The organism is Pandoraea nosoerga (assembly GCF_902459585.1).
Classification (GTDB): domain Bacteria; phylum Pseudomonadota; class Gammaproteobacteria; order Burkholderiales; family Burkholderiaceae; genus Pandoraea; species Pandoraea nosoerga.
Genome location: NZ_CABPSC010000008.1, coordinates 1 through 56,756, shown reverse-complemented (window position 1 = coordinate 56,756; position 56,756 = coordinate 1). Strand labels below are relative to the sequence as shown.

General features: G+C 67.8%; 50 protein-coding genes (1 of these 50 running past the window's edge). 22 read left to right on the top strand and 28 right to left on the bottom strand.

Annotation, left to right across the window (positions count from 1 at the left end):
• The 4 genes from PNO31109_RS11720 to PNO31109_RS11705 form a co-directional block, all read right to left on the bottom strand.
• Positions 1 to 953, bottom strand: the 5' portion of a protein-coding gene (locus PNO31109_RS11720; protein WP_150555701.1) for a branched-chain amino acid ABC transporter permease. 124 nt of this gene lie to the left of the window's left edge; the window shows 953 of its 1,077 coding nt (coding positions 1-953); its start codon is at positions 951 to 953; its stop codon lies off the left edge, out of view.
• A 66-nt stretch (positions 954 to 1,019) separates the two neighbouring features.
• Positions 1,020 to 1,934 (bottom strand): branched-chain amino acid ABC transporter permease, encoded by a 915-nt coding sequence (locus tag PNO31109_RS11715; RefSeq protein ID WP_150555700.1) that lies wholly within the window; start codon positions 1,932 to 1,934, stop codon positions 1,020 to 1,022.
• A gap of 45 nt (positions 1,935 to 1,979) precedes the next feature.
• A complete protein-coding gene (locus PNO31109_RS11710; RefSeq protein ID WP_150555699.1) occupies positions 1,980 to 2,804 on the bottom strand; it encodes an ABC transporter ATP-binding protein in 825 nt (274 codons plus the stop codon).
• A gap of 57 nt (positions 2,805 to 2,861) precedes the next feature.
• On the bottom strand, positions 2,862 to 4,835 hold the full coding sequence (locus PNO31109_RS11705; RefSeq protein WP_150555698.1) for an AMP-dependent synthetase/ligase: 1,974 nt from the start codon (positions 4,833 to 4,835) through the stop codon (positions 2,862 to 2,864).
• 368 nt (positions 4,836 to 5,203) lie between these two features.
• Between PNO31109_RS11705 and panV the strand changes: the two genes are divergently transcribed.
• On the top strand, positions 5,204 to 5,875 hold the full coding sequence (gene panV / locus PNO31109_RS11700) for a pandorabactin biosynthesis transcriptional regulator PanV (protein ID WP_150555697.1): 672 nt from the start codon (positions 5,204 to 5,206) through the stop codon (positions 5,873 to 5,875).
• A 144-nt stretch (positions 5,876 to 6,019) separates the two neighbouring features.
• Here panV and PNO31109_RS11690 read toward each other — a convergent pair whose 3' ends face one another.
• The 9 genes from PNO31109_RS11690 to PNO31109_RS11650 all read right to left on the bottom strand — a co-directional run bounded on the left by PNO31109_RS11690 (position 6,020) and on the right by PNO31109_RS11650 (position 14,567).
• A complete protein-coding gene (locus PNO31109_RS11690) occupies positions 6,020 to 7,150 on the bottom strand; it encodes a sensor domain-containing diguanylate cyclase (RefSeq protein ID WP_174966366.1) in 1,131 nt (376 codons plus the stop codon).
• 217 nt (positions 7,151 to 7,367) lie between these two features.
• Positions 7,368 to 7,724 (bottom strand): RidA family protein, encoded by a 357-nt coding sequence (locus tag PNO31109_RS11685; RefSeq protein ID WP_141571936.1) that lies wholly within the window; start codon positions 7,722 to 7,724, stop codon positions 7,368 to 7,370.
• Positions 7,725 to 7,796: 72 nt separating this feature from the next.
• Complete coding sequence (locus PNO31109_RS11680; protein WP_150555695.1) at positions 7,797 to 9,230, bottom strand: FAD/NAD(P)-dependent oxidoreductase; 1,434 nt, start codon at positions 9,228 to 9,230, stop codon at positions 7,797 to 7,799.
• Complete coding sequence (locus PNO31109_RS11675; protein ID WP_150555694.1) at positions 9,227 to 9,535, bottom strand: (2Fe-2S)-binding protein; 309 nt, start codon at positions 9,533 to 9,535, stop codon at positions 9,227 to 9,229. The genes PNO31109_RS11680 and PNO31109_RS11675 overlap by 4 nt, the downstream gene beginning before the upstream one ends.
• The gene (locus PNO31109_RS11670; protein WP_150555693.1) at positions 9,513 to 10,613 is read right to left on the bottom strand and encodes an NAD(P)/FAD-dependent oxidoreductase; all 1,101 of its coding nucleotides are present in this window, start codon (positions 10,611 to 10,613) and stop codon (positions 9,513 to 9,515) included. Before PNO31109_RS11670 ends, PNO31109_RS11675 begins: the two co-directional genes overlap by 23 nt.
• A gap of 3 nt (positions 10,614 to 10,616) precedes the next feature.
• Positions 10,617 to 11,420 carry an ABC transporter permease gene (locus tag PNO31109_RS11665; protein WP_150555692.1) on the bottom strand — a complete coding sequence of 268 codons (804 nt, stop codon included), beginning with the start codon at positions 11,418 to 11,420 and terminating at the stop codon, positions 10,617 to 10,619.
• Positions 11,421 to 11,441: 21 nt separating this feature from the next.
• Complete coding sequence (locus PNO31109_RS11660; RefSeq protein ID WP_206111351.1) at positions 11,442 to 12,341, bottom strand: ABC transporter permease; 900 nt, start codon at positions 12,339 to 12,341, stop codon at positions 11,442 to 11,444.
• Positions 12,342 to 12,391: 50 nt separating this feature from the next.
• Positions 12,392 to 13,468: an ABC transporter ATP-binding protein gene (locus tag PNO31109_RS11655; RefSeq protein WP_150555691.1), complete on the bottom strand. Its 1,077-nt coding sequence runs from the start codon at positions 13,466 to 13,468 to the stop codon at positions 12,392 to 12,394.
• A gap of 34 nt (positions 13,469 to 13,502) precedes the next feature.
• Positions 13,503 to 14,567, bottom strand: a complete 1,065-nt coding sequence (locus PNO31109_RS11650; protein ID WP_150555690.1) for an ABC transporter substrate-binding protein — start codon at positions 14,565 to 14,567, stop codon at positions 13,503 to 13,505.
• A gap of 172 nt (positions 14,568 to 14,739) precedes the next feature.
• On the opposite strand from PNO31109_RS11650, the gene PNO31109_RS11645 reads away from it, so the two are divergent.
• From PNO31109_RS11645 to PNO31109_RS11620, 6 genes are all read left to right on the top strand, one after another.
• Positions 14,740 to 15,630, top strand: coding sequence for a LysR substrate-binding domain-containing protein (locus tag PNO31109_RS11645; protein WP_241014103.1), 891 nt, complete (start codon positions 14,740 to 14,742; stop codon positions 15,628 to 15,630).
• A 127-nt stretch (positions 15,631 to 15,757) separates the two neighbouring features.
• Complete coding sequence (locus PNO31109_RS11640) at positions 15,758 to 16,849, top strand: acetamidase/formamidase family protein (RefSeq protein ID WP_150555688.1); 1,092 nt, start codon at positions 15,758 to 15,760, stop codon at positions 16,847 to 16,849.
• A gap of 88 nt (positions 16,850 to 16,937) precedes the next feature.
• Complete coding sequence (locus PNO31109_RS11635) at positions 16,938 to 17,168, top strand: XapX domain-containing protein (protein ID WP_150555687.1); 231 nt, start codon at positions 16,938 to 16,940, stop codon at positions 17,166 to 17,168.
• A gap of 10 nt (positions 17,169 to 17,178) precedes the next feature.
• On the top strand, positions 17,179 to 17,370 hold the full coding sequence (locus PNO31109_RS11630) for a XapX domain-containing protein (protein WP_150555686.1): 192 nt from the start codon (positions 17,179 to 17,181) through the stop codon (positions 17,368 to 17,370).
• Between the two features lie 97 nt (positions 17,371 to 17,467).
• Positions 17,468 to 19,903, top strand: a complete 2,436-nt coding sequence (locus PNO31109_RS11625) for an acetamidase/formamidase family protein (RefSeq protein WP_150555685.1) — start codon at positions 17,468 to 17,470, stop codon at positions 19,901 to 19,903.
• A gap of 76 nt (positions 19,904 to 19,979) precedes the next feature.
• On the top strand, positions 19,980 to 20,813 hold the full coding sequence (locus PNO31109_RS11620) for an AraC family transcriptional regulator (protein WP_150555684.1): 834 nt from the start codon (positions 19,980 to 19,982) through the stop codon (positions 20,811 to 20,813).
• Here PNO31109_RS11620 and mnmH read toward each other — a convergent pair.
• Both mnmH and PNO31109_RS11610 read right to left on the bottom strand, forming a co-directional pair.
• On the bottom strand, positions 20,749 to 21,849 hold the full coding sequence (mnmH, locus tag PNO31109_RS11615; RefSeq protein WP_150555683.1) for a tRNA 2-selenouridine(34) synthase MnmH: 1,101 nt from the start codon (positions 21,847 to 21,849) through the stop codon (positions 20,749 to 20,751). The two genes, PNO31109_RS11620 and mnmH, sit on opposite strands and share 65 nt — an antisense overlap.
• Positions 21,846 to 22,472: a hypothetical protein gene (locus PNO31109_RS11610; protein ID WP_150555682.1), complete on the bottom strand. Its 627-nt coding sequence runs from the start codon at positions 22,470 to 22,472 to the stop codon at positions 21,846 to 21,848. Before PNO31109_RS11610 ends, mnmH begins: the two co-directional genes overlap by 4 nt.
• A gap of 201 nt (positions 22,473 to 22,673) precedes the next feature.
• On the opposite strand from PNO31109_RS11610, the gene PNO31109_RS11605 reads away from it, so the two are divergent.
• On the top strand, positions 22,674 to 23,498 hold the full coding sequence (locus tag PNO31109_RS11605) for an isocitrate lyase/PEP mutase family protein (protein WP_150555681.1): 825 nt from the start codon (positions 22,674 to 22,676) through the stop codon (positions 23,496 to 23,498).
• A 220-nt stretch (positions 23,499 to 23,718) separates the two neighbouring features.
• Positions 23,719 to 24,534 (top strand): class II aldolase/adducin family protein, encoded by an 816-nt coding sequence (locus PNO31109_RS11600; protein WP_150555680.1) that lies wholly within the window; start codon positions 23,719 to 23,721, stop codon positions 24,532 to 24,534.
• Here the strand turns inward: PNO31109_RS11600 and PNO31109_RS11595 are convergent.
• Both PNO31109_RS11595 and PNO31109_RS11590 read right to left on the bottom strand, forming a co-directional pair.
• The gene (locus PNO31109_RS11595) at positions 24,489 to 25,430 is read right to left on the bottom strand and encodes a LysR substrate-binding domain-containing protein (protein ID WP_150555679.1); all 942 of its coding nucleotides are present in this window, start codon (positions 25,428 to 25,430) and stop codon (positions 24,489 to 24,491) included. The genes PNO31109_RS11600 and PNO31109_RS11595 overlap by 46 nt on opposite strands.
• A gap of 135 nt (positions 25,431 to 25,565) precedes the next feature.
• On the bottom strand, positions 25,566 to 26,954 hold the full coding sequence (locus PNO31109_RS11590; protein WP_150555678.1) for an MFS transporter: 1,389 nt from the start codon (positions 26,952 to 26,954) through the stop codon (positions 25,566 to 25,568).
• 491 nt (positions 26,955 to 27,445) lie between these two features.
• On the opposite strand from PNO31109_RS11590, the gene PNO31109_RS11585 reads away from it, so the two are divergent.
• From PNO31109_RS11585 to PNO31109_RS11565, 5 genes are all read left to right on the top strand, one after another.
• On the top strand, positions 27,446 to 28,105 hold the full coding sequence (locus PNO31109_RS11585) for a DUF1345 domain-containing protein (RefSeq protein WP_150555827.1): 660 nt from the start codon (positions 27,446 to 27,448) through the stop codon (positions 28,103 to 28,105).
• A 259-nt stretch (positions 28,106 to 28,364) separates the two neighbouring features.
• Positions 28,365 to 29,807, top strand: coding sequence for a cytochrome ubiquinol oxidase subunit I (locus PNO31109_RS11580; protein WP_150555677.1), 1,443 nt, complete (start codon positions 28,365 to 28,367; stop codon positions 29,805 to 29,807).
• A gap of 46 nt (positions 29,808 to 29,853) precedes the next feature.
• Entirely contained in the window at positions 29,854 to 30,852 is a 999-nt protein-coding gene (gene cydB / locus PNO31109_RS11575) for a cytochrome d ubiquinol oxidase subunit II (protein ID WP_150555676.1), read from the top strand.
• Positions 30,836 to 31,021, top strand: a complete 186-nt coding sequence (locus tag PNO31109_RS11570) for a hypothetical protein (protein WP_150555675.1) — start codon at positions 30,836 to 30,838, stop codon at positions 31,019 to 31,021. Before cydB ends, PNO31109_RS11570 begins: the two co-directional genes overlap by 17 nt.
• Before the next feature lie 11 nt (positions 31,022 to 31,032).
• Positions 31,033 to 31,596, top strand: a complete 564-nt coding sequence (locus tag PNO31109_RS11565; protein ID WP_150555674.1) for a YbhB/YbcL family Raf kinase inhibitor-like protein — start codon at positions 31,033 to 31,035, stop codon at positions 31,594 to 31,596.
• Positions 31,597 to 31,633: 37 nt separating this feature from the next.
• Here PNO31109_RS11565 and folE read toward each other — a convergent pair whose 3' ends face one another.
• Positions 31,634 to 32,200, bottom strand: coding sequence for a GTP cyclohydrolase I FolE (folE, locus tag PNO31109_RS11560; RefSeq protein ID WP_150555673.1), 567 nt, complete (start codon positions 32,198 to 32,200; stop codon positions 31,634 to 31,636).
• Positions 32,201 to 32,417: 217 nt separating this feature from the next.
• Here folE and PNO31109_RS11555 point away from each other — a divergent pair, with 217 nt between their 5' ends.
• The 4 genes from PNO31109_RS11555 to PNO31109_RS11540 are packed head-to-tail and all read left to right on the top strand — an operon-like array spanning position 32,418 to position 37,117.
• On the top strand, positions 32,418 to 33,392 hold the full coding sequence (locus tag PNO31109_RS11555) for an HlyD family secretion protein (protein ID WP_244958164.1): 975 nt from the start codon (positions 32,418 to 32,420) through the stop codon (positions 33,390 to 33,392).
• A complete protein-coding gene (locus tag PNO31109_RS11550; RefSeq protein WP_150555672.1) occupies positions 33,389 to 34,468 on the top strand; it encodes an ABC transporter ATP-binding protein in 1,080 nt (359 codons plus the stop codon). Before PNO31109_RS11555 ends, PNO31109_RS11550 begins: the two co-directional genes overlap by 4 nt.
• Positions 34,465 to 35,607, top strand: coding sequence for an ABC transporter permease (locus PNO31109_RS11545; protein WP_150555671.1), 1,143 nt, complete (start codon positions 34,465 to 34,467; stop codon positions 35,605 to 35,607). The genes PNO31109_RS11550 and PNO31109_RS11545 overlap by 4 nt, the downstream gene beginning before the upstream one ends.
• Positions 35,608 to 35,614: 7 nt before the next feature.
• Positions 35,615 to 37,117, top strand: a complete 1,503-nt coding sequence (locus PNO31109_RS11540) for an efflux transporter outer membrane subunit (RefSeq protein ID WP_150555670.1) — start codon at positions 35,615 to 35,617, stop codon at positions 37,115 to 37,117.
• On the opposite strand, the gene PNO31109_RS11535 is transcribed toward PNO31109_RS11540, so the two are convergent.
• Positions 37,103 to 38,059, bottom strand: coding sequence for a LysR family transcriptional regulator (locus PNO31109_RS11535; RefSeq protein ID WP_150555669.1), 957 nt, complete (start codon positions 38,057 to 38,059; stop codon positions 37,103 to 37,105). The two genes, PNO31109_RS11540 and PNO31109_RS11535, sit on opposite strands and share 15 nt — an antisense overlap.
• A gap of 170 nt (positions 38,060 to 38,229) precedes the next feature.
• Here PNO31109_RS11535 and PNO31109_RS11530 point away from each other — a divergent pair, with 170 nt between their 5' ends.
• Positions 38,230 to 38,649, top strand: coding sequence for a VOC family protein (locus tag PNO31109_RS11530; RefSeq protein ID WP_150555668.1), 420 nt, complete (start codon positions 38,230 to 38,232; stop codon positions 38,647 to 38,649).
• 69 nt (positions 38,650 to 38,718) lie between these two features.
• On the top strand, positions 38,719 to 39,423 hold the full coding sequence (locus PNO31109_RS11525) for a fumarylacetoacetate hydrolase family protein (RefSeq protein ID WP_150555667.1): 705 nt from the start codon (positions 38,719 to 38,721) through the stop codon (positions 39,421 to 39,423).
• A gap of 806 nt (positions 39,424 to 40,229) precedes the next feature.
• Here PNO31109_RS11525 and glpK read toward each other — a convergent pair.
• From glpK to PNO31109_RS11505, 4 genes are all read right to left on the bottom strand, one after another.
• Positions 40,230 to 41,732, bottom strand: a complete 1,503-nt coding sequence (gene glpK / locus PNO31109_RS11520; RefSeq protein ID WP_150555666.1) for a glycerol kinase GlpK — start codon at positions 41,730 to 41,732, stop codon at positions 40,230 to 40,232.
• Positions 41,733 to 41,825: 93 nt separating this feature from the next.
• Positions 41,826 to 43,385, bottom strand: coding sequence for a glycerol-3-phosphate dehydrogenase (glpD, locus tag PNO31109_RS11515; RefSeq protein ID WP_150555665.1), 1,560 nt, complete (start codon positions 43,383 to 43,385; stop codon positions 41,826 to 41,828).
• Between the two features lie 213 nt (positions 43,386 to 43,598).
• Positions 43,599 to 44,402 (bottom strand): DeoR/GlpR family DNA-binding transcription regulator, encoded by an 804-nt coding sequence (locus tag PNO31109_RS11510; protein WP_174966365.1) that lies wholly within the window; start codon positions 44,400 to 44,402, stop codon positions 43,599 to 43,601.
• Positions 44,403 to 44,619: 217 nt separating this feature from the next.
• Positions 44,620 to 45,210, bottom strand: a complete 591-nt coding sequence (locus PNO31109_RS11505) for a hypothetical protein (RefSeq protein ID WP_150555663.1) — start codon at positions 45,208 to 45,210, stop codon at positions 44,620 to 44,622.
• Between the two features lie 457 nt (positions 45,211 to 45,667).
• Here PNO31109_RS11505 and PNO31109_RS11500 point away from each other — a divergent pair, with 457 nt between their 5' ends.
• The gene (locus tag PNO31109_RS11500; protein WP_150555662.1) at positions 45,668 to 46,819 is read left to right on the top strand and encodes a glycerate kinase; all 1,152 of its coding nucleotides are present in this window, start codon (positions 45,668 to 45,670) and stop codon (positions 46,817 to 46,819) included.
• Between the two features lie 18 nt (positions 46,820 to 46,837).
• Here PNO31109_RS11500 and PNO31109_RS11495 read toward each other — a convergent pair whose 3' ends face one another.
• The 5 genes from PNO31109_RS11495 to prpB all read right to left on the bottom strand — a co-directional run bounded on the left by PNO31109_RS11495 (position 46,838) and on the right by prpB (position 54,468).
• Positions 46,838 to 48,286, bottom strand: coding sequence for a bifunctional 2-methylcitrate dehydratase/aconitate hydratase (locus PNO31109_RS11495; protein ID WP_150555661.1), 1,449 nt, complete (start codon positions 48,284 to 48,286; stop codon positions 46,838 to 46,840).
• 153 nt (positions 48,287 to 48,439) lie between these two features.
• The gene (gene prpF, locus PNO31109_RS11490) at positions 48,440 to 49,630 is read right to left on the bottom strand and encodes a 2-methylaconitate cis-trans isomerase PrpF (protein ID WP_150555660.1); all 1,191 of its coding nucleotides are present in this window, start codon (positions 49,628 to 49,630) and stop codon (positions 48,440 to 48,442) included.
• 11 nt (positions 49,631 to 49,641) lie between these two features.
• The gene (gene acnD / locus PNO31109_RS11485; RefSeq protein ID WP_206111349.1) at positions 49,642 to 52,239 is read right to left on the bottom strand and encodes a Fe/S-dependent 2-methylisocitrate dehydratase AcnD; all 2,598 of its coding nucleotides are present in this window, start codon (positions 52,237 to 52,239) and stop codon (positions 49,642 to 49,644) included.
• Positions 52,240 to 52,368: 129 nt separating this feature from the next.
• The gene (prpC, locus tag PNO31109_RS11480; protein WP_150555658.1) at positions 52,369 to 53,520 is read right to left on the bottom strand and encodes a bifunctional 2-methylcitrate synthase/citrate synthase; all 1,152 of its coding nucleotides are present in this window, start codon (positions 53,518 to 53,520) and stop codon (positions 52,369 to 52,371) included.
• Between the two features lie 27 nt (positions 53,521 to 53,547).
• Positions 53,548 to 54,468 (bottom strand): methylisocitrate lyase, encoded by a 921-nt coding sequence (gene prpB / locus PNO31109_RS11475; RefSeq protein WP_150555657.1) that lies wholly within the window; start codon positions 54,466 to 54,468, stop codon positions 53,548 to 53,550.
• Positions 54,469 to 54,908: 440 nt separating this feature from the next.
• On the opposite strand from prpB, the gene prpR reads away from it, so the two are divergent.
• A partial coding sequence (gene prpR, locus PNO31109_RS11470) for a propionate catabolism operon regulatory protein PrpR (RefSeq protein ID WP_244958163.1) occupies positions 54,909 to 56,756 on the top strand: 1,848 nt, incomplete at its 3' end.

Here is a 56,756-nt window from a genome sequence, read left to right as displayed (position 1 = left end):
GAGACCGTCGCGTTGGTGAACGGCAGGTGCAGCACCGACGCGAGCGTGGGCAGCGCGCTGTCGAGCAGAATCGGCAGCAGCAGGATGAAGGCCGCGCCCAGGAAGCTGCCGAGGATGCTGCCCACCCCGCCGATGATGATCATGAACAGAATGCGGAACGACAGGTCGAGCGAGAAGCCGTCCGGCTCGACCGAGCCGAGATAGCAGTAAGCGTAGAGCGCACCGGCCACGCCGCAATAGAACGAGCTCACCGCGAACGCCATGAGTTTCACGCGCATGAGCGGAATGCCGATGACCTCGGCCGCCACGTCCATGTCGCGCACGGCCATCCACGCGCGGCCGATATGCGAGCGCACCAGATTCTTCGCGACCAGCGCCATCACGCTGACCACGCCGAGCACGAACAGGTACTTGCGCACGGGCGTGTCGATGTCCACGCCGAGGATCGAGATCTTCTGCGCCGTAATGACGCCCGACGAGCTGTTGTTCGACAGCCATGGGAATTTCGTCAGCACCCACAGCACGAAGAATTGGGCGGCGAGCGTGGCGACCGCGAGATAGAAGCCCTTGATGCGCAGCGACGGCAACCCGAATGCGATGCCGACGAGCGCCGCGCATATGCCGCCGAGCGCGAACGACCCGAGGATCGGCATGCCCTCGATACGCAACTGGAAGTTGTATGACGCGTAAGCCCCCACGGCCATGAACGCGGCAGTGCCCAGAGAGAGCTGCCCGGCGTAGCCGGTGAGCAGGTTCAGCCCGAGCGCGGCGAGCGAGAACACCAGGAACGGCACCAGGATGGCCGTGAGCCAGTATTCCGACGCCACCCACGGCAGCACCCCGAACGCGATCGCCAGGACCGTGCCGAGCGCCACGCGGTCCTGCCGGATGGGGAATATCTGGCTGTCGGCCTGATAGGACGTCTTGAACTGCCCGGCTTCGCGATAGAACATGTGTGGCCTCTGCTATGAATGCTTGTGCATGCGTGCCGATGGCTTCCCGCCGGGAAGCCGGCCGGATCAGACGCGATCGATATGCCGCTCGCCGAACAGCCCCTCGGGCCGGACCAGCAGGAACAGCAGCGCGAAGACATACGGGAACCAGCCCTCGATGCCGCCGAAGTTGCCGGTGAAATGGCTTTGCAGCAACTGCGGGATGTAGATCTCGGCCAGCTTCTCCGCCGCGCCGATGATCAGCCCGCCGACGATGGCGCCGGGAATCGACGTGAAGCCACCGAGGATCAGCACCGGCAGCGCCTTGAGCGCGGTCATCGTGAGCGCGAACTGCACGCCGTTGCGCGAGCCCCAGAGCATGCCGGCAACGAGCGCGACGAACCCCGACACGCTCCACACCACTACCCAGATGCGCTGCAGCGGAATGCCCAGCGAGAGCGCCGCCTGATGATCGTCGGCCACCGCACGCAGCGCGCGGCCGATGCTCGTCGCCTTGAAGAACAGCGCGAGCAGCGCGACGTGAACCGCCGCTATGCCGGCCGCCGCCAGATCGAAGCTGCTCACGAGCAGACCGGTCGAGTCCATGATCGAGGCAATCGGCTCGTCGACGATACCCAGCGGCAGCGCACGCACCTCGTTGCCCCACAGCAGCGGCGCGAGCCCTTCGAGAAAAAACGACAGGCCGATGGTCGCCATGAACAGCGTGATCGGCGACTGGTTGACCAGCTTGCGCAGCACGAAGCGCTCCGTTGCCATGCTCACGAGCACCATGACCACGAACGCGCCGAGCGCCGCGGCCCAAAGCGGCAGCCCGTGCTCCATCAGCCCGACCACGGAAAGCGCTGCGAAATACACCATCGCCCCCTGGGCGAAGTTGAATACGCCGGAGGCCTTGAAGATCAGCACGAAGCCGAGCGCAACGAGCGAGTACATCACGCCCGAGAGCAGCCCGCCAATCAGGATTTCCAGAAAGAACTGCATCGATGTCTCCCTATCGCGAACACGAAGCCGGGCGGCCGCGGCCGCTCACGCCGCGGCGGCCGCGCCGTGCGCTGCGCCCAGATAGGCGCGGATGACCTCCGGGTCCGAGCGAACTTCGCCCGGCGCGCCGTCGCCGATTTTCTTGCCGTAATCGAGCACCACCACGCGATCGGAGATGTCCATCACCACGCCCATGTCGTGCTCGATGAGCACGATGGTCGTGCCGAACTCCTCGTTGACTTCGAGAATGAAGCGACACATGTCGCGCTTCTCCTCGAGGTTCATGCCCGCCATCGGCTCGTCGAGCAGCAGCAGCTCGGGCTCGGCGGCCAGCGCGCGGGCGAGCTCGACGCGCTTTTGCAGCCCGTATGGCAGACGGCCGACCGGCGTTTTGCGAATGTGCTGGATCTCGAGGAAATCGATGATCTCCTCGACCTTCTCGCGATGCGCCATTTCCTCGCGCCGGGCGCGTCCCCACCAGACGGCCGTGGCGAGCAGGCCGGAGCGCATCTGCGTGTTGCGCCCCGTCATGATGTTGTCGAGCACGCTCATGCCCTTGAACAGGGCGATGTTCTGGAACGTGCGCGCCACGCCCTGGCGCGCGGCTGCCGTCGGATGCATGCGCTGGCGAACCTGCCCGCGAAACACGATGGTGCCCTGCTGGGGGTGATACACGCCGTTGATCACGTTGAGCATCGAGCTCTTGCCCGCGCCGTTCGGCCCGATGATCGCGCGGATCTCGTGCTCGAGGACGTTGAACGAGATGTCGGTCAGCGCCTTCACGCCGCCGAACGACAGGCTGATGTGCTGCAGGTCGAGCAGTACGTCGCCGGTCTTGCGTCTGTCATTGCTGCTGGTCGTGCCGTTCATGCCAACTCCCGCGAATTCGCTGCGGCTCGGTGCCGATGAAGGGGGACGCCGCTCACGTCAGGCCGCGCAACGCAAGCGCACAGGCGCAGGATCGTCGGCCGGGGAGCGAGCGCCGATCACGCGCGCCGCATGGATGGCGAGCGTGGCGCTCACGCTGCCCTCGCGACCGTCCTCGAACTTCACGCGCGTCTGCACGTACTGCGAGGTCTTGCCGGTGTAGAGCGCGTCGATCAGCACCTCGTACTTCTGCGCGATGAACGCGCGGCGCACCTTGCGCGTGCGAGTGAGTTCGTCGTCGTCCGGATCGAGTTCCTTGTGCAGAATCACGAAGCGATGGACCTGCGCGGCGGCAAAAGCCGGCTCGCGCGCCAGATCGGCATTCACCTGCTCGATGCAGCCAAGAACGAGTTCCGCCACGCGCGGGTGGGTGGCCAGGTCGATATAGCCGGCGTAGGCCAGATTCTGGCGCTCGGCCCAGTTGCCCACGGCGTCCATGTCGATGTTGATGAACGCGCAGACGTTATCGCGCCCGTCGCCGAAGGCCACCGCTTCCTTGATGTACGAGAAGAACTTGAGCTTGTTCTCGATGTATTTCGGCGCGAACAGCGAGCCGCAGGCGAGCTTGCCGACATCCTTGGCGCGGTCGATGATGCGAAGATGCCCGTCGGCGTCGATGATGCCGGCGTCGCCGGTGCGGAAGTAGCCCGCTTCGTCGAGTGCTTCGCGTGTGGCGTCCGGGCGCTTGTAGTACTCCTTGAGCAGTCCCACGCCGCGCACGAGCACTTCGCCGTTCTCGGCAATCTTGATTTCCATGCCCGGCGCGACCGGCCCCACGCTGTCGAAGCGTACCTCGCGATCGGGCTGCAGGCAGACGTAGGCGCATGTCTCCGTCTGCCCGTAGAACTGCTTCAGATTCACGCCGATGGCGCGGTAGAAGCGGAACAGGTCCGGGCCGATGGCCTCGCCGGCGGTGTACGCCGTGCGGATACGGCTCATGCCGAGCGTGTTGCGCAGCGGGCCGTACACGCACAGATTGCCCAGCGCGTACTGCAGCCGGTCGACGAGCGGCACCGGGCGTGCGTCGAGCACGGCCGCCCCGCAACGGTTCGCCACCGCCATGAAGTGCGAGAACATTCTGCGCTTCAGGCGGCTCGCGTCCTCCATGCGGATCATGACCTGCGTGAGCACGTTCTCGTACACGCGCGGTGGCGCGAAGTAGTACGTCGGCCCGATCTCGCGCATATCGGTGGCGATCGTGTCCGGCGACTCTGGGCAGTTGACGGTGAAACCCGCGACCAGCGCCTGCGCGTAGGAGAACAGATGGTCGCCGACCCAGGCCATCGGCAAATACGACAGCACTTCGTCGCCCGGGCCGAGCCGGTCGAATTCGCTGCCGTGCCGGGCCGCGCCGATCAGGCCGGCGTGCGAGTGGCATACCCCCTTGGGCTTGCCCGTCGTGCCGGACGTGTAGAGGATCGTTGCCGTGTCGTCGGGCGAGACCGCGGCCACCGCGTCGTCGAAGTAGCGCGGGTGCTGCGCGTCGAACGCGCGCCCTTGGGCGAGGGCGGCGTCATACGATTGCAAGCCTGCGGCGTCGTAGTTGCGCAGCCCGCGCGGATCCTCGTAGATGATGTGCGACAGACGCGGCACGCGCTCTCGCAGCTCGAGCAGCTTGTCGACCTGCTCCTGGTCTTCGGCGATGACGAAGTCGATCTCGGCGTCTTCGAGCACGTGGGCCATCTCGGCGGCAACGGCGTCCTGATACAGCGGCACCGCCACGCCCCCGAGCGCTTGCGCCGCGGTCATTGCCCAGTACAGCCGAACGCGGTTGTTGCCGACGATGGCCAGATTGTCGCCGCGCCGGAAGCCCGCGGCGGCGAGCGCGCACGCGAGCATGCGCACTTCGTGCGCGGCTTCCTGCCAGCTCCAGCACTGCCAGATCCCCAGGTCTTTTTCCCGATAGGCGATCTCGGCGCCTCGTGTGGCCGCATGCGCCAGCAACAAACGCGGGAAGGTGGTCCGCTCGTGCATGCCTGTCTCCTGTGTCTCGCCACGTTTCGACGTCCGTCGAGGGGCAGTGGCGTGGCTCGGTCGGCGCGCGTGCGCGTAGCACGCTGCTGATGCGTTTCGCGTCGGCAAACGACGCACTGTTCTTGTGGTACTGCCCTGTAGTCCTGCCTTGTGGTCCTGCCTGGTGGTCCTGCCTTGTGGTCCTGCCTTGTGGTCCTGCAGTACGGCGCGACGGCTATGCCGGACAGCGGGCAGCTTCTATACTTGTGCTTCGGCGCCGTGCTTGCGCGCCAAGCGTGCTGTGTCTCGTCGTTGTCCGGCAAGGCGAAGATACCTCATGGCCCACGGCGGATTTGTCACCCGGATGACAATCGAGGGAAAATCCCTATATGTCGCTCGAAACCCTGTTGCAGCGCAGCGCGTGGGCGCAAGGGCTGACGCCCGAGCAGCGCGAGCGCGTGGTGTCGGAGATCCAGGTCCGCCCCGTCGAGAACGGCGGCTACGTCTGCCGCAAGGGCGACCCTACCGACGCCTGGTTCGGCGTCATCGAGGGTCTGGTGAAAATCACGACCGTGTCGGCCAGCGGCAAGTCGGTCACCTTCACGGGGGTGCCGGCCGGCGCCTGGTTCGGCGAGGGGTCGGTGCTCAAGCACGAAATCCGGAAGTACGACGTCATGGCGCTGCGCGACTCGGTGCTCGCCCACATGCCCATCGCCACGTTCGACTGGTTGCTCGATACCAGTATCCCGTTCAACCGCTTTCTTACGCTGCAGCTCAACGAGCGCCTGGGGCAGTTCATCGCAGCCGTCGAGCACGAGCGGCTGCTCGACACGGACGCGCGCGTCGCCCGTTCACTGTCGTCCATGTTCAATCCGAACCTCTATCCGTCGGACGACAACACCGTGCAGATCTCGCAGGAAGAGCTGAGCTATCTCGCGGGCGTGTCCCGCCAGCGGGTGAATCTGGCGCTCAAGGTGCTGGAACAGGCGGGCCTCGTGAAGGTTGACTACGGCGTGCTGACGATTCTGGACCTCGAAGGGCTGCGCGAATTCGGGATGTGACGGCCGGGGTTCGCCGCCCTGCCCACCCAAGGCAGCGCCGCCCTGCCCCCCTAAGGCAGCGCCGCCCTGCCCCCCTAAGGCAGCGCCGCCCTGCCCCCTAAGGCAGCGCCGCCCTGCCCCCTAAGGCAGCGCCGCCCTGCCCGCCTAAGGCAGCACCGCCCCTTCGAAGCCCCCGCCCGCGCGTGCGATCACCACGCGATCCTTGCCGGAGCGCTTGGCGGCATAGAGCGCGCCGTCGGCCAGCGCCAGCCAGGCCGTCGGCGAACCGAGATCGGGCTCGTAGTTCGCCAGCCCGACGCTCAGCGTCACCGCGCCGGACGGGTCCAGCCCGCGCGTCGCTTCGGCAAACGCCGCGCGCACCCGCTCGAGCTTCTTGCGCGCCTTTTCGGCGGACTGCCCCTCGAACAACACGCAGAACTCGTCGCCGCCATACCGGCCACTGATGTCCTGAGCACCGAGTTGGTTCGCCAGCACACCGGAGAGCATGCGAATCAGCGAATCGCCTTGCAGGTGCCCGTGCACGTCGTTGATCTCCTTGAAGCCGTCGATGTCGATGAGCGCGATGCTCGCCGGACCGGTGCACCCGACACGTCCGACGCGCCCGACACGCCTGTCGGTGTAACAGGTCGTGAGCGCGCGCATCCAGGAGCGCCGATTGAGCAGCGAAGTGAGATCGTCCTGCTCGCTGATGCGCCTTAGCGTCCGCTCGCTTTGCGTGAGGCGTTTCGCGAGCCGGAAGCTCGTGAGACCGACGAGCGTGGGATAAACCAGCAGCAGCGGCAGGCTCGCGAGCAGTTCAGGCAGCGCGATGGTCGCCCTGAACGAGAAGCCGAGGACCGCGCCCGCGAGCACGCCGCCACAGAGCATTGCGAGCACGCCGTCGCGCAACAGGCGATAGCCGCCTGCCGACGCGTTGTGCATCAGCAGGACGGACACGAGCACCGCCGAGGGCACGCCGCTGAACTGCATGGCGACCACCCAGCCGCCGCCGAACGCGGAATCGCATAGTAGATTGCGCCGCTCGGCCGCGATCGGGTCGGACGACGACATGGCGATGGCATGCGCGAATGCCGGCCACAGAAACGCGTTGAGCGCCCAGACCCCGTAGCCGAGATGTCCGAACGGGTGCGAGCCGCCGGCATGCCGGATCGCCGTGAAGACGGTGACGGCGCTCAGCGCGCAGCCCAGGCTTCGCAGTCCCAGCACGCGGCGCGAGAAGTCCCGCCCCCGTTGGGTCGAGGAGCGTGGCAGCGGGTAGGTCGATGGGTCCTTCATGTCGCCGGATTGGGAGGCGTGCTCGGGAACGGCCCGGGGGGCGAGCCGCGCGATGAAACGTCGCGGCCTGTGCGCCGCCACGCGCATTATGCCTGCGCACCGCTCGCGCTGCGCATGTCCCGAAAACAAAAGGCCTGCGCACGTCCGCAGGCCTTTTGTTTTCGGGACGCGCGGCGCGCCGACACGCCGCTCGTCTCGTCTCATCTCATCGCGTCGGTCATTTCGCGGCCGCGATCACGGCGATCTCCACGAGCAGATCGGGCGCGGCCAGGCGCGACTCGACGGTCGCGCGCGTCGGCGTGTTGCCCGGGCTCGTCCAGGCGTCCCACACGGCGTTCATGCCGGCGAAGTCGGACTCGATGTCCTTGAGCCACACCTGCGCCGACAGCAGGCGCGACTTGTCGATGCCGGCGTCCTTCAGATAGCCGTCGATCTTCGCCAGCACCTGCTGCGTCTGACCCGTGATGTCCTGGCTGCGATCGTCCGCGGTCTGGCCGCCGATGTAGACCGTCCCGTTGTGAACCACGACCCGGCTCATGCGTGCGTTGGTGTGATGGCGTTGAATATCGCTCATTGACTACGTCTCCAAAAAGTTCTCTACGTCAAACAAAAAAGGAAGCAGACCGGGATGCCCCGGAGATTGCGCCTACTTGGGAAAGCCCGCCCGCTCGCTCTGAAACGCCGGCGTCTCGACCGCATTCGCCAGCTCGCCGAGCGTGACCGGCTTGATCGGCGGCCGAATCCGGTAGTAGCCGACTTCGGGCACCGCACACCCTTGCGCCTGGGCCAGCAGTTCGGCGACCGTCTGGCCGCACAAGCGCCCCTGGCACGGCCCCATGCCGCAGCGCGAAAAACTCTTCGTCTGGTTCGGGCCCACACAGCCGAGCGCCGCCATCTTGCGCACGTCGCCGGCCGTGACCTCCTCGCAGCGGCAGACGATGGTGCTGTCGTCGGCCGGCGCCCGAAACGCCTCGGCCGGCCGATAGAGCGCATCGAGGAACGGACGGATCGCCGTGTGCGCGCGGAGCTCGCGGCGCAAGGTGAGCGCGCGCGAGTCGCGTTGGGTTGCGTCGAGCTTGCCCAGACGCGTCGCCGCCTGCAGCGCGGCAAGCCGCCCCGACGGCTCGGCCGCGAGCGCACCTGCGATGCCGGCCCCGTCTCCCGCGACGAAAATGCCCGGCAGGTTCGTCTCGCCCCATGCGTCAGTGCGCGCGCGCCAGCACAGCTGCGCCTCGTCCCAGACATGCTCGCAGCCGATCGAGCGCGTGACCTGCGTGTTCGGAATCACGCCCTGATGCAACAGCACCATCTCGGTGTCGATGCGCGAGGTGCGGCCGTCCACGACATACTCCACGGCCTCGGCGCGCGTCTGTCCGACCACCCGCAATGCTCGCACCTGCTTCACGTGCTCCACGCCGGCCGCACGAATCGCGCGAAGCAGCCTGAAGCCCTTCATGAGATAAGACGGTGCGCGCAGCGCGCCGCCGACATGGCGCAACGCCTCGCGTCGCCCGCTCGCTTCGGCCGTGTCGAGAATCGCGCGAACCGGCACCCCGGCGTTGATCAGCTGCCATGCGAACAGATAGAGCAACGGCCCGCATCCGGCCAGCACCGCCGGCGCCTGGGGCACGAGCGCGGAAGCCTTGAGCAGCGTCTGCGCCGCGCCCACGCCCATCACCCCAGGCAGCGTCCAGCCCGGAATCGGGAATGGGCGCTCCTGCGCGCCGGTCGCGAGCACGATGGCGCCCGCTTCGATCTGCAGCGTGCCGCCGCCCGGGCTCTGCCGCGTCACGCACACGCGCCGGTCGGCGCCGATCTGCCAGGCGAGCGTTTGCGGCCAGTAAGCGATGTCCTGCGCGCAGAACGCATCGACGAGCGTGCGGCCGCGCAGGTAGTCCGCCCCGAGCACGCCGGGGTCGGCCAGCGGCGAGCGGCTCACGCTGCGATAGATCTGTCCGCCGGGCAGCGCGTTCTCGTCGATGACGAGCGGCGCGAGCCCATGACGCTTCGCTTCGAGCGCCGCGGCCAGTCCGGCCGGGCCGGCGCCCACAATCAACAGGTCGACGCGCTTTGCACTCATGCCACACTCCTCGCGCCGTCCATGCGGCGCAGCTGCATGCCTTCGCGCACAGGCGTCATGCAGCCCTGGCGGTTCGGCACACCGTCGATTTCCACCAGACAGTCGAAGCACACGCCCATCATGCAGAACGGCGCGCGCTCGCTGCCCGTCACGGGAGTGGTGCGGCAGGCCGTCACGCCGGCGAACAGCAGCGCGGCGGCCACATTCATGTCGCGCGGCACATCGACCGGCGCGCCCTCGATAAACACGCGCACGGTCGCACCATCCTGGCGCGCCAGCGACTTAAGCAGCGAAACGTTTGGCATAGAACTGATCCAGAAGCGCGGGTCGCGCAGCGCCGAGAATCCACGGCGCGATGGTTTCACAATGTGCGGCGGCAAGCGTCACGCCGCTGTGGCAGGTCGCAAGGAAGGCGCCGGGGCAGGCTTCGGACGCCTCGTAGATGGGCAACCCGTCGGCCGTCATCACGCGCAGTGCCCCCCACGCGCGCACGACGCGCACGTTCCTGAGCAGCGGGAACGGGGCAATGCCGCGCCGCGCGATGTCGGCCAGCACGTCGGGCGTGACGCCGTCGTTGAAGCCCACGTCCTCGGCCGAGTCGCCCAGCATGACCGAACCCTCGACGGTCTGGCGCACGTAGATGGTGGGGTAGGCGAGAAACGGCCTGACGCGCTCGGTCACGAGGATCTGACCGCGCAGTGGCTTGACCGGCGCGCTGAGTCCGACCATCGGCGCGAGCTCGCGGTTGCCCAGGCCGGCGGCCAGCACCACGCGTCCGGCGTCGATCGTCGCGTCGCCCATCTTCACGCGAAACGCGCCGCCCACGGGCCGGATATCGGTCACGCGCACGTTGGGCGCATATTCACCGCCCGCCTTCTCGAAGGCGTCGAACAGCGCGCGCAGCGTGTACAGCGGGCTTACGTGACCGTCGTTGGGCGAATAGATGGCGCCCGCCACGTCGGGCCCGATGGCCGGCAGACGTTCGGCAAGCGCGTCGTGATCGAGCACCTCGTAGCGCAGCGCCGGCTCGGCTGCCTGCAACTGGCGCATGCTCTCGACCTTGACGGCAAGCTCTTCGGGCGTTTGCGCGATGTTAAAGCCGCCCGGACGCTGAAAGCCGACCGACACGCCGGTCTTCGCGAACAGCTCGTCGGCAAAGCCCTGCCAGGTGTTGGCCGAATGCAGCGACCAGCGCGCGTAGTTGGTGCAGGTCGAGCCTTTGCCCTGCACCCAGACCAGCCCGAAATTGCCGCGTGCGGCCCGCAGCGAATTGTCCTCGCCGTCGCACACGAGCACGCGTTGCCCGCGCTTGGCGAGCCCGTAGGCAATCGCCATGCCGACGAGGCCGCCGCCGATGACGGCGATATCGTATGTCTTTTGCATGTTTCAGTGATTTCCAACCAGAACCTTGTTGAGCCCGTAGATGCGATCGAGCACCAGCATGACCGCCAGCGTGAGCCCGATGAGCAGTGTCGAGATCGCCGCGACGCTCGGGTCGACCGTCTCGCTCATGTTCATGTAGATGCGCACCGGCAGCGTGATCGTGGTGGGCGAGGTCACGAAGATGGTGGCGGTGAGTTCGTCGAAGCTGTTGATGAACGCCAGCACCCAGCCGCCAGCCACGCCCGGCACGATCGCCGGGAGCGTGACGCGCCGGAAGGTTGTCCAGCGGCCTGCGCCCAGCGAGCGCGCCGCGCGCTCGGCCTCGTCGGCCTGGCCCGCCAGCGCGGCCATGATGAGCCGCAGCGCATACGGGAAAATCAGCAGCGCGTGGCATGCGACCAGGCTCACGAACGAGCCGCCCATGTCGAGCAGCGTGAACAGGCGCAGAAATGCAATGCCGAGCACCACCGGCGGAATCATCAGCGGCGAGAGCAGAAACGAATTGATGGCGTCGCGCCCCGGGAAGCGATAGCGCGCGAGCCCCATCGCCGTGGGCACCGCCAGCGCCGTGGACACCGTAGCCGAGCTCACGCCGAGCCACAGGCTCGTGCGCAACGCCGACTGGAAGTCCTCGTCGCTCATGAGCGACGTGAACCAGCGCAACGAGAAGTGCCGCGTCGGAATCGAGAGGAAATTGTCCGGCGTGAACGCGACCAGGCACACCACCACCAGCGGCGCGAGGATGAAAACGAGGAACAACGCGTGGAACGCGAGTGCGGCCGCACCGTTGCGATCATGCTGAGTCATATGCGCTCCTTCTCCCCTGGTTCAGCCGAGACGGCGCGTGAAGCGCTTCTCGAGAGCGCGGTTGTAGCCGCTGATGATGGCCACGTTCACGACGAGCAGCACGATCGCGATGGCCGCGCCGAGCGGCCAGTTCAGGGTGCCGAGGAATTCGTCGTAGGCGGTGGTGGCCACGACCTTCAGACGCCGTCCGCCAATGAGCGCCGGTGTCGCGAAGGCGCTCGCCGTGAGGGCGAACACGATGAGACTGCCCGACAGGATGCCCGGCGTGATCTGGGGCAGCACGACGCGCCACATCACCGTGGCGCGGCCCGCGCCCAGCGAGCGAGCGGCGTTGGCCACGGCCGGATCGAGCCGCGTGAGCGAGGTCCACACCGAGAGCACCATGAGCGGCACGAGCACGTGCACGAGCGCCACCGTGACCGCCCCCATCGTGAACAGCATCTGCAGCGGATGATCGATCAGTCCCAGCCGGGCGAGCACGGTGTTGACGAGCCCCTCGCGGCCGAGCAGGATCGACCAGCCCAGCGTGCGCACGACGACCGAGATCAGCAGCGGGCCGAGCACCAGCACCAGGCACAGCGAGCGCCACGGATCGCGCATGCGAAACAGGAAGTACGCCTCGGGCACGCCGACGAGCACGCACAGCAGCGTAACGCCCGCCGAGAGCAGCAGCGTGCGCAGAAAGATTTCGTAGAAGTAGCTGTCGGTCAGAATGTCGACGTAATGCTGCAGCGAGATCGTGGGCAGCACGCCGCCGAGGTTCGCGTCGAAGCCATGCAGGCTCAGCACGAACGTGAGCACGAGCGGCACGGCCAGCAGCACGATGAAGTAGAGCGTCGCCGGCACGACCAGCGCCCATCCGGCCCGACGATGCCGGGCCGCTTCAGGCGACATCGCGCGCACGGCCTTCATGTCCGGCATGGCGGCCGCTTCGGTAGCGCCCGGCGAGCCCGGTCTCGATGTTGCGGCGTTCATGCGCCCTCCTGCACGAGACGCAGCGCATCGTCGGCCCAGTCGAGGCCTACCGCGTCGCCATCGTTGGCGGCCGCCGCGCCGTCGTTTGCGACGAGCACGCGCAGCTCGCCCAGCGCCGTGCTCACGGTGAAAACCCAATGATTGCCGTGGAAACTGCGCTGGCCGACGCGTCCGGCCACGCGCCCTGCCGTGGCGGACGTCAGGCGAATGCGCTCGGGCCGCAGGCTGAAGGTGGCCGTGCCCGCACGACTCGCATGCGAGGGCAGGCGCGCGCCGGGCGAGACGGCGAGCCGGTGCCCGTGCGCGTCGAGCACGGCGACGTCGCCGCGCACGTCAAGCCGGCCCGTGATGAGATTGGTCTGACCGATGAAGTGCGCGGCGAACGTGGCGCGCGGATCTTCGTACACGTCGTGCGGCGTATCGATGCGCACCACGCGCCCCATGTTGAGCAGCACCACGCGGTCGCTGATCGCGAGCGCCTCGGCCTGATCGTGCGTGACCATGATGGTGGTGGTGCCGACCTTGCGTTGAATGGCGCGCAGTTCGTCCTGCATCTGCTCGCGCAGTTTCGCGTCGAGATTCGACAGCGGCTCGTCGAGCAGCAGCACGGGCGGCGCGATCACCAGCGCACGGGCGAGCGCCACACGCTGGCGCTGGCCGCCCGAGAGCTCGCGCGGGTAGCGCTGCGCGTGCTGGCCGAGATGCACCAGCTCGAGCGCTTCGCGCACACGCCGCTGTTTGGCCGCGGCGTCCACGCGGCGCATGTCCAGACCGAACGCCACGTTCTGTGCAACGCTCATGTGCGGGAACAGCGCGTAGCTCTGGAAGACGATGCCGAGCCCGCGCTTTTCCGGAGGCACCGGCGTGAGATCGCGGCCTTCGAGCAGAATGCGCCCGACGCTCGGCGCGACGAAACCGGCAATCATCTGCAACGTCGTGGTCTTGCCGCAGCCCGACGGGCCGAGCAGCGAGATGAACTCGCCCTGTGCGATCGACAGATCGACGCCTTCCACGGCCACGGTCTCACCGAAACGCTTGCCGAGTTGTTCGAGACGCAAATATGGGGTGCTCATGACGTTTGTCATCTCCTGCGCGCGGTTCGGTCAATCAACGTTCGATCTGGCGGTTCCAACGCTGCGTCCAGTCGGCGCGCTTGGCGTTGACCACGTCCCAGTCGACGCGCACGAGCTTGTCGATCTGCGCCGCCGACGGCACGCGCGAGGCCACCGCCATCGACAGTTGCGTCTTGCGGTTGGACGGCGCCACGCCCTGACTTTCGGCGAGTACGGCCTGCGTCTGCGGCGAGAGGATCGTCTGCACGAACTTCTGGGCAAGCGCGTCGTTGGCCGACTTGTTGACTACGCACATGCCCATGCCGAGCGCCACGGCGCCCTCCTTCGGATAGACGAACTCGACCGGAATGCCCTGCTGGCGCAGCGCCTGCACGCGGCCGTTGCCCCACACGGCGAGCGCGACTTCGTCGGCCTGGAACAGTTCGGCGATCTTGCCCGGCGACGGATCGAACGACAGCACGTTCGGTGCGATCTTCTCCATCTCTCGAAAGCCGGGGTCGATGTTGGCGTCGCTGCCGCCGTTGAGCTTCGACTCGACGAGCAGCGCGTGCAGGCCGTAGGTGTTCTTGATGCTCGGCATCACGAGCTTGCCCTTGTACTTCGGATCGGACAGCTCCTTCCACGAACTCGGCGCCGGCCACCCCTTCGCCTGGAACAGGCGCGTGTTGTAGGCGATGCCCGTCGCGATCAGGCCGGCTGCCACGGCGCTGTCGTTCTTGAACTTCGCGATGTCGTACAGATCGTGATAGACCGGCGCGTCGGCGAGCTTGCCGCAGAAGCCCATCTGGATCGCCTGGTACATCGGACCGTCGTCGAGGAAGACCACGTCCATGCCGGCCTTGCCCTTTTGCGCCTGGAGCTTCGCGAGCGTCGTCGTCGAGTCGCCCGGCACGATCACGACCTTGGTGCCCGGATTGGCCCGTTCGAAGCCGGGAATCACGTCCTTCTTGAGCATCTGTTCGAACGAACCGCCGTAAGCGCCCACATACAGCGTGGTGTCGGCCTGGGCGGCGGTCGCGCCGAACACGAGCCCGGCGCAGGCGGTAACGAGGGCGGCGCGGCCCACCTTGCGAAGCATTTGGGGAACGACAGTCTTCATCGGAAAGCTCCTTGCGTGTTGCGGTGTTATGTGATGTTATGGCCCGGCATTACGAGAAAAACTCAAACATTTGCGTTGTTTTCGTAGGGTCATTTTCGACACACTCACGGTCAAATCACATTTTTTTACCCACCCATACAAAAATGTTATGGAGTGGAATGGCGAGGCTTCGATGAAAATCCGGCAACTGGAGGCATTTCGGGCGCTGATCCTGCGCCAGACGGTCACGCGGGCCGCCGAGATGCTGCACGTTTCGCAACCGGCGGTCACGCGCCTGATCAACGACCTGGAAGCCGACATAGGGTTTGCCCTATTCGACCGGATCAACGGGCGGCTGAATCCGACGCCCGAGGCACTCGTGCTGTTCGAGGAGGTGGAGCGCTCGTTCGCGGGGATCGACCGGATCGCGCAGACGGCCGAGCAGATCAAGTCGCTGCGGCGCGGTTCGCTGCATATCGCCGGGGCGCCGGCGCTGGCGCTGGAGTTTCTGCCCACCACGCTCACCGGCTTCATGCGCGAGCACCCAGGCGTGCGCACCACGCTGCTCGTCCACGCGTCGAGCAACGTGGTCGACATGGTCGTGGGCCGGCGGTGCGACGTCGGCTTCATCGCGCACCCGCTCACGCACGCGGGGGTGAACATCGAGACGCTGCATCGCGCGCCGATGCGCTGCATCCTGCCGCACGGCCATCGTCTCGCCGATCGCGACGTGATTTACCCCGAGGACCTGCGCGACGAGTCGTTCGTGTCGTATCCGAAGGAGTTCGACGGGCGGATGTACATCGACAGCATCTTCGCCGAGCGCCGGATCGATCGCGTGATGAGCGCGGAGTCGCAACTGTCGGCGGCCATCTGCGTGCTGGTCGAGCACGGCGCGGGGGTGTCGATCATCGACCAGGTGACGGCGAAGTACGCGGCCGGACGCGTCGTCGTCAAGCCGTTCGAGCCGACCATCCTGTCGGGCTTTTCGCTGGTCACGTCGAACCAGCATCCGCCCTCGCAGCTGGCCAAGGCCTTCGTCGAGTACACCAAGCAGCGCATGCTGGCGCTCTTCCCGGGGTAAACGTTAGTTCCTCCCAGCAATAGAGAAGGTGGCAAACGCTCCTAATTGTGCGTTTTTGCGCGGCACTACCATGACTTCACCGCGACTGTGTTTGCGGGCGATATCACGATTCTCAGGAGACATGGCAATGCTTCACGACCTTCCCGCGCGCGCCGACACGGTGCACTGGGGCTACTTCAATGCGGCGCAAAAACCGGTGCTGACCGTCAAGAGCGGCGATTTCGTTCGCGCCGAGGCGCTCACCCATCACGCCGGCGACGCGCCCGATCTCATGATGGACGCCGCCGTGCGCGCCGTCTATGACACGATTCCCCACGAGGACCGCAACCCCGGCGTGCACATCATGACGGGGCCCATCTACGTGGAAGGCGCGAAGCCGGGCGACATGCTCGAAGTCCGCTACCTTCAGATGATCCCGCGCTTTCGCTACGGCGCGAACGTCGCCGCTCACTGGGGCCAGCTCTACGACGACTTCCAGAAAGAGCGCGTGACGATCTACGAGCTCGACGATCGATCGAACACCGCGCACGCCCTGTTCGCCTTCGACTATCCGGGCAAGCTGACCACGCCGGGCAAGGTGGTCGATCACCGCGAATGCTGCAAGCAACCCGCGCTCGCCGGCGTGCGGGTGCCCGTGCGTCCGCACCTGGGCACCGCGGGCGTGGCGCCCGATGCGACCGGACGCGTGAGCACCGTCGAGCCGGGGCTGCATGGCGGCAACATCGACAACTGGCGCATCGGCGCGGGCGCGACGATGTACTACAAGGTCCAGGTCGACGGCGGCCTCTTTTCCATCGGCGACCCGCACATCTCGCAAGGGGACGGCGAAATCAGCGGCACGGCCATCGAGGCGTCGCTCAACGTGCTGTTCCAGATCGTGCTGCGCAAGGACTTCACGTTCCCGTCGCCGTTGCTGGAGACGCCGGACTGCTGGATCGTCCACGGCTTCCATCAGGATTTGGACGAGGCAGGCAAGAATGCCGCACGCGACATGATCGAACTGCTCACCGAGCAGCAGGGGCTCTCGCGCGACGATGCCTACTCGCTCATGAGCGTGGCGGCCGACTTCGGAGTGACGCAGGTCGTCGACGGCACGCAAGGGGTGCACTGCACAATGCCGCGCAGCCTGTTCCCGCCCAGAGCGTCAGACTCGTCGGACTCGTCGCAACCGACGGACTCGTCGGACCTGTCCGGCTCCGGCCGGAGCTCGGGCGCCTGACCCGGCACCGGCACGCGCCTGCATGGCAGGCGCTGCGTGCACCGAACGCCGGGCGCCCGCCGCCCGCACCACCCACTGGAGGTTTCGCATGCAATACGTCTACGTCGGGCGCACGGAGATCGTCGCCCTCATCGTCGGGCTGGTCACCGGCACGCTGTACTCGTGGCTCAACCTGCCCATTCCCGCGCCGAACGTGCTGGGGGGCATCTTCGCCATCATCTTCACGTATGCCGGCTATCTGATCGTGAACGTCTGGCGCCGCTCGGTGACGTTCGGCCGTCCGCCGGAACAAGGTTCGCTGCGCACGCGCGCGTCGTGAGGAGGCCATCATGGTAGAAATCACGTTGGGCGCCACCGAGCTGCAGGCCGCCGCCGTCGGGCTGGTGACGGGCGTCCTGTACACCAGCGTGCGCGCGCCGATTCCCGCGCCGAACGTGCTGGGCGGCATCTTTGCCATCGTTGGCACGTTCATTGGCTTCGTATTCGTGGCGGCGGTACGAGGCCAGTTGCACATCGGCTAGCGCACCCGCACTATGGACAACGTTCCCGGCGCGGCCCCGGGCTTCTCCACCCCACGCCGCGACCGGGGACGTTCGTCATCATCGAGGGAGACCCGCTTTGGACCGCGCGCATTTTTCCACCGAATCGTATGCTCACGATCAGCGCGGACCTGCCTGGCAGGCGCGGTTGCTCGACGCGCGTCTGCATTTCCGCTCGCCTTCGTCGCGCGAGCCCTTGCACGGCACCTTGCTCACGCACCGCACGCCCGGCGGCATCGAACTCTCGGTCATCGCGGCGACCCCGCAGATCGTGTCGGCCAAAGCCGGCGGCGAGCGCGGCTTTCTGGTGGTGATGTGGCTCGACGGCGAGGCGGAGCTCTCGTGCAACGGCAACAGCGAGCCGCTCGCTGCCGGCGACATTGCGTGCGTTCCCGGCAGCCAGAGCGCCGACTTCGTCGCAAAGACGCCGTTTCGCCTGATCTGCGTGCATGTGCGCCACGCGCTCATCGCCCCGCGCCTGGGCGGCACGCCGCCCGTGCATACGGGCAAGCTGCCCCCGAGCGTGGCGCCGCTTTTCGGCGGATTGCTCGGCGCTCTGGCCAGTCAGCTCGAAACCTTGCAGGCGTGCGGCCCGCAGGCGCTCGAGCCGGTCGAGAACGTGATCCTCGAATGTCTGGCCTCGGCGCTCGCGGCGGCCAAACCGCGGGCTGCTTCGGGGCTGTCGGCGTCGCGCGCCGTGGTGTTTGCGCGCATCTGTCACCGCATTCAGGCGCGTCTGGCCGAGCCTGACCTGTCGCTGTGCGCCATCGCGAAGGACGAGCACGTCTCGGATCGCTACCTGCGCAAGCTGTTCGAGGCCTCGGGGCAGAGCTTCTCGTCGTATCTGCGCCACAGCCGTCTGGAGCGCTGCTACGCGGATCTGCACAACCCCGCCTACGATCAGTTGCCGGTCTCGGACATTTGCTATCGATGGGGCTTCAACGACCCCTCGTACTTCAGCCAGGCGTTTCGCGAACGCTTCGGCATGTCGCCCAAGGCGAGCCGCGATCAGGCGCAGCGCGCTCGCGCACTGCCCGAGCGCTCGCGCATCTCGCGCGGACATCCCGACGTGCCCGCCAGTCTTGCACAACGCGCGTTGACGGCGGCAGGCCACGGGCATCGCGCGGCACACGCGGGCGCCGCAGCGCACGCGGCACGCGCGCATGGCAAGGCTCCCCACGACGCGGGACAGCACCACTATCTGCGCGCGACATGCGACACGGTGCATTGGGGGTATCTGAGCCATGATCTCGCGCCCGCGCTGACGGTAAGCTCCGGCGACACGGTCACCATCGAGACGCTCACGCAGCACGCCACCGATGATTGGGAGCGCATGGTCGAGGGCGATCCGGGCGCGCAGAGCGTATTCCACTGGACGGCCACGCAGAAAAACGTCGACCGACGCGGCGCCGGGCCGATGGATGCGTCGGTCTACGGGCGCGGTGCGGGCGAGGGCTTCGGCGTGCACATCTGCACCGGCCCCATCGCCGTCGAGGACGCCATGCCGGGCGACGTGCTGGAAGTGCGCATCCTCGATCTCTGGCCGCGGCCCAGCGCCAATCCCGCCCATGCGGGCAAGGCGTTCGGCAGTCATGCATCGACATGGTGGGGCTTTCATTACCAGGACATGCTCACGTTGCCGCGCGAGCGCGAAGTTGTCACCGTCTTCGAAATCGACTGTCACGGTGGCGGCGATGAAGAGCACGGCGGCCAGGCCGGCGCGGGTGGCGCGGGCGCTCATGGGGGCGCCCATGGCGGCAGTAGGAGCGGCGACGGCGTCGCGCGGGCGCTGTACAGCTTCCGCTGGACGCCGCAAAAGGATCCGTTCGGCGTGGTGCATCCGACTATCGACTACCCCGGCGTGCCGGTCGACCACGCGCGCATCACGAAGAACCATCGCACGCTCCGGCACGTGGAGATTCCACTGCGTCCGCATTTCGGCGTGCTTGCCGTGGCCCCGGCGCAGGACGGCCTCATCGATTCGATCCCGCCGTCGAGCTATGCGGGCAATCTCGATAACTGGCGGGTGACGCGCGGGGCAAGTGTATTTCTCAAGGTTGCGGTGCCGGGCGCATTGCTCTCGATCGGCGACCCGCATGCCTCGCAGGGCGACGCCGAGCTCGGCGGCACGGCAATCGAATGCTCGCTCACGGGCAACATCCAGTTGATCCTGCACAAGAAGGCGACGATCGCGCTCGACGCCCCGCACGCCGATCTGACCTACCCGCTGGTGGAAACGCCGACGGAATGGATCATTCACGGCTTCAGCTCGCCCAACCATCTGGCCGAACTCGGGCAGAAGGCGCAAAGCCAGATCTACATGAAGTCAGCGCTCGACAGCGCCCTGCGCGATGCCTTCCTCAAGGCTCGGCGCTTTCTCATGCAGGTGAAGCGGCTCACCGAAGACGAAGCCACGGCCATCCTGTCGGTGGCCGTCGATTTCGGCGTGACGCAGGTGGTCAACGGCAACTGGGGCGTCCACGCCATCATCCGCAAGGGAATGTTCAGGGATTGATCGGGCCGGGCAGGCCCGCGAAAATGCGCAAAATCGGCAAATCGCCAGCCGATACATTGGCGGCCAAGGAGCGCAAATGAAACCCGAGACCCGTATTCGTTATGCCGAGCGCATGGCCCCCGTTCTGCGCTGGCTGGCCGATCATCCCGATGCCGCCCCGGACCTCTGTCATCTGGCGGACCTGGCCTGCCTGTCGCCGTATCACTTTCATCGCGTCTATCGCGCGCTGATGGGCGAAACGGTGAACGCTTCGGTGCAGCGCATTCGGATGCATCGCGCGGCGGTCGCGCTTGCGGAGTCGGACGCTTCGATGCGTGTTGTGGCCTCGCGTGCCGGCTATGAATCGGACGCGGCGTTCAACCGGGCTTTCGGGGCGTTTTTCGGCATGCCGCCGGGACGCTACCGCAACACCCGCTCCGCACCTTTCGATCCTCAGGAGCCCGCCATGTATCCCATCGCCGTCGAATCATTCCCGTCCACCACCCTTGCCGTGATCGAGCACACCGGCAGCTATCAGGAAATCGGCCCCGTCTTCGCGCGCGTGTTCATGCTCGCGGCCGCCCACGGCCTCGCTCGGCCCGACGTCGCAGGCTTCGGCGTCTACTTCGACGACCCGGAGCAGGTCCCCACCGACAAATTGCGTTCGCTCGCCGGCGTGCCCGTCGCCGCCGACGCGAATCTCGGCGGGGGCCTCGAGCGCTTCGACATCCCGGCCGGGCGCTGCGCCGTGCTGACCTACACCGGCCCCTACAACGAGATGAGCCAACCGTATCAATGGCTCTTTTCGGAGTGGCTGCCCGCGAGCGGTCTCGAGCCCGCCGACTTCCCGATGTTCGAGCAGTACCTCAACGATCCTCGCTCGACGCCGCCGGCGCAGCTGCGCACCCGGATCTGCCTGCCGGTGAAGTGAGCGCGAGCAGGGCCTGTGCCTGCGCGCGCAGGTCTTGCGCCATGGGATGGAAGGTAAACGGTATCGCGTGCGCGAGACCGCCCAGCATCTTGCGCGAGCTGCGCGAATACGCCGGGTCGTAGTGCTTCGTGATGAGCGCTTCGAACAGCGCGCGGCGCTCGCCGCGCTCGAGCAGCGTGAGCCACTGCTCCACCACCGCGCGGCCATGCAGCGGCACGAGCTTGCGCAACTGCCCGCGAAAAGCGTCGGGATTCGCGAACAGATGCGCGTAGTCCTGCATCAGCAGATCGATACGTTCGGGCTGTGGCGCGCTCACCTCCACACAGCGCGTGCTGCGCATCGCCGTCATCAGCGATTCGGGCAGCGTAATGCGTCCGATGCGTCGGCTCTCGGCTTCGACGAACACCGCACGCGCCGGGTCGAAGCTGCGCAGCACGCCGATGAATGCCGTGTCGAACGACTTCTGCGATGGCTGCCGCGCGTCGGGCATCGCCCCGAGCAGCGAGCCCCGGTGCACCGCGAGCGCTTCGAGATCGAGCGTCTGCGCCCCCGCGTCGGCCAGGGCATGGAGCAGACGCGTCTTGCCGCTGCCCGTGTGCCCCGCGAGCACGATGAGCTCGAGTGCGGCGGGCAAGGTGTCGAGCTGCGTTACCACGTCGCGCCGGTAAGCCTTGTAGCCGCCTTCGAGCTGGCGCGCGCGCCAGCCGATCATGTTCATCCACACCGTCATGGACTCGGAACGCTTGCCGCCGCGCCAGCAATACACGAGCGGACGCCAGTTGCGGGGACGATCGGCGAAGGTGGTCTCCAGATGCGCCGCGATAGTGCGCGCGACCATGGCCGCTCCCACGCGCGTGGCCTCGAACGGCGACACCTGCGCGTACAGGGTGCCCACGATGACACGTTCTTCATTGCTGAGCACCGGCGCGTTGATCGCGCCGGGCATATGGTCCTCCTCGAATTCGAGGGGCGTGCGCACGTCGACGATCTCGTCGAATTCCCCGGCACGCGAGAGCGGTACGCGTAGCGAATTCATCGTGCCTCCGCCGCGAGCGGTGCGCAGTGCGCGCCATACGGCGTGCGCGACGTCGCCTGAGGCGCCATGGCGGCCCCGCGCACGCTGGCCCGGACTTTCGCGGCCCGGTCGATAATGCGTGTCGCCGCCTCGGCGTCGCCCTCGCCGCCCAGCGCCAGCGCGTAGTCGTCGAGCAGTTCGGCATAGACGTAGGGCGCCTTGCTCTCGGCTCCCGCGCGCTCGAGCGAGCCGACGGCACGGCCGAAGTACGTAGCCGAGCGCGCGTACTGGCGCTGCGCCAGCGACAGGCGCGCCAGTTCGATCAGCGCGGGATAGCGATAGCGTCCCGTCAGGATGTCGAGGTCGTAGGCAAGACTCAGTTCGCGCTCGGCTTCGGCATAGTAGCAGCCCACGCCGAGCGCTCGGCCGTAGTGCAAGTGCATGGCCGCGCGCTGTGCGGCCGGCCAGGCCGACTGGTCCGCCACGAGCACTGCCTGCCCGAAGGCGCGTCGCGCCGCGTCCCAGTCGCCGCGCACCTCGGCCGCGCCGCCTTGCGCGGCGTAATCGGGGCCCGGCGGCCCGGGCGGCGGCGTACTACAGCCGGCCGCCGTCAATACGGCGCCCAGCGCACAAGCGGCACTCAAACACGTCAGGGATCGGATCATCGGGAGGAACATCGCTACCAGCTATTTCGTGGCGCGGGACGCCTCCGCCCGCGCTCGCCCGACAGGATACACTTGGCGCGCCCCGGCGCGGCGCCATGCGATGCGGCGTGCCTTGCGAGCGCGGTCCAAAACCGCGATGATCGACCTCTGGCCGCCCGCGCCCCAAAAGGAGACATCACCATGCCCCGCAGCACCGCCGAAAAACGCGCCGCCTTTCGCGAACTCCATCTTGCCGGTTGCTTCGTCATCCCCAATCCGTGGGACGCCGGCAGCGCGAAATATCTCGAACACGCGGGCTTCAAGGCTATCGCGTCCACCAGCTCGGGCTTCGCGTGGTCCACGGGCCGCCCCGACAACGGCGTGACGCGCGAGACCGTGCTTGCGCACCTGCGCACGCTCGTCGAGGCGACCGACCTGCCGGTCAACGCCGACTTCGAAAACGGCTTCGGGCGCACGCCCGACGAGGTGGCCGAGAGCGTCAAGCTCGCGGTGGCGACCGGCGTCGCGGGCCTTTCCATCGAAGATTCGACGGGTGACGCCAACGCCCCGCTCTTTCCCATCGACGAAGCGCTCGCCCGCCTGCGCGCCGCGCGGCGCGCGATCGACGACGCCGGCGGCGACACCCTGCTCGTGGGCCGGGCCGAGAACTTCTTCGCCGGCGTGCCCGACCTCGAGGACGCCATCGCGAGGCTGCGGGCCTATGCCGCGGCCGGCGCCGACTGTCTGTACGCGCCCGGCATCCAGTCGGCCGAGCAGATTCGCGCCGTGGTCACCGCCGTGGCGCCCAAGCCGGTCAATGCGCTGATCGGGGCGACCTCTCCCTTCACGCTGCAGGATCTCGCCGACCTCGGCGTGCGCCGCGTGAGCGTGGGCGGCGCGCTCGCGCGCGCGGCATGGGGCGGCTTCATCCATGCCGCGCAAGCCCTCGCGCAGGGCCGTTTCGACGGTTTCGACGGCGCCGCCAGCGGCGCCACTCTCAACGGACTGTTCGGACAGAGGGTCTGACGGCCGCGAGCACGGCGGCCATGCGTGGGCATTGCATCGGCCTTGCACCACCCTTGGCAAGCGCGCGCGGGACAGCGGTATATGACCAGTGACTTTTCGTCGATGGACGCCGGCAGGGCGCGCCGGGACAATGCGTTACCGGCCGACGCACCGCGCTCGCCGCCCGTGGGATTCACGGCGCGCGCGGCATGCGCGGCGCCTCATTCGACGGAGTGTCCTCATGAATCAGCCCCTTCCCCCGGGCGCCGCGCACGACGCCTTTGCCATTCCCACGCCGCTTGGCGCACCGCTGCCCAGACCGCGCGTCTTCGATAGCGTCGAGGAGGAGCGCGCCGACCGGAAGCTGCGTCTGGCCGTCGCTTTCCGCATCTTCGCGCGCTTCGGCCTGGCCGAAGGCATCGCCGGGCACATCACGGTGCGCGATCCCGAGTTCCACGACCGCTTCTGGGTCAACCGCTACGCCCAGCACTTCTCGTCGATTCATCCGGACGATCTGATTCTCGTCGACGAAGCGGGCCGCCTGCACCACGGCGACGGCCCGGTCAACGCCGCGGCCATGGCCATTCACGCGGGCATCCACGCCACCCTGCCCCATGTGACGGCCGCCGCTCACACGCACACCACTTACGGCCGCGCCTTCTCGGCGCGCAACCGGGCGCTCGCGCCCATCAACCAGGAGGCATGCCTCTTCTTCGAGGACCATGTGCTGTTTCGCGGCGACGTGCTGGTGCTCGGCGCCGAGGAGGGCCGTCGCATCGCGCAGTCGATGGGCCACAAGCGTGCGGCCGTGCTGCTCAACCACGGCCTGCTCACGGTGGGCTCCTCGGTGGATGCGGCCGCCTATCGTTTCCTCGCGATGGAGCGCTGCGCGCAGGTGCAGCTGCTCGCCGAAGCCGCCGGCCCGATCGAGGTGCTCGGCGACGCCGAGGCGCGCGAAGTGCACCGGCTGCTCGGCTCGGATTACGTGGCCTGGCTCGGTTACCAGGGGCTTTACGAGCAGGTGCTGCGCGAGTGTCCCGACCTGCCGGCGCGATAGTCGTTCACGGCGCGGCGCAGCCACGTATCGAACTGACGCAGCGGCGCCCAGTCGCTGCGCTGCGCCGGCGTCGAATAGTAGATGGTCTGAGGATTGGCCAGCGTATGCGCATGCGCCTGCACGAGCGCGCCGGTGGCCAGCTCGCGCTCGACGAGCACGCGCGGCAGCAGCGCCACGCCCAGTCCCGCAACGGCTGCGTTGATCGCCATGATGAACATGTCGTAGCGCTGCGCGCTGCGTTGCGGCTGCACCGTCTCGCCCGGGGGCAAACCGAGCGACGCGAGCCAGTCGTCCCATGCGCGCGGCAGGTCGCGCGCACAGATCCACGACAGCGACGCGATCCGCTCCAGCGAGAGCGACGGCTCGCCCTCGAGCAGGCGCGGCGCGGCCACGAGCATGAGGATGTCGTCGGTGATGAGCGCCGTGCCGGGCATGCCCGGCCACAGTCGCGTGCTGAAATAGATGGCGGCGTCGAACGCCGAATCGTCGAAAAAGGCCGGCTGGTCGCGCCCGAGAATGTGCAGCCGCACGTCGCGCGTGCTCGCGTAGAAATCCTCGAGCCGCGGGATCAGCCACTGCGCCGCGAAAGTAACGCCCACCGCGATTTCGAGCGCGGTCTCGCGCCCGTGCTGCACCACGTCGAGCGTGTCGCGCCGAATCTGGTCGAGATGCACGCGGATGCGCTTGGCGTATTGGGCGCCGGCCGGCGTGAGTACCAGCCGCTGCTTCACGCGCTCGAACAGCGCCACGCCGAGATGCCCTTCGAGCTCGCCCACCCGCTTGCACACGGCCCCGTGCGTGAGCGCGAGTTCCCGCGCGGCCCGCGCGAAATTCTGGTGACGGGCGCTGGCCTCGAAAGCCTGCAACGCCGAGAGGCTGGGGACGCCCAGACGCATGCTGTCTCCTGCGGGAAAACGATCTTGCCCGACAGTCTATGCGAAGGGGCGTGAGACGACAAAGCGGCCCGCGGGCCGGACCATGGAAGCCATGGTCCGGGGCCCGGGCCGCCGTGCGGCGAACAACGAGCGGGCTTATTCCACGTGCGCCACGCCGCCCGGGAGCACCGCGCCGGCTGCGACCTCGCGCGGCAGTGCCCACGTCATCCAGTTCGAGCGCAGCGCCAGCACCAGCAGGAAGGCCACTGCCGCCAGCGCGCCGAACGTCGCGAAGCCCATCTGGTAGCTGCCCGTCGATTCCTTGGCAATGCCCATGATCACCGGCAGATAGAAGCCCCCGATGCCGCCGGCCGCGCCGATGATGCCCGACATCAGGCCCGTTTTGCCCTGCCAGCGCTGCGGCACGAGCTGGAACGTCGCCCCGTTGCCCAGGCCGAAGCACACGTAGACGAGCACGAGCAGCGCGATGCCGGCGCCCTGCGGCGGCATCCATGCCGCGAACACGAAGTCGCAGGCCGAGATGGCCGCGAGCAGCAGCACGAGCGCACGCACGCCGGAGATGCGGTCGGCGACCAGCCCGCCGATCGGGCGCACCAGCGCGCCGAGGAACGCCAGCAGCGACATGAACAGCCCGGCTTCGATGCGCGGCATGCCGTACAGCGAGATGAGCAGCGTCGTCACATAGGAGGACATGCCGACGAAGCCGCCGAACGTGATGCTGTACACGAGCATGATCACCCATGTGTCGCGCTCGGCCAGCACGCCGCGATAGTGGCGCGGCAGCACCGCAATGGCGAGCAGCGCACCGAGCACCGGCAGCAGCAGCACCCCTGCCTTGCCTTCACCGAAGGCGCCGGCGTGCACGCACAGGACCAGCGCGATCAGGCCGGCCACCGTGATGAAGAAGCTCGTGAAGGCGCGCGGCGCACTGCCCGACTTCGCGCCCTGATCCTTGGCCCAGAACACCAGCGCCAATGCGGCGAGCGCGAGCAGCGGCAGCGCGGCGCCGGCCGCATGCGCCCAGCCGAAATGCTCGGCGAGCCCCGGGAACATGAAGCCGTCGAGCACCGCACCGACGTTGCCCGCGGCGGCCAGTCCCAGCACCAGCCCCTGCACCTTGGGCGGATAGTTGCTGCCCGCCATCGGCAGCGCCACAGCGAAGCTCGCGCCGCCGATGCCGAGGAACACGCCGAGGACGAGCAGCAGCGTGTAGGACGGCGTGCCGGGCATGAGCAGCAGCACGACCGACGGAATCGCCGAGAGGGCGAGCCCCATGAGCGCGATCTTGCGGCCGTCGTATGCCTGATAGAGATTGCCGAGCGTGACGCGCAGGATCGCGGCGCCGAGCACCGGCACGGCCACCAGAAAGCCGGTCTGCGCCGGCGTCATCGTGATGTCCTTGCCGATGAAGGGCGCCAGCGGGCCGAACATCACCCAGACGGTGAAACCCGTGTCGAAGTACAGAAAGCACGCAACCAGCGCGCGCCAGTTGCCACTTTTCAACGATTGCGTGAGCGTGCTCATGGAGTTCCTCGTGTTCGTGAGCCGAAAAAAAAGCGCCCCGAAGCCGTGCGCCTGCGAACAGGCTCGATGACTTCGGGACGCCGTTGCCCCGTCTGGATTCGGTGCGGAAAATTCGCTTGCCTTCACTCGGCCGCCATTGGCCTTGCATCACCTTTAGCAAGCAGCGTGCCAGGCGCCTGGGGCGTTGAACACGGGCGTCCGGTAAACGCCCGGGCCACGGGGCTTCGCGACGTGCGAGCCGACAGCGGTGCGGCGTGGCGGCGCCCGAGCGTGGCGCCCACGCCCGGCGCGCGCATGACATCGCAACGGGCACGATGCCGCATCGCGATGCGGCGGCGCACCATTAACGTGCGACACCGCGCTCCAGCGTGCGCCGCCGTGCTCGAGCGTGCCACGCCCCGCGCCCGCTGGACGCCTCGCCGGCGGCGGTGTACCTTGGCCGCGAGCCGCCCCTCGTCACGCCTGCTCTCGAACGCATCGCCTTTGCCGCCATGAACGCCGACTTTTTCCCGCACCTGCTGCGCTTTCACCCTCGTTTGCTGCTCGCCATCGGCGTGGGCATTCTCGCGGGCGTGTTCGCGCAAGGGCATTTCAATGGGGTGACCCGCACGCTGATCGGATGGAACGCGGGCGCGTGGGCCTACCTCGCCATGATCTGGTTCATGATGGTCACGGCGCCCAAGCGCAGCATCGAGCGCTTCGCCGAGCAGGAGGACCAGAGCGCGGTGCTCGTGCTGAGCGTCGTGAGCCTCTCGGCGATCGCCAGCGTGGCCGCCATCGTCCACGAGCTTGCCAGCGCGAAGTCGGGCGCCCCGCATCAGACTTCCGAGCATGTGCTCTTCGCCGCCGCCACGCTCATTGCCGGCTGGTTCCTGGTGCCGACGATCTACACGCTGCATTACGCCCGCCTGTACTTCACCGATGCGCAAAAGCCGTTCGCGCTCGTGTGGCCCGACCGCGATTGCGATCCCGACTACTGGGACTTCCTGTACTTCTCGTTCACGATTGCCGTCGCCTCGCAGACCGCCGACATCGCGCTCGCCTCGCGCCGCATGCGGCGCGCCGTGCTCGCCCAGGCCATCCTCTCCTTCTTCTTCAATCTCGCCGTCCTCGGCCTGTCCATCAACATCGGCGCGAGTCTGCTCAGCTAGCCACGCACCGGCCCTGGCGGCACGCGTCGGCGCATGCGCTGCGGCATGGCGTCGCAGGGCCGGCCGACATGAAGCCCTTTGAAAACATACATCTGAGGCGCGCCCCGGCGACCGGCGAGGCCGCGTCAATGCGCCGCATGTGACGACTTGTCACGCGTGCTGCACAGCAGCATCTCCTAACATGTACGCAAAACAAGCGGCAATGAAATATCAGAATTGCCGCACATGACAGGGTTTATTTGCCTACATAGAGCGCAACATGACTGCCGCCCCCGACGCCCTTGACCTGGCGCGCCTGCAATTCGCATTCACGGTCTCTTTTCACATCGTCTTTCCCGCCGTCTCCATCGGCCTTGCCAGCTTCATTGCCGTGCTGGAGGGCCTGTGGCTCAAAACGCGCGAGCAACACTATCTCGACCTTTGCCGTTTCTGGTCGAAGGCCTTCGCCGTGTGCTTCGGCATGGGCGTGGTCTCGGGCGTGGTGATGGCCTATCAGTTCGGCACGAACTGGTCGGGCTTTTCGAGCTTCGCGGGCGCGGTCACCGGGCCGCTGCTCACCTATGAGGTGATGACCGCCTTCTTCCTCGAGGCAGGCTTTCTCGGCATCATGCTGTTCGGCTGGAATCGCGTGAGTCCGCGCGCGCACTTCGCAGCCACGCTTTGCGTGGCCATCGGCACGCTGATCTCGACGTTCTGGATTCTCGCGTCGAACAGCTGGATGCAGACGCCACAGGGCTACGAGATCGTGGACGGCCGCGTCGTGGTGCTGTCATGGTGGGACGTGATCTTCAATCCGTCGTTTCCGTATCGCCTCGCACACATGAGCATTGCCGCGTTCGTGGTCGCCGCGCTCGTCGTGGCCGGCACCGGCGCCTGGCATCTGTTGCGCGGGCGCCGCGATCCGGCCGTGAAGACCATGTTCTCGATGGCGATGTGGCTGCTGTTGATCTTCGCGCCGCTGCAAGCCTTCGTCGGCGACCTGCACGGGCTCAATACGCGCGAGCATCAACCGGCGAAGCTCGCGGCCATGGAAGGCCTGTGGGAGACGAAGACGGGCGGCACGCCGCTCAACCTCTTCGGCTGGCCCGACATGCAAGCGCAAACGACGCGCTACGCGCTCGAAGTGCCGCATCTGGGCAGCCTGATCCTCACGCACAGCTGGGACGGCGAAGTGCGCGGCCTGAAGGAATTTCCGCAGGACGAACGCCCCAACGTACCGCTCGTGTTCTGGAGTTTTCGCATCATGGTCGGCCTGGGTCTGGCCATGATCGCCGCGGCGCTCGCTGCGGTCTGGCTGCGCCGCCGCGGCACGCTGTTCACCTCGCGCGGCTTCGCGCGGGTCATGCTTTGCATGTCACCGGCCGGGTTCGTCGCATTACTCGCCGGATGGGTCACGACCGAGGCGGGTCGCCAGCCGTGGGTCGTCTACGGCGTGATGCGCACGGCCGAAGCGATTTCGCCGGTGAGCGCGCAGCAGGTCCAGGTGTCGCTATTCGTGCTCGTGCTCGCCTACGTCCTCGTGTTCGGCACCGGCGTGTACTACCTGCTGAAGATTCTGCGCAGCGGCCCGGCGCTTGCGGGACAGGCGCACGAACGCGTCCGAACTCGCGGGGCTCGCCGCGCGCCGCAGCCCCTCGCGAACGCCGCGCCCGAGCCGGGCGCGTCCGGCCGGCGGCAAACGCCTGCGGCGCCGAACGCCTGAGCGCGGCATCGCATCGACTTCCTTCGAGACTGTTTCCGGACTTTCCATGGACCTGACCTTAGCCTGGGCCGCCGTCATCGCGCTCGGCCTGTTTCTCTACGTCGTGCTCGATGGCTTCGACCTCGGCATCGGCATTCTCTTCCCGTTCTTTCCCGATGCGCGCGAGCGAGACACCATGATGAATTCGGTCGCACCCGTGTGGGACGGCAACGAGACCTGGCTGGTGCTCGGCGGCGCCGGCCTGCTCGCCGCCTTCCCGATGGTGTACTCGGTGCTGCTCTCGGCGCTATACCTGCCGCTCGTGCTGATGCTGGTGTGCCTCATCTTCCGCGGCGTGGCATTCGAGATTCGCGGCAAGTCCCGTCGCACGCGGCAGTGGTGGGATCTCGCCTTCATCGGCGGCTCGGCGGGCGCCACGTTCTTCCAGGGCGTAGCGCTGGGCGCCTATCTTTCCGGCATTCCCGTCGAGAACGGACAATTCGCGGGCGACGCCTTCGCGTGGGTCACGGCGTTCAACCTGTTTACCGGCCTCGGACTGCTGGTGACCTACGCACTGCTCGGCGCATGCTGGCTGATCGGCAAGACCGAAGGCGATCTGCAGCGCCGCCTGCGCGTGCTCGCCTGGCCGCTCACGCTGGCACTGGTGGCGACGATGGCGGTCGTGTCGCTATGGACGCCGCTGCGCGTACCGCTGGTGGCCGAGCGGTGGTTCGGCGGCGAATGGTTCTGGCGTTGTCTGCCGGTGCCGTTCCTCGTGGCGATCGCGGCGCTCGTCATGCGCCGGGTATTGCGCCGCGCGCACGACGCCACGCCGTTCTGGCTGGCCATCGGCCTCGTCTTCCTCGGCTACAGCGGCCTGCTCGTGAGCGCGTATCCGTATGCGATCCTGCCCGGCGTCACGCTGTGGGACGCCGCCGCGCCGCATTCGAGCCTGTCGTTCACGCTCTGGGGCGCGGCCTTCATCATTCCCGTCATCATCGGCTACACGATGCTGGCGTACTGGGTCTTTCGCGGCAAGGCGACACACGATGCGCACTATCACTGATCTGGTCCGGCCCGGCGTGCGTCGCCATCGCGAGCGCGCTACCATGCAAGGCGCATGGCAGCGCACGCTCATTCGCTGGGGATGGTTCGTCGCGCTGTGGTGTGCCGGGGTGGCGGGCACGGCGTTGCTCGCGCTTCCCTTCAAGCTCATCATCGCCACTGCCAAATAGGAGGCACGCCCATGAACCGCCTTTTCCTGCCGATCGTTTGCCGCCTCGCCGGTGCGCCCGCCATTGCCGCAATGCTGGGCGCCGGAGCCGCACATGCCGAAGGCATGAGCGTCTCGTCGAGCGCGTTCGCGGATAACGGCATGCTGCCCGCCGTGCACGCGGGTGCGGGCGAGTGCGGCGGGCAAAACATGAGCCCGCCCATCGCCTGGAAGAATTTGCCGCAGGCCACGCGCAGCGTGGTCATCACCATGAAGGATCCGGACGGCGCGAAGGGCGGCGGCGTGGTGCACTGGGCGGTCTACAACGTGCCGGCCACCGTCTCGTCGCTCGCCGCCGGCGCGGCCAACGAAACAAGCGAGCAGCTCACCGTCGGCAAGAACGTGAGCGGTGCGATGGCCTACCGGGGCGCATGTCCGCCGCTCGGCGATACGCCGCATCACTACATCATCACCGTGACGGCCACCGACCTCGAGCCGGGCCGCCTGCCGCCCGGGCTCGACGCCGCCGGCCTCGCGCTCGCCTTGGCCGGCCACACGCTCAGCGGCTCGACTATCGTGGCGCGCTACGCTCGGTAAGCAGTGCCGGGGGCCGGCGCCGACGGGGAACGGAAGCTTACTTGTCGCGAGCCAGCGCGAGGAACTCCGTGCGCAGCGCGAGATTGGGCTGCAGTTCGCCGAGCATGGCCGACGTCACGGTCTCTTCGCCGGCCGTCCGAATGCCGCGGCTTTCCATGCACATGTGGCGGCACGACACCACCACGCCGACGGCTTTCGGTTGCAGATGCGTCATCAGGGCTTCGGCGATCTGCGTGGTCAGGCGCTCCTGCACCTGCAGGCGGCGCGCGAAGCAATCGACGAGCCGGGTGAGCTTGGATAATCCGACAATCTTGCCGTTGGGCAGATAACCGATGGTCGCCTTGCCGAAAAACGGCGCGAGATGGTGCTCGCAGTGGCTGTAGACGGGAATGCCGCGCACCACGATCAGTTCGTTGTATTGTTCGGCGCCGTCCTCGAAGACCTTGAGGACCTCGGCCGGGTCCTGCTCATAGCCGGCGGTCCATTGGCGCCAGGCCTTGGCCACGCGCGACGGCGTTTCGTGCAGGCCGGGGCGATTCGGGTCTTCGCCGATGTGCTTCAGGAATCGCTTCCAGTCGTTTTCGTCGAACGTGTCGTGAGACATATCAGTCAGGCTCCTTGCATGAGGTCCGGTGCGCTGCGCCGCTGCCGCTCTGGCTATCGTGGACGCGCCCCGTGCGCCGCCGGACATGTGCGCACAATAGCAGAGAGTCTTCGCCCGCGCATGGCGCCCGGCGCAATTGCCGCCCTCCCCGCTTTTGCGCTAAGGTGAGAGCGGACCCATGCAACGCAAAGGGCGCGTCATGCCGGCATACCCCCGCATGTGCACTACCGCGATGATCGTGAGCGCTTCACGGACGCTGGCCGCCCTGGCGGCTGTGGTCGCGCTCGCCGCATGCGGTGACGCGGGTCCCAAACCGTGGCAAGGCTATGTCGAAGGCGAGTTTGTCTACGTCGCCTCGTCCCAGGCCGGCACGCTCCAGGCGCTACGTGTCGCGCGCGGCCAGCAGATCGACGCCGGCGCCCCGCTCTTCGATCTCGAATCGACGTTCGAGCTGGCCGCGCAAGCGCACGCGCGCGAGACGCTGGCGAGCGCAGAAGCGCAATTGCGCGATCTCGCCACGGGCAAACGTCCCGACGAAATCGCCGTCTCCGAAGCCCAGTTGAGGCAGGCCATGGCTGTGCGCGACAGGGCCCTCGCGCAGTTCGATCGCGATCAGGCGCAGTACGCCGCGGGCGGCATCTCGCGCGAACAGCTCGACGCGAGCCGCGCCGACGCGCGCAGCAGCACGGCGCGCGTGCAGGAACTGCTAAGCAGTCTGCGCGTGGCGCGGCTGCCGGGCCGCGAAGCGCAGCGTCAGGCGCAGGCCGCGCAGGTCGACGCCGCGCGCGCCTCGCTCGCGCAAGCCGACTGGCAGCTCGCGCAGAAGCATCCGCGTGCGGGCGCCGCCGGGCGCGTCTATGACACCCTCTACCGCGTGGGCGAATGGGTGGCGGCTGGCAGCCCGGTGGTGCGGCTGCTGCCGCCCGGCAACATCAAGGTACGCTTTTTCGTGCCCGAGGCCGCGCTCGGCAGCCTGCGCGCCGGGCAGACGGTGCATATCGCCTGCGACGGCTGCGGCGCCGGCGTGAACGCACGCATCACCTACGTCGCCAATCAGGCGGAGTACACCCCGCCTGTCATCTACAGCAACGACACGCGCGACAAGCTCGTGTACATGGTCGAGGCGCATCCCGACGCGGCGCACGCCGTGAGGCTCAATCCGGGCCAGCCGGTGCAGGTGACGCGCCAATGAGCGATCGGACAGCCCCGACGGTCGCGAACGGCGCCGACGGCGCCGGGGGCGATACCAGCGGTGCTGGCGGTACTGGCACCGCTGACGGCGATAACCGCAATCGCGGCGATGGCGGCAATAACGGCAATAACGGCGCTGCGGGCACGGGCGATTTTGCCATCGACGTGCGCGGCCTGAACAAACACTTCGGCGACAAGCACGTGGTGAAGGACGTCTCGCTGCAAGTCAAGCGCGGCGAGATCTTTGGCTTTCTCGGCCCGAACGGCAGCGGCAAGACGACCTGCATTCGCATGATGTGCGGCCTGCTCACGCCGGACTCGGGCAGCGGCACCTGCCTGGGCTTCGACATCTTGCGCGAGAGCGCGCAGATCAAGCGCCACGTGGGCTACATGACGCAGCGCTTCTCGTACTGGGAAGACCTCACGATTCGCGAGAATCTCGATTTCGTCGCGCGCGTCTACGGCATGCCGAACCGCCGCGAAGCCGTCGATCGCGCGATCGAGTCGCTCGGGCTCAGGGGGCGAGCCGGCCAGTTGACCGGCTCGCTCTCGGGCGGCTGGAAGCAGCGCCTCGCGCTGGCCGCCTGCATGCTGCACGAGCCCCGGGTGCTGCTGCTCGACGAACCCACCGCCGGGGTCGACCCCACGGCCCGGCGCGACTTTTGGGAGGAACTGCACGAGCTCGCCGCGAACGGCATCTCCGTGCTGGTGAGCACGCATTACATGGACGAGGCCGAGCGCTGCCACAAGCTCGCCTACATCTCCTACGGCGAACTGCTCGCGCAAGGCACGGCCGCGGAGGTCATCGACGCGCAACATCTGTCGACATGGACCGTGCACGGCGAGAACCTGATCGAGCTCGCGCGCGAACTGCGCGGGCAGTCGGCCGTCGCGCAGACAGTCGCCTTCGGCAGCGCGCTGCACGTGAGCGGCCAGGATGGCGAGGCACTTGCCCGCGTGCTGCATGAGGTGGCCGACGCACGCGGGCTGCGCGTGGCCCCCATCGAAACCGGTCTGGAAGACGTGTTCATCTACCTGATGAGCCACGCGAAGGACAATTTCGGAGACGGGACGTGAGCGCGCCGCTCGGCTTCTCGCTCGCACGGTGGTGGAGCATCGTGTGCAAGGAATTCTTGCAACTGCGCCGCGATCGCGTCACGTTCGCCATGATCGTGGGCGTGCCCCTCGTACAGCTCGCGCTGTTCGGCTTTGCGATCAACACGGACCCGAAGCACATGCCGACGGCCGTGCTCATGCACGACGACAGCGAATTCACGCGCAGCTTCGTGGCCGCCATGGAGCACTCCGGGTACTTTCGCATGACCGGAACGCTCGCGAGCGAAGAGGCCGGGCGCGCGGCGCTCGCGCAGGCACGCGTGCAGTTCGTGCTCAATATTCCGGCCGACTTCACGCGCCGGCTGCTGCGCGGCGAGCGGCCGTCACTGCTCGTGGAAGCGGACGCGACCGATCCGATGGCAATGGCCTCGGCGCTCGGCGCGCTGCCGGCCATCGCGCAGTCTGTCGCACAGAAGGATCTGACCGGCGTGCTCGCGCCTCTCGCCGGCGGCCAGAGCGCGTTCGACGTGCAGGTGCACCGGCTCTACAACGCGGAAGGCATCACGCAGTACAACATCATCCCGGGACTCATGGGCGTGATCCTGTCGATGACCCTCGCCATGATGACGGGACTCGCCATCGTGCGCGAACGCGAGCGCGGCACGATGGAAAACCTGCTCGCCACGCCGGTGCTGCCGATCGAGGTCATGACCGGCAAGATCGTCCCGTACATTGCCATCGGGCTGATTCAGGCGAGCATCATCCTGATCGCCGCGCGCTTCGTGTTCCACGTGCCCTTCGAAGGCAGCGTGGTCGCGATCTACCTTGCCGCGCTGGTGTTCATCGCGGCGAACCTGACAGTCGGCATCGCACTGTCATCGTTTGCGCAGAACCAGCTCCAGGCCATGCAGCTCACGGTGTTCTACTTCCTGCCCAACATGCTGCTCTCGGGATTCATGTTCCCGTTTCGCGGCATGCCGGCATGGGCCCAGGCGATCGGCAACGTGCTGCCGCTCACCTACTTCAACCGACTCGTTCGCGGCATCCTCCTCAAGGGCAACGGCTGGAACGACGCGTGGCACGACCTGTGGCCGCTGCTGGTGTTCTGCGCCGTACTCATGGCGGTGGCCGTGAAGTTCTACAAACGCACGCTCGACTGAGGCCGTCATGCGCGCTACACGCCGCCCGTTGCGCATCTGTTCGCCCGGCCGCATGCCGTGGCTGCCGCTCGCGCTGAGCGCGACGCTCGCGGCGTGCGCGGCCGGCCCCGACGCCCGGACGCCGGACGCCCCCGACGCGACGCAGTACACGAGCGGCGCGCAGCCTGTCGTCACGGCGAGTGCGGACGGGGCGCAGGGCGCGGCGCAAACGTTCGACATGCAGGCCGAGGTGCCCGTCGACTGGTGGACGCGCTTCGGCTCACCCGCGCTCGACGCCCTCGTCGCGCAGGCGCTGGCCGACAGCCCGACGCTGCGCCAGGCCGAAGCGAAACTGCGTGAGGCGCAGGAGGATTATCGGGCGCAGCTTGGCGCGCGCATGCTCCCGTCGGCCGATCTGAAACTCTCCGCAACGCGCGAGCAGGTCGATCTCTCCTCGTTCGGCATCACGTCCATGCCGAGCCCCGGGCCGTTCACGCTCTACAACGCCAGCGTCGACGTGTCGTACACGCTCGATCTGTTCGGCGGCAATCGCCGCGCACTCGAAGCGCTCGCCGCGCAGGTGGACTATCAGCGCTTCGAGGTGGAGGCGGCACGGCTCTCGCTGGCGGGCAACGTCGTGACCGCGGCCGTGCGGCAGGCCAGCGCACGCGCGCAGTGCTCCGCGCTCGAAGGCATGGCGGCGGCGCAGCGCACACAGCTCGAGGTCATGCGCGCCCGGCAGCGCGCGGGCGGCGTGGCGCCCCTCGACGTCGAGAATCAGGCGGCACTCGTTGCGCAGACCGAGGCACGGCTGCCGGCGCTGCGCGCCCAGATCGCCCAGTACGATCATCAGCTCGCTCGCCTGACGGGCCAGGCGCCAGGCGCCTTCGCCACGCCCGCGATCGATCTGGCGTCGCTGCAATTGCCGCCGACCGTGCCCGTGGCGCTGCCCTCGTCGCTGGCGCGCCGGCGCCCGGACATTCGCGCCGCGCAGGCGCTGCTGCATCAGGCCAGCGCCAATGTCGGCGTGGCGACGGCAAACCTTTACCCGCGCTTCACGCTCACGGGCAGTTTCGGCACGCAACGCATGCGCGGGGCGGACCTGGGCGACGGCATCAACATCTGGAACATCGGCATGAACCTGCTCCAGCCGCTGTTTCGCGGCGGCGAGCTGCGCGCGCAACGCCGGTCCGCCATCGCCGCCTACGATGCCGCACTGGCGGCCTATCGCGACACCGTGCTGGTCGGGCTCGCCCAGGTTGCCGACGCCATGCGGGCGCTGGAGGCGGATGCCGCCACGCTCGCCGCGCGCGCTCAGGCGGCCCGCAGCGCCGAGGCGGCCTACCGGATCGCCACCGCCCGTTATCGCGCCGGCGGCATCAGTCACTTCGCCCTGCTCGACGCGCAGCGGCAGGCGCTCGACGCCGCGCGCGAGCGCCTCGACGCACAGGGTGCGCGGCTGATCGACACCGCCGCGCTATGGCAAGCGTTGGGCGGTGCGGTGTCGGACACGCCACTACCGCGCCACTGACCCGGCCTCGCCGGTTCGCGCGCGCGCCTCGTCGGTCAGGCACTGCATCAGCGTGCCGACGGGCGCGCGCTTGAGTGCGGACTGGCGAACCAGCACGCCCAACTCGCGCGTGAGCGGCGCGCCGCGGAGCGGCAACACCTGTACGTCGGCGACGGCGGCCTTCGGAGCGGCATGCCCGCCGGCCGTCGCCGACGGTTTCCCGTCCACCGGCAGACCGATCAACGTGGCCGGAACGATCGACCAGCCCAGCCGCGCGCGCACCATGCGCAGGATCACTTCCGGTTCGTCGAGCTCCACGCCCTCGCGCACCCACAGGCGATGGCGGCGCAGATAGCGCTCGACCAGTTCGCCGCCATACGACCGACGGTTGTAGCGCACGAACGGCAACGACGCGGCCCAGTCGGCGACCGTGCCGCGGACACCCTTCGGCGCAATGGCAACGTAGGGCTCCAGCATGAGCGTGCGCCACTTCATGTCTGCCGGCACGCCGATGCGCGGACGGATCATCACCGCCAGATCGAGCGCCTTCGCATCGAGTTGCGCGAGCAACTGCACTGACATGCCCGGCACGATGTTCAGGTGCGGCATCGCACCGAGCGAGGCCCAGCGTCGCACCGCACCGGGCAGCAAGCCCAGTTGCGCCGTCAGGATCGCGCCGACATGGATGGGCGCGAGCGCCGCCTGCATGCCTCGCGCGTCGGCTTCACCCCGCATCGCCTGATACCCCGCGATCACGCCCTGCGCCTGCGCGAGCAAACGGCGGCCGTCGTCGGAGAGAGAAACGGCGCGGCCGGTGCGCTCGAACAGTTGCACGCCGAGGTCCTCTTCGAGCCGTTGGATCTGAGCGCTCACGGCCGATTGCGTGAGCCCGAGACGCGCACCCGCCGCGGAAAAGGACGCCGTTTCGGCTGCCGTGACGAAGGTTTTCAGGTAGCGGATCATCTATCGAAAAATATGTTGCTGAGCGGACGAATTATTCGTTTCTGATTACTTTTATCGATGGATAGAATGTAGCGCAAATCGGCGATGCCCAGCGTCGCCGCCCACGAACGGTCGCGCGCCCGCCGGGCGTGACGGCATCCGTTTTCCCAAACATCGCCCCGGAGTCCCTGATGACCACCCCGCTCTTTCACCTCGCCTTCCCCGTAGACGACCTCGAAGCGGCCCGCCGCTTCTACGGCGGCGTGATGGGCTGCGCCGAAGGCCGCAGCTCGGATCACTGGATCGACTTCGATTTCTTCGGGCACCAACTGGTCGCGCACCTCTCGCCGGAGCGGGCCGGCAAGCGCATCACCAACCCGGTGGACGGCGACGAGGTTCCCGTGCCGCATTTCGGCGTTATCCTTGACATGCCGGCGTGGCACGCGCTGGCCGAGCGCCTTCGCGCCGCCGGCACGCGCTTCGTGATCGAGCCGCACATCCGCTTCGCCGGACAGGTCGGCGAGCAGGCGACGCTGTTCTTTTACGATCCGGCCGGCAACGCGCTGGAGTTCAAGGCATTTGCCGACATGTCGCAGGTCTTCGCGAAGTAAGCGCGCGGCCCCCGGGGTCTTCCAAGGTTTCGTTTCATCGAATTTTCCGTTTTCGCCAAGAGTCTTCTCATGAGCCAATTCGTCATTTCCGCGCCGCCGCAGGCGTCGGTCGCCATTGCCGGCAGCGATGCCCGCTTTCCCGTTCGCCGCGTGTTCTGCGTCGGGCGCAACTACGCCGCGCATGCACGCGAGATGGGCAGCAACCCCGATCGCGAACCGCCGTTCTTCTTCATGAAGCCGGCCGACGCCGTGGTGGCCGCGCAGGGCACGCTGCCCTACCCGCCGCTCACGAGCGAGCTGCATCACGAAATCGAACTGGTGGTAGCGCTCGGCGCCGGCGGCGAGAACGTCGACGCCTCGCAAGCGCTTTCGCTGGTGTGGGGCTATGGCGTGGGTGTCGACCTCACGCGCCGCGATCTGCAGCAACAGGCCAAGGACACGCGCCGGCCGTGGGACTGGGGCAAGGCGTTCGATGCATCGGCGCCGTGCGGCGAGTTGCACGCCGTGGCCGACATCGGCCATCCCGGCAAGGGCCGCGTGTGGCTGGACGTGAACGGCGAGAACCGCCAGAGCGGCGACCTCGACGAGTTGATCTGGTCGGTGCCCGATCTGATCGCGGAAATCTCGCGCAGCGTGAAGCTGGCGCCGGGCGACCTCATCTTCACGGGCACGCCCGCCGGTGTCGGCGCGCTCGAGCCGGGCGACAAAGTCACGGCGGGCGTGGCAGGCGTGGGCGAGATCGCTTTTACCATCGGCCAGAAACCGGCGGTCTGATTGTCGCATGCCAATCCGGCGGCGCAGGATATCCACAGCGACTGTTGATAACCCTCTGCATAAGTCGGTCGCCGCCGGCGCAAACGCCCGTGGGCGTTGAGTGTCAAGTGCTTTGCCCAATTTGCCGTCACCGCGGCTGTCACGGCGAACGCGATCGGGCGGCGCGCCTGACGCCGGACGCGCCGCGCTCATGGGCAGTGTGGTACACGGCGCCCTGCCGCCGTGCAAGCCCGGGCATTGCCCCCGAGCTTCGTCGCCGCGATCGTGTTCATTCCTGAAACACTTTTCGCCGCACGCCTGGCGGCGCCCTGTTTCGCTTTCCGAACTTCCCCGCCAATTCAACGGGTTGCAGCGTCTGGCATGCTTCTCGCATTGATGTGGAGGCAAACCGTCCGCTTCTGGGGAAGCCTCTTCGCCAGGATCGGTTGCCTCGGGAAATTACGCCATGCACGCCACATGGCCCCGGCACGCCCGATGCCAGATCCTCCGCCGGGAGCGCCCCGGACGCGGACGGATTGCACCTCTGAACGACGACGGCCGCAACGGTCGGACGACGGAAGCTTTTCGGGGAGGGGATCATGCAAATGCGCCGCACCGGGCCTTGCGCCCTCAGTCCCTGCGTCCGGTCGCTCGCGCCGGCGAGTCCGGCCAAGTCCGCCCGTCGCCATCCACGCGAGCGCTGTGCGAGCTGGCGGCACCGCCGGCACGATGCGATCGGCGATCGCCGCCACGTCGCCCCGGGACGGGCGATGCGCTAAAGCCGCGCACGCCGCGCCGTCACCCGAGCGAATTGCGCAGCGAATCCTTCAGGCCTCTTCGGCCCACGCTTTCGCGGCGCGCACCGCGCGCTGCCAGCCGGCGACCGCGCGCGCCACTTCGTCCTCGGGCAGCTTGCGCGAGAAGCGTTGGTGCAATTGCCACTGCCGCTCCAGGGTGTCGATGTCGGGCCAAAAGCCCACCGCAAGCCCGGCAAGATAGGCGGCGCCCGCCGCCGTCGTTTCGATCACTTTCGGGCGCACGACGTCCGCCCCGAGCAGATCCGCCTGCCACTGCATGAGCAGATCGTTCGCCGCCGCGCCGCCGTCCACGCGCAGCTCCGAGACGTGCATGCCGGCGTCGGCCTCCATGGCGCGCAGCACGTCGAGCGTCTGGAATGCGATGCTGTCGAGCGCCGCGCGCGCCACATGGGCGGCCGTGGTGCCACGCGTCGCGCCGAACAGGGTGCCGCGCGCACGCGGCTGCCAGTGCGGCGCGCCAAGTCCCGCGAAGGCCGGCACCAGCACTACGCCGTCTGCATTGGGCACGCTCGTGGCAAGCGCTTCGACATCGCGCGAGTGACGGATGATCCCCAGCCCGTCGCGCAGCCATTGCACGACCGCGCCGCCGATGAAGATGCTGCCTTCGAGCGCATAGTCGACCCGCTCGCCGATCTTCCACGCCACGGTCGTGAGCAGATTGTGGCTCGACGCCTGCGGCTTGCCGCCGGTGTTCATCACCATGAAGCAGCCCGTGCCGTAGGTGTTCTTCACCATGCCCGGCGACAGGCACATCTGCCCGAATAGCGCCGCCTGCTGATCGCCCGCCATGCCCGCGATCGGCACCGGGGCGGAGAACAGGGACGTGGCCGTATGACCGTAGACCTCGCTCGAGGAGCGCACCTCGGGCAGCATGCTGCGCGGCACGCCGAGCAGCGCGAGCAGTTCGTCGTCCCAGGCGAGCGTATGGATGTTGAAGAGCATCGTGCGCGATGCGTTCGAGACGTCGGTCACGTGCAGCTTGCCGCCGGTAAGATGCCACACGAGCCAGCTGTCGACGGTGCCGAACGCGAGATGTCCGGCCTGCGCCGCCTCGCGCGCGCCTTCGACGTTATCGAGAATCCAGCGGATCTTGCTGCCGGAGAAATACGCGTCGACGCGCAGCCCCGTGCGACTCGCGATGAGCGGCTCCGAGCCGTCCCCGCGCAGGCGGTCGCAGAAATCGGCCGTGCGACGGTCCTGCCACACGATGGCGTTGTAGACGGGCTCGCCCGTGCGGCGGTCCCAGACGACGGTCGTCTCGCGCTGGTTCGTGATGCCGATGGCCGCGATCTCGCTGCCCGCGACGCCGGCATGCGTGAGCGCCTCGGCGGCCACACCGGCCTGCGTCGCCCAGATTTCGCGCGGATCGTGTTCGACCCAGCCGGGATGCGGATAGATCTGTCGGAACTCCTTTTGCGCCGTCGCCACGACGTGACCGTCGCGATCGAACAGCAATGCCCGGGAGCTCGTCGTTCCCTGGTCGAACGCGAGGATGTATGCGCCTCGTGCCATTGCGCCCGTCTCCTGTGGTTTTCGTGTGAGTTGCGCGGCGCTGCGGCCCCTGCCGCCCCTGCCGCCCCTGCCGCCCTTGCTGCCCTGCACTGCCTATGCAACCGCCTCGGGCACCATCGCCATGTGCCGCGCGAACCATTGCCGCACGCTCGCCTCGCCTTCCGGCCCGACGTGCAGGCCCAGCTTGGTGCGGCGCCAGAGCACGTCCTGCGCCGTGCGCGCCCATTCGTGCTGCACGAGATAGCGCAGCTCGGCCTCGTAGAGATCGCCGCACACGCACTCGCCCAGACTGCCGAGCGAGGTTGCGTCGCCCAGGAGCACGCGCGTGCGCGTGCCGTAGGTGCGCGCGTAGCGGTACGCCAGCGCTGCCGGCAGCCACGGCAGTTGCGCGCGCAGCGAGGCCTCGAAGGCGCCGACGTCGGGCTCGGCCATGTCGCCGCCCGGCAGCGCGGCGCCGGCCGTCCAGTCGCCCTGCGTGAAGCCGAGCGGAGCATGCAGGTGCGACATCGCTTCCTCGGCCAGACGCCGATACGTCGTGATCTTGCCGCCGAACACCGAGAGCATCGGCGCCCGTCCCGGCGGCGCATCGAGCTCGAGCTTGTAATCGCGCGTGACCGCCGACGGGTTGGCGACGTCTTCCTCCATCAGCGGACGCACGCCCGCATAGGTCCAGACGACGTCCGCCGGCGTGATCGGTTGCGTGAAGTACTCGCTTGCGGACTTGCACAGGTAGGCGATTTCGTCGTCGCTGATCGCGACCTGCGCGGGGTCGCCGCCGTATTCGACGTCGGTCGTGCCGATGAGCGTGAATTCGCGCTCATACGGAATCGCGAAGATGATGCGCTTGTCCGGATTCTGAAAGATGTAGGCGTGGTCGTGATCGAACAGCCTGCGCGTGACGATGTGGCTGCCCTTGACGTTGCGAATGCGGTGAGTCGAGCGCTGGTGCAGCACGTCGCCGAGCAAATGGCCGACCCACGGGCCCGCCGCATTGACCATGGCCCGCGCGCGCACGGTCTGCACGCACGGCGGCCCGCCGTCGGTCGTCTCGAGCGTGGCGCTCCACAGGTGTTCGCCGCGCTCGGCGCCCGTCAGCCGCGTGCGCGTCAGGATCGTGGCGCCGCGCTCGGCGGCGTCCTGGGCGTTGAGCACGACCAGACGCGCGTCCTGCACCCAACCGTCGGAATACACGAAGCCGCGCCGTAGATTGCGGCGCAGCGGCGCGCCCGCACGATGGCGGCGCAGATCGATGCCGCGCGAGCCCGGCAGGATTTCGCGACGCGCGAGGTGATCGTAGAGGAACAGGCCGGCGCGAATGAGCCATGCCGGGCGCAGATTGGGCATGTGCGGCATGACGAAGCGCAACGGCCACATGATATGCGGCGCGGCGCGCAGCAGCACCTCGCGTTCCTGCAACGCCTTGCGCACCAGGCCGAACTCGTAATACTCGAGATAGCGCAGGCCGCCGTGAATGAGCTTGGTGCTGGCCGAGGACGTGTGCGAGGCCAGATCGTCCTGTTCGACGAGCAGCACGCGCAGCCCGCGCCCGGCCGCGTCGCGCGCAATCCCGGCGCCGTTGATGCCGCCGCCGACGACCAGCAGGTCATACGGCGCGAGGCGGTTGTCCGATGGCGATTGGGCGGCTGTGTGCACGTGCGGCTCCCGGTCGTGAGCGTCAAGTCATCGAAATTCGAATCCGGCAGGCTGGCCTCGGTTCGAATGGCGTTGCCAATGTTCGCCAACGTCCCATGCGATGTTCGTTTTCGAACATTGATATTCGAATTCTAACAGACAACACCCCACGAGTTTCGAATTCGCGCATTGACACGTCGCCATGTGCGAATTCGCACACTCCCGTTCCCCGGGTCAGTCGACCACGTGCACCTGCGTGCCGGCCTCGGCGATCACCTGCGCCATGCCGTGCGGCACGGGCCGGTCGGTGAAAAGCGCGTCGATCTGCGACAGATGGCCGAGGCGCACCAGCGCAGGCCGGCCGAACTTGCTGTGGTCGGCCGCGAGAAACACGGTGCGCGAATGCGCGATGATCGCCTCGGCGACCCGGACCTCGCGATAGTCGAAATCGCGCAGGGTGCCGTCCGGATCGATGGCGGAAATGCCGATGATGCCGAAGTCGACCTTGAACTGGCGGATGAAGTCGAGCGTGGCCTCGCCCGTCACCCCCTGATCGCGCGCGCGCACCACGCCGCCGGCAATGATCACTTCGGCGTCGGGATAGCTGCTCATCATGGCCGCCACGTGGAGGTTGTTCGTGATCACACGCAGGCCGCGATGGCGCGACAGGGCGCGCGCCACTGCCTCGGTCGTGGTGCCCAGGTTGATGAACAGCGAGGCGTGATCGGGAATCTGTTCGGCCAGACGAGCGGCAATGCGGCGCTTCTCCTCGGCGAGCTGCGTCTGGCGAGCGTCGTAAGCTTCGTTTTCCGCGCCGCCCGGCAACCCGACGCCGCCGTGATATCGCCGCACCCATTTGCGTTCCGCGAGGGAATTGATATCGCGCCGAATCGTCTGCGGCGTGACGTCGAAGCGCGCGGCGAGCTCGTCGACCGTCAGGAAGCCGTCGCGCCGCACCGCATCGAACAGCGCCTGCTGGCGCGGGTTGAGCGGCGGCTGTCCGGCATCCGCTCCTCCTTCGGCGGCGGCTTCGGACACATCGGAAACTTCAACGGGATCGGTAGAGGACATCGGCGCGCATTGAGGAAAGCCTTCGCGCGAGTTCGGTGGCCGCGCGTTCGCCGCCATGATACCGCGCCCCCGGCGCTCGCACGTTCACCCGCCGTCACGCGGCGCCAGCCGGGGCACGCGGTTTATGTGCGTTATGCGGGTCATGTGCGTTATGCGGCCTATATTCGACACATGCGAGGCGCCCTTACAGGCACTGGCGGACTGCGTCGGCCAGCGACTGCGGGCCGGTCGAGCCGAGATAGAGCGAGCCTTCGCTGCCCGACTTGTGCGGCGCGAGGTCGAGCACGGCGAGCACGCCATCGTCGTTCGAGGAGAGTTGCAGCGTCTGGCCCGGGCCGGCCTTGCTGCGATCGAGCCGCGCATACGGCAGTTGCTTCTTCCATAGCCGTGCGGTGCAGGCGCTCACGCGCACGAGGGTCTTCTTCGACGAGCCCTGCCAGACGGCCCCGTTGGCGCGGGCGTCTTCCACGGTGTCACGATAGGCGGGCAGCGTCTCGACTTTTACATTTTCCGGTGCAACGTCGGCGACGCTGCCCACCGGCGGATCGTCGTGTGCGACGGCAGGCGGCGTCTGTGCGCACCCGGCCAGCATGACGACGGCGGCGCCCAATGCCGCTGCGGCGATGGTGCGCGCACGGCGGCCTGCGGGCGCCTGGGCCGCGCGCGTCGCCGGTTCGCCGCCGTGCCCGGCGCCCCGATCGGTGTTTCGCGCAATGTCAGGCTGCGCGCCCGGCTTCATGCTCCGCTTTGCGCCCCGCTTTGTGCTCCACTTCATGCCCCGGCTCCACGCTCGCAAAGGGCCGCCGCCCGCGCGATGCCGCCGTTTGCCGAAGCCGGCCGGACATCGCGTCGGGAGGCGACACCTGGTATCTGGTCACGGCGCACACGATGGCTGGCAGCCGCGGGACGTCTCGCGCACCCCTGCCCGGCCGCGGCTCGCGCCGCCTTGTTCATGAATCCTTTCGGGCGCTCATCTTACTCGCGTTATTCATAGCATGGCAATTCGCGCAATGCGCGCTGGCCCGAATCGCGTATATTGCTGGTTTCTGTCACACTGCGCCGCGACGCCTCGCGCCCGATCCCGCCGCGAGCCGAAGCCCGTTCGCGCCCCGCCCCCCGCGCGGAAAGATCTTCCGCGCGGCCGGTCCGCCACAAGCGATGACGCCGACGCCGGCGGGCCAGATGCGCCAGTCAATCCCTGCCAACCCATTTTTGCGACCGTCCCGATTGCCATGTCCAGCAATGCGCAAGCCCCGATCATCGTCATCGCTCCCGATTCGTTCAAAGGTTCGCTGAGCGCGCCAGAAGTCGCGCGCGCCGTCGCGTCCGGCATCGCCCGCGTGCTCCCGGACGCCGACCTGCGCCTGCGTCCGATGGCCGACGGCGGCGAGGGCACGCTCGACGCCCTGCTATCGGCCGGCGGACGGCGTGTGCCGTTGTCGGTGCGCGGTGCGGGACAGGCGTCGGTCACGGCCGAGTACGGCATCATGCCGGACGGCACCGGCGTGCTCGAGAGCGCCAACGTGGTGAGCATCACGGACCCCGTGGGCATGCAGACGCCGGTCGCCGAGCGCTCGACGGTGGGCCTGGGCGAGCTGCTGCGCGCCCTGCTCGATACGGGCGCGCGCCGCGTGCTCATCGGCCTTGGCGGCAGCAGCACGAATGACGGCGGTGCGGGCCTGCTCGTCGGCCTCGGTGCGCGTCTGCTCGACGAGGCCGGCGAAGTCGTCCAGCCGGTGCCGGCGGCCCTGCACCGCGTGGCCTCGATCGATCTGAACGGTCTCGACGCCCGGCTCAAGGACTGCGAACTGATCGCGATGTCCGACGTGAACAATCCGCTCAACGGCGCGCAAGGTGCGACGGCGATCTTCGGGCCGCAAAAGGGCGTGAGCGAAGCGCAGGTCGAGCCGCTCGATCGCGCCATCGCGCATTTTGCCGTTCATGCGCACCGCGCGTTCAATGCCAATGAAGCCGCGAGCCGCGCCGGCGCCGGCGCTGCCGGCGGACTGGGCTTCGCGCTGCATCTGCTCGGCGCGCAATTCCGCTCGGGCGCGGAAGTGGTAGCCGAGCGCGTCGGCCTGCCCCAGGCGGTCGAGGGCGCGGACTGGCTCATCACCGGCGAAGGCCGCAGCGACGGCCAGACCCTGTCGGGCAAGACGCCGATGATTGCCGCACAGGTCGCGATCAAGGCTGGCGCGACGGCGTCGCTGCTCTCCGGCGCCATCGACCGCAGTGCGCTGGACAGCCTCTCGCGCGTGTTCTCGGGCTGCTTCTCGCTGACGTTCGGCCCGACCACGCTGGAAAAGGCCATCGCCGACGCCGCCGGCCTGCTCGCCGACAGCGCCGAACAGATGGCGCGTCTGCGCTACACCCACAGGGGCTGAGCGCCGCCGGCCGGCGCGTCACACCATCAAATCCACGAAGCGATGCACGGGCATCGCTTCGAGCCGCTGCTGATCGAGCGCCACCTCGAGAATGCGTTCCTGCGCTCGCGCGGCGAAACGACGCGCGAGATTGGCGCGGAATTTCTCCACGAGCAACGGAATTCCCTCGGCGCGGCGCCGCTTGTGCCCGATTGGGTACGCCACGAGCACTTCGTCGAGCGTAGTGCCGTCGTTGAACGTGACGGTCAGTCCGTTGGCGATCGAACGCTTGTCAGGGTCATGATAGTCGCGCGTGAACTGCGGATCTTCCACGCACACGATCTTCGCGCGCAGCGCGTCGATGCGGGGATCGGCCGCCACGTCGTCCTCGTAATCGGCCGCCGTGAGCCGCCCGAACAACAGCGGCACCGCCACCATGTACTGAATGCAGTGATCGCGATCGGCCGGGTTGGCGAGCGGACCCTGCTTGTCGATGATCCGAATCGCCGCCGCATGCGTGCGAATCGTCACCGAACGAATGTCCTGCGCGCTTCGCCCGGACGCCTGCATCTGCCGGTGCAGCGTCATGGCCGCTTCGGCCGCAGTCTGCGCGTGAAACTCCGCGGGAAACGAAATCTTGAACAGCACGTTCTCCATGACGTAGGACCCGTAGGGACGCTGGAACGCGAACGGCTTGCCCTTGAACAGCACGTCGTAAAAGCCCCACGTCTTCGCGGTGAGCACCGACGGATACCCCATCTCGCCGGCGCGCGCCATCAGCGCGAGCCGCACCGCGCGGCTGGTCGCATCGCCCGCCGCCCATGATTTGCGACTGCCGGTGTTGGGCGCATGGCGATAGGTGCGCAGGCTCTGTCCGTCGACGAAAGCGAGCGACAGCGCATTGATCAGTTCGTCGCGCGTGAGCCCGAGCATTTCGCCGACGACCGCCGTCGACGCGACCTTCACAAGCACCACGTGATCGAGTCCGACCTCGTTGAACGAGTTCTCCAGCGCGAGACAGCCCTGAATCTCGTGGGCCTTGATCATCGCGACGAGCACATGGCGCATCGTGAGCGGCGCCTGCCCGCCGGCCACCGCCGTGCGCGAGAGCCAGTCCGCGGTCATCAGGATGCCGCCGAGATTGTCGGACGGATGCCCCCACTCGGCCGCGAGCCAGGTGTCGTTGAAGTCGAGCCAGCGAATCATCGCGCCGAGATTGAACGCGGCCTGCACCGGATCGAGCTGGTACGGCGTGCCGGGCACCTTCGCGCCATGGGGCACGATCGTGCCAGGCACGATGGGCCCGAGCAGTTTGGTACATGCGGGGTAGGACAGCGCTTCGAAGCCACACCCGAGCGTATCGATCAGGCAGTTGCGCGCGGTATCGAAGGCGAGATCGCTGCGGATCTCGCAAGAGAGCACGTAGTCGGCGATGTCGGTGAGAACCTTGTCGGGCGCGGGACGCGCGTTCGAGATGCCGGCGGACATGGGCTGCCTCCAGTGACGTTGACGCACGCCGCCTGTGCGCAATCGCCTTGCGGGCGCGGCCGCGCGCGGCGGCTTTCGCGGACGCTCCCATGATAAGCCGGCGCGAAGCGCCATGCTCGCCGGCTGCCGATCTCCGGCGCCCGCCTCACGGCATCAGAAGGCGTCGCCCGGAATCCGCACCCAGCCTTCCATCAGCACGCGCGCGCTGCGGCTCATGATGGCCTTGGTGACCGTCCATTCGCCGTCGACCTCGCTCGCTTCGGCGCCCACGCGCAGCGTGCCGGACGGATGCCCGAAGCGCACGGCGTTGCGCGCGCCGCCCCCGGCCGCCAGATTCACCAGCGTGCCCGGGATCGCCGCCGCCGCGCCGATACACACCGCCGCCGTGCCCATCATCGCGTGATGCAGCTTGCCCATCGACAGCGCGCGCACGAGCAGGTCGACGTCGCCGGCGTTCACCACCTTGCCGCTCGACGCGGTGTAGCTCGCGGGCTTCGCGACGAACGCCACCTTCGGCGTGTGCTGCCGCGTGGCCGCCTCCGACACGTCCTTGATCAGTCCCATGCGAATCGCGCCGTGCGCGCGAATCGTCTCGAACATCGCGAGCGCCTTGGGATCGCCGTTGATGGCGTCCTGCAATTCCGTGCCGCGGTAACCGATGTCCTCGGCGTTGAGAAAGATGGTGGGAATGCCCGCGTTGATCAGCGTCGCCCTGAACGTGCCCACGCCGGGCACTTCGAGGTCGTCGACGAGATTGCCGGTCGGGAACATCGCGCCGCCCTCGCCGTCCTCCTCGGCGGCCGGCTCGAGAAACTCGAGTTGCACTTCGGCGGCCGGGAACGTTACGCCGTCGAGCTCGAAGTCGCCCGTCTCCTGCACGGCGCCGTCGGTCATCGGCACGTGCGCAATGATGGTCTTGCCGATGTTGGCCTGCCAGATGCGCACGACGGCCACGCCGTCGCGCGGCACCCTCGCGGGATCGACGAGCCCCGCGCAGATCGCGAAAGGCCCGACGGCCGCCGACAGGTTGCCGCAGTTGCCGCTCCAGTCGACGAACTTCTGATCGATGGAGACCTGCCCGAACAGGTAGTCCACATCGTGTCCGGGCCGCTCGCTCCTGGCGACGATGACCGTCTTGCTCGTGCTCGACGTCGCCCCGCCCATGCCGTCGATCTGCTTGCCGTATGGATCGGGGCTGCCGATCACGCGCAGGAGCAGCGCGTCGCGCGCGGCGCCCGGCACCTGCGCCGCTTCGGGTAGATCCTGGAGGCGGAAGAACACGCCCTTGCTCGTGCCGCCGCGCATGTACGTGGCGGGAATGCGGATTTGTGGCTGATGCGCCATCGCGTCTCTCCTCAGGCAGCCGCCTGCGACGATTCGAGAAAGTCCTGGGCGAAGCGCTGCAGTACGCCGCCCGCCTCGTAGATCGACACCTCCTCGGCCGTGTCCAGACGGCACGTGACGGGCACCTCCACACGCTCGCCGTTGCGGCGGTGGATAACGAGCGTGAGATCGGCGCGCGGCGTGCGCTCGCCGATCACGTCGAACGTCTCGCTGCCGTCGATGCCGAGCGTCTTGCGATTCGTGCCCGGCTTGAATTCGAGCGGCAGCACGCCCATGCCGACCAGATTGGTGCGGTGAATGCGCTCGAAGCCCTCGGCGACGATCGCCTCGGTGCCGGCCAGGCGCACGCCCTTGGCCGCCCAGTCGCGCGAGGAGCCCTGGCCGTAGTCGGCGCCGGCAATCACGATGAGCGGCTGCTTGCGTGCCATGTAGGTCTCGATGGCTTCCCACATGCGCGTGATCTTGCCTTCGGGCTCGATGCGTGCGAGCGAGCCCGTCCTGACCTGTCCGTCCACGACAACCATCTCGTTTCTGAGCGTCGGATTGGCGAAGGTGGCGCGCTGCGCCGTCAGGTGGTCGCCGCGATGCGTGGCGTATGAATTGAAGTCCTCTTCCGGCAGCCCCATCTTCGCCAGATACTCGCCCGCCGCGCTGTCGGGCATGATGGCGTTCGACGGCGAGAGGTGGTCGGTGGTGATGTTGTCCCCAAGCACCGCCAGCGCGCGCATGCCGCGCAGCGTGCGCTCGCCCGCAAGCGCGCCCTCCCAGTACGGCGGGCGGCGGATGTAGGTGCTCTTCTCGCGCCAGTTGTAGAGCGGCGCTGCGCGCTCGCCCGAATCCACGGCGGCGGCGAACATCGGCTCGTACACGCGACGGAACTGCTCGGGCTTCACGCTGCTGGCGATGATGGCGTCGATTTCCTCGTCGCTCGGCCACAGGTCGGCCAGGCGCTGCGGCTTGCCGGCCGCGTCGACGCCGAGCACGTCCTTCTCGATGTCGAAGCGGATCGTGCCGGCAATGGCGTAGGCCACGACCAGCGGCGGCGACGCGAGGAACGCCTGCTTCGCGTAGGGATGAATGCGGCCGTCGAAGTTGCGGTTGCCCGAGAGCACCGCCGTGGCGTACAGGTCCCGCTCGATGATCTCCTGCTGGATCGCCGGATCGAGCGCACCCGACATGCCGTTGCACGACGTGCAGGCGTAGGCGACCACGCCGAAGCCGAGCTTCTCGAGCTCGGGCAGCAGGCCGGCCGCTTCCAGATACAGCGTGACGGCCTTCGAGCCGGGCGCGAGCGAGCTCTTGACCCACGGTTTGCGCGTGAGGCCGGCGCGGTTGGCGTTGCGCGCGAAAAGGCCCGCCGCGATCATGTTGCGCGGGTTGTTGGTATTCGTACAGCTGGTGATGGCGGCAATGATGACCGCCCCGTCGGGCATCCGGCCCGGCTCGTTTTCCACCTTGCCGCTAATGCCGCGCGCGGCGAGCTCGCTCGTCGGCACGCGCTTGTGCGGATTGGACGGACCGGCGATGTTGCGCACCACGCTCGAGAGGTCGAACCTCAGCACACGCTCGTACTGCGCGTCGCGCAGGCTGTCGGCCCACAGCCCGGTTTGCTTCGCATATGTCTCGACGAGGCGCACGAGCGCGTCGTCGCGGCCGGTGAGCTTCAGGTACTTGATGGTCTGCGCGTCGATGTAGAACATCGCCGCCGTGGCGCCGAACTCCGGCGCCATGTTCGAGATCGTGGCGCGGTCGCCGAGCGTGAGGTTCGCGGCGCCCTCGCCGAAGAACTCGAGATAGGCCGAGACCACCTTTTGCTTGCGCAGGAATTCAGTGAGCGCCAGTACAACGTCGGTCGCGGTAATGCCCGGCTGCGGCTTGCCGGTGAGCTCCACGCCCACGATGTCGGGCAGGCGCATCCACGACGCGCGCCCGAGCATCACGCTCTCGGCCTCCAGGCCGCCCACCCCGATCGCGATCACGCCCAGCGCATCGACCATCGGCGTGTGCGAGTCGGTGCCCACGAGGGTATCGGGATACGCCACGCCGTCGCTCACCTGCACGACCGGGCTCATGCGCTCGAGGTTGATCTGATGCAGGATCCCGTTGCCCGGCGGAATCACGTCCACGTTGCGAAACGCCTTCTTCGTCCAGTTGATGAAGTCGAAGCGGTCTTCGTTGCGACGGTCCTCGATGGCGCGGTTCTTGGCGAATGCGTCGGGGTCGAACCCGCCGCACTCCACGGCGAGCGAGTGGTCGACGACGAGCTGCGTCGGCACGACCGGATTGACGAGCGACGGATCGCCGCCTTGCGCCGCGATCGCATCGCGCAGGCCGGCCAGATCCACGAGCGCGGTCTGGCCCAGGATGTCGTGGCACACGACACGGGCCGGGAACCACGGGAAGTCGAGATCGCGGCGTCGCTCGATCAGTTGCCTGAGCGAGTCGGTGAGCGCGGCCGGCTCGCAGCGGCGCACGAGGTTCTCGGCCAGCACGCGCGAGGTGTACGGCAACGTGTCGTAGGCGCCCGGTGCAATGGCCTCGACGGCGGCGCGGGCGTCGAAGTAATCGAGCGACGTCCCGGGCAGGGGTTTTCGGTATTCGGTGTTCATCATGTGAGGAGTATCGGCCCGGCTTGCGGCGAAAGGCTGCCAGCGGCTGGCAAGATGCCGGCCATGCCGCAACGCGCAGGGCGCCCGGCATGGCCGCGAGAGGCGTCGGAGTGCCGTGCTACGGCAATCTCAGCGCTTCTCGATCGGCACGAACTTCTGATCTTCCGGACCGACGTAGTTGGCGCTCGGACGGATGATCTTGTTGTCGATGCGCTGCTCGATGATGTGCGCGCTCCAGCCCGACGTGCGCGCGATCACGAACAGCGGCGTGAACATCGCGGTCGGCACGCCCATCATGTGATAGCTCACGGCGCTGAACCAGTCGAGGTTCGGGAACATCTTCTTGACGTCCCACATGACCGACTCCAGGCGTTCGGCGATGTCGAACATCTTCATGTTCTGCTGGTCCTTGGACAGCTCGCGCGCCACTTCCTTGATCACCTTGTTGCGCGGGTCGCTCACGGTGTAGACCGGGTGGCCGAAGCCGATGATCACTTCCTTGTTCTCCACGCGGCGACGAATGTCGGCCTCGGCCTCGTCGGGCGAGTCGTAGCGCTTTTGCACCTCGAAGGCCACTTCGTTCGCACCGCCGTGCTTCGGCCCGCGCAGCGCGCCGATGGCGCCGGTGATGGCCGAGTGCATGTCCGAGCCCGTGCCGGCGATCACGCGCGCGGTAAAGGTCGACGCGTTGAACTCGTGCTCGGCGTACAGAATGAGCGACGTGTGCATGGCGCGCACCCACCGGTCCGACGGCTTCTCGCCGTGCAGCAGATGCAGGAAATGGCCGCCGATGCTGTCGTCGTCGGTCTCCACGTCGATGCGCACGCCGTTCTGGCTGTAGTGATACCAGTAGAGCAGCATCGAGCCGAGGCTCGCCATCAGCCGGTCGGCGATGTCGCGCGCGCCGGGGATGTTGTGATCGTCCTTTTCGGGCAGCACGGTGCCAAGCACCGAGACGCCCGTGCGCATCACGTCCATCGGATGCGCGGCGGCCGGCACGGCTTCGAGCGCTTCCTTGACCGCGGCGGGCAGCCCGCGCAGCGCCTTGAGCTTGGCCTTGTAGCCCTTGAGCTCGGCCACGCTCGGCAGCTTGCCGTACACCAGCAGATGCGCGATCTCTTCGAACTCCGAGCTCTGGGCCAGATCCAGGATGTCGTAGCCGCGATAATGCAGGTCGTTACCCGAGCGGCCCACGGTACACAGGGCGGTATTGCCGGCGCTCACCCCGGACAGGGCAACGGATTTCTTCGGCTTGAAGCCGGTGGCGGTCGTCTCGCTCATGCTCATTCCTCCAGATCAGGGATTCGGTTATTTCTGCTGTGCGAACAGCGCGTCGAGCTTGTGCTCGTATGCGTGATAGCCGATGCTCTCATAGAGCTCGGCACGCGTCTGCATGGTGTCGAGCACGGCCTTTTGCGTGCCGTCGCGGCGAATCGTCTGATAAACGTTCTCCGCAGCCTTGTTCATGGCGCGGAAGGCCGACAGCGGATACAGCACCAGACCAACCTGCGCGCTGCGCAGCTCCTCCACGGTAAACAGCGGCGTGGCGCCGAATTCCGTGATGTTCGCGAGCACGGGCACCTTCACGGCGTCGGCGAACTGGCGGTACATCGGCAGTTCGGTCATCGCTTCCGGGAAGACCATGTCGGCGCCCGCTTCCACGCACGCGCAGGCGCGGTCGATGGCGGCCTGCAGGCCTTCCACGGCGAGCGCGTCGGTACGCGCCATGATCACGAAGTTCTCGTCGGTGCGCGCGTCGACCGCGGCCTTGATGCGATCGACCATTTCCTGCTGGCTTACGATGGCCTTGCCCGGCCGGTGGCCGCAACGCTTCGCGCCGACCTGGTCTTCGATGTGCATCCCGCCCGCGCCGAACTTGACGAGCGACTGGACCGTGCGTGCAATGTTGAACGCCGACGGGCCGAAGCCGGTGTCGACGTCCACGAGCAGCGGCAGATCGCACACGTCGGTGATGCGGCGCACGTCGGTCAGCACGTCGTCGAGCGTGGAGATGCCGAGATCGGGCAGGCCCAGCGAGCCGGCGGCCACGCCACCGCCCGACAGATAGATTGCCTTGAACCCGGCGGCCTTGGCCAACAGGGCATGGTTGGCGTTGATGGTGCCGACAACCTGCAACGGTTGTTCGGTCTTGACGGCCTCGCGCAAGGCGGCGCCGGCGGAGCGAATGGTGTGCGTCACTGGAATCCCTCGGTCGTGGGTCGCGTGCATGCGGCGAGGTTGCCCCCGCTGCGCCCGCACACGGGTTGAGATGTGGCTTCATCGGTAGCAATGGGCGTGCCAGCCTGGCGCCGGGCGTGGCCGCATGCGCCGTGCGGCAGTGCTAACGCCTTCATTTGGCAGCGGAAATCCGGCGCCGGCATGACGCTCACGGCAAGTGCATGTCGCGCGGGAGATGTCGCGGCTCGTCGCATGATGTTTCATATTGAAACACGTAATGAAACAAATCATTGCAACGTGCTACGATCTGTCTCATTCACCCGTTTTCGCCGCCCGACATGCCGAATCGCCCTGCCTCCGGTCTGCCACCGCAACTCCCACCACAAATTCCACCGCAAGTCCCACCACCGCGCTCCCCGCACCTGCCGGCTTCCGCGGCCGGCTTGCCGCGCGCCGGACTCGCGCCGCCCGCCGCGGCGGTACGCAAGCCTGTGATCTGGGCCGTAGGCATCAGCAAGCTCGGCGAGTTGTATCGCGACATCGTGCCGGACTACGCGGCGCACGCCGAAGTGCAGATTATCGACAAGGGCTACGAAGCGGTGATCGAGGCGCTGGAGCGTCTGCCGGCCGGCAGTGTGGACGGTATCGTCGCCGCCGGCTCGAACGGCGCGTTCCTGCGCGAGCGTCTGGTGCTGCCCGTCGTCCTCGTGAAGGTCACCGGCTTCGACGTCATGCACGCGCTCGGCCGTGCTCGCCGCGCGTTGCCCGCGGACTCGCCGGCCTCGCGCATCGCACTGGTCTCATACGCCCGTCCCGCGCCGGAATTCGAGCGGTTCAGAAGCGCCTTTCATCTCGACGTTGCCCAGCACGCCTACTTCGACGCGCACGATGCCGAAGACCTCGTACATCGCCTGCGTGACGAGGGCATCGAGGTCGTGGTCGGCCCCGGGCTCGTGACCGAACTGGCCGAACGTGCAGGTATGACCGGCGTCTTCCTCTACTCGCAGGACTCGGTGCGCGCCGCCTTCGACACCGCGCTCGAAGTCGCGCGCTTCGGACGCATCGAGGCGCAGCGGCGCGAGCGGCTCGACACGGTGCTGCGACACCTGCACGAGGGTGTGGCGGCGGTGGATCTGAACGGGCGGATCGAGGCGATCAATGCGGCGATGGCTGGCATGCTCGGCGTGACGGTAGCCGACGCGGTCGGTCGCCCGCTCGATGCCATCGCACCGGCGCTCGACATCGGGCGCACGCTCGAGAGTGCGAGCGCCGAACTCGAGGCGATCGTGTCGATGGCGGGCAAGACCTGGGTCATCAACCGTATCCCGCTGCTCGACCAGGGCACGCTCACGGGCGCACTGCTCACCTGCCAGGACTCGCAGTCGTTCGCGCGCGTGGACCGTTCGCTGCGCTCGCGCCATCGCCCGCGCCACCTCGTGGCGCGCTACCGGCTCGACGATCTGATCGGCGACTCCGCCGCCATCGCGCACGTCCGCGCGCTTGCGCGCCGTTACGCGCAGACCGATTCCACGGTGCTCGTGCACGGCGAGAGCGGCACCGGCAAGGAACTGCTCGCGCAAGGCATTCACAACGCGAGCCGGCGCCGGGACTATCCGTTCGTGGCGATCAACTGCGCGGCGTTTCCGGAAACCCTGCTCGAGAGCGAGCTGTTCGGCTACGAGGAAGGGGCGTTCTCCGGCGCGCGGCGCGGCGGCAAGGCGGGCCTTTTCGAGACGGCCCACAACGGCACGATTTTCCTGGACGAAATCGGCGAAATGCCGATGCCGCTGCAAACGCGCCTGCTGCGCGTGCTGCAGGAGCGCGAGGTATTGCGGCTTGGCGCGACGGAGCCCGTGCCGTGCGACGTGCGCGTGATCGCCGCCACACACCGCGATCTGCGCCAGCAGGTTGCCCAAGGGCTGTTCCGCGAAGACCTCTATTACCGGCTGAACATCCTGCGCCTGGTGCTGCCGCCGCTGCGCGAGCGCATGGACGACCTGCCGCGCCTCGCCCCACTCTTTCTCGAACGGGCGCTCGCCCGCGCCGGGGCGCGCATGAGCGTCGACGCGCTGCTCGCCACGCTGCTGCCGCTGCTCGCCACCTATCGCTGGCCGGGCAACGTGCGCGAGCTGGAAAACCTGCTGGAACGAATTGCGGTGGTTTGCGCCGACGTGGTCGACGCGCGCGAGATCAGTCGCGCACGACTCGTCGAGATCGCGCCGGAGCTGGGCCCGAATGCGGCATCCAGCGCCGGGCCGGCGTGGCCCGCGACGCCGCAAGGCGAGGCGGCGGGCACGGCGCCCGCGGCGGGCTTCGCCGGCGCAGTCGCGCACGACGCC

Bases quoted from the DNA above. Each gene is read 5' to 3' on its own strand.
- PNO31109_RS11715 (WP_150555700.1), bottom strand. From the start codon at position 1,934: ATGCAGTTCTTTCTGGAAATCCTGATTGGCGGGCTGCTCTCGGGCGTG.
- PNO31109_RS11710 (WP_150555699.1), bottom strand. From the start codon at position 2,804: ATGAACGGCACGACCAGCAGCAATGACAGACGCAAGACCGGCGACGTA.
- PNO31109_RS11705 (WP_150555698.1), bottom strand. From the start codon at position 4,835: ATGCACGAGCGGACCACCTTCCCGCGTTTGTTGCTGGCGCATGCGGCC.
- panV (WP_150555697.1), top strand. From the start codon at position 5,204: ATGTCGCTCGAAACCCTGTTGCAGCGCAGCGCGTGGGCGCAAGGGCTG.
- PNO31109_RS11690 (WP_174966366.1), bottom strand. From the start codon at position 7,150: ATGAAGGACCCATCGACCTACCCGCTGCCACGCTCCTCGACCCAACGG.
- PNO31109_RS11685 (WP_141571936.1), bottom strand. From the start codon at position 7,724: ATGAGCGATATTCAACGCCATCACACCAACGCACGCATGAGCCGGGTC.
- PNO31109_RS11680 (WP_150555695.1), bottom strand. From the start codon at position 9,230: ATGAGTGCAAAGCGCGTCGACCTGTTGATTGTGGGCGCCGGCCCGGCC.
- PNO31109_RS11675 (WP_150555694.1), bottom strand. From the start codon at position 9,535: ATGCCAAACGTTTCGCTGCTTAAGTCGCTGGCGCGCCAGGATGGTGCG.
- PNO31109_RS11670 (WP_150555693.1), bottom strand. From the start codon at position 10,613: ATGCAAAAGACATACGATATCGCCGTCATCGGCGGCGGCCTCGTCGGC.
- PNO31109_RS11665 (WP_150555692.1), bottom strand. From the start codon at position 11,420: ATGACTCAGCATGATCGCAACGGTGCGGCCGCACTCGCGTTCCACGCG.
- PNO31109_RS11660 (WP_206111351.1), bottom strand. From the start codon at position 12,341: ATGCCGGACATGAAGGCCGTGCGCGCGATGTCGCCTGAAGCGGCCCGG.
- PNO31109_RS11655 (WP_150555691.1), bottom strand. From the start codon at position 13,468: ATGAGCACCCCATATTTGCGTCTCGAACAACTCGGCAAGCGTTTCGGT.
- PNO31109_RS11650 (WP_150555690.1), bottom strand. From the start codon at position 14,567: ATGAAGACTGTCGTTCCCCAAATGCTTCGCAAGGTGGGCCGCGCCGCC.
- PNO31109_RS11645 (WP_241014103.1), top strand. From the start codon at position 14,740: ATGAAAATCCGGCAACTGGAGGCATTTCGGGCGCTGATCCTGCGCCAG.
- PNO31109_RS11640 (WP_150555688.1), top strand. From the start codon at position 15,758: ATGCTTCACGACCTTCCCGCGCGCGCCGACACGGTGCACTGGGGCTAC.
- PNO31109_RS11635 (WP_150555687.1), top strand. From the start codon at position 16,938: ATGCAATACGTCTACGTCGGGCGCACGGAGATCGTCGCCCTCATCGTC.
- PNO31109_RS11630 (WP_150555686.1), top strand. From the start codon at position 17,179: ATGGTAGAAATCACGTTGGGCGCCACCGAGCTGCAGGCCGCCGCCGTC.
- PNO31109_RS11620 (WP_150555684.1), top strand. From the start codon at position 19,980: ATGAAACCCGAGACCCGTATTCGTTATGCCGAGCGCATGGCCCCCGTT.
- mnmH (WP_150555683.1), bottom strand. From the start codon at position 21,849: ATGAATTCGCTACGCGTACCGCTCTCGCGTGCCGGGGAATTCGACGAG.
- PNO31109_RS11605 (WP_150555681.1), top strand. From the start codon at position 22,674: ATGCCCCGCAGCACCGCCGAAAAACGCGCCGCCTTTCGCGAACTCCAT.
- PNO31109_RS11600 (WP_150555680.1), top strand. From the start codon at position 23,719: ATGAATCAGCCCCTTCCCCCGGGCGCCGCGCACGACGCCTTTGCCATT.
- PNO31109_RS11595 (WP_150555679.1), bottom strand. From the start codon at position 25,430: ATGCGTCTGGGCGTCCCCAGCCTCTCGGCGTTGCAGGCTTTCGAGGCC.
- PNO31109_RS11590 (WP_150555678.1), bottom strand. From the start codon at position 26,954: ATGAGCACGCTCACGCAATCGTTGAAAAGTGGCAACTGGCGCGCGCTG.
- PNO31109_RS11585 (WP_150555827.1), top strand. From the start codon at position 27,446: ATGAACGCCGACTTTTTCCCGCACCTGCTGCGCTTTCACCCTCGTTTG.
- PNO31109_RS11580 (WP_150555677.1), top strand. From the start codon at position 28,365: ATGACTGCCGCCCCCGACGCCCTTGACCTGGCGCGCCTGCAATTCGCA.
- cydB (WP_150555676.1), top strand. From the start codon at position 29,854: ATGGACCTGACCTTAGCCTGGGCCGCCGTCATCGCGCTCGGCCTGTTT.
- PNO31109_RS11570 (WP_150555675.1), top strand. From the start codon at position 30,836: ATGCGCACTATCACTGATCTGGTCCGGCCCGGCGTGCGTCGCCATCGC.
- PNO31109_RS11565 (WP_150555674.1), top strand. From the start codon at position 31,033: ATGAACCGCCTTTTCCTGCCGATCGTTTGCCGCCTCGCCGGTGCGCCC.
- folE (WP_150555673.1), bottom strand. From the start codon at position 32,200: ATGTCTCACGACACGTTCGACGAAAACGACTGGAAGCGATTCCTGAAG.
- PNO31109_RS11555 (WP_244958164.1), top strand. From the start codon at position 32,418: ATGTGCACTACCGCGATGATCGTGAGCGCTTCACGGACGCTGGCCGCC.
- PNO31109_RS11550 (WP_150555672.1), top strand. From the start codon at position 33,389: ATGAGCGATCGGACAGCCCCGACGGTCGCGAACGGCGCCGACGGCGCC.
- PNO31109_RS11540 (WP_150555670.1), top strand. From the start codon at position 35,615: ATGCGCGCTACACGCCGCCCGTTGCGCATCTGTTCGCCCGGCCGCATG.
- PNO31109_RS11535 (WP_150555669.1), bottom strand. From the start codon at position 38,059: ATGATCCGCTACCTGAAAACCTTCGTCACGGCAGCCGAAACGGCGTCC.
- PNO31109_RS11530 (WP_150555668.1), top strand. From the start codon at position 38,230: ATGACCACCCCGCTCTTTCACCTCGCCTTCCCCGTAGACGACCTCGAA.
- PNO31109_RS11525 (WP_150555667.1), top strand. From the start codon at position 38,719: ATGAGCCAATTCGTCATTTCCGCGCCGCCGCAGGCGTCGGTCGCCATT.
- glpK (WP_150555666.1), bottom strand. From the start codon at position 41,732: ATGGCACGAGGCGCATACATCCTCGCGTTCGACCAGGGAACGACGAGC.
- PNO31109_RS11505 (WP_150555663.1), bottom strand. From the start codon at position 45,210: ATGAAGTGGAGCACAAAGCGGGGCGCAAAGCGGAGCATGAAGCCGGGC.
- PNO31109_RS11500 (WP_150555662.1), top strand. From the start codon at position 45,668: ATGTCCAGCAATGCGCAAGCCCCGATCATCGTCATCGCTCCCGATTCG.
- PNO31109_RS11495 (WP_150555661.1), bottom strand. From the start codon at position 48,286: ATGTCCGCCGGCATCTCGAACGCGCGTCCCGCGCCCGACAAGGTTCTC.
- prpF (WP_150555660.1), bottom strand. From the start codon at position 49,630: ATGGCGCATCAGCCACAAATCCGCATTCCCGCCACGTACATGCGCGGC.
- acnD (WP_206111349.1), bottom strand. From the start codon at position 52,239: ATGAACACCGAATACCGAAAACCCCTGCCCGGGACGTCGCTCGATTAC.
- prpC (WP_150555658.1), bottom strand. From the start codon at position 53,520: ATGAGCGAGACGACCGCCACCGGCTTCAAGCCGAAGAAATCCGTTGCC.
- prpB (WP_150555657.1), bottom strand. From the start codon at position 54,468: ATGCACGCGACCCACGACCGAGGGATTCCAGTGACGCACACCATTCGC.